Consider the following 54,684-nt stretch of genomic DNA (forward strand, 5'->3'; position numbering starts at 1 on the left):
TGGAATTAGCTACTACCATTGTAAGTGATTGCTTTGGGCTTTTTAATTTCTGTTCGGATTAATTATAGAATTTGCCAAATTAAACTAAAAAGCCTCACCAGAATTCACCACTCTAGTGAGGCCAATCTATAAAATTTTGGTAGACATCTTCATCTACATTGTTTGTTTTTGATTGAAGTCCGTTTCGCTAAATGGGGAATACTCCGCTTATTTTATTTAGCCTTCTATTCCCATTCAATCGTCGAAGGTGGCTTACTCGTGACATCATACACGATACGGTTGACGTGATCGACTTCATTGACGATCCGTACCGAAATCTTTTGTAAGACATCCCAAGGAATCCGTGCAAAGTCAGCGGTCATCCCATCGATGGACGTCACTGCCCGAATCCCAACGGTGTAGTCGTAAGTCCGACCGTCACCCATGACACCGACACTCTTGATCCCTGGTAAGACTGTAAAGTATTGCCAGATTTCGCGGTCTAAGCCGGCTTTTTTGATCTCATCTCGTAAGATGAAGTCACTATCACGGACGATTTCCAACTTATCTTCGGTGATTTCACCGATGACCCGAATCCCGAGACCAGGACCTGGGAATGGTTGGCGCCAAACGAGGTCTGAAGGCATGCCAAGCTTTTCACCTAATTCACGGGCTTCATCCTTGAACAAGGTCCGTAATGGTTCGATTAACTTGAATTGCATGTCTTCTGGCAACCCGCCGACGTTATGATGAGATTTAATCGTTTGCGCCGTGGAAGTCCCACTTTCGATGACATCGGTATACAACGTCCCTTGCGCTAAGTATTCCATCCCATTTAACTTCGTGGCTTCTTCATCGAAGACTTGGATAAATTCATTCCCAATAATCTTCCGTTTGCGTTCTGGATCACTGACGCCAGCTAATTTGCTCAAGAAACGGTCTTTAGCATCAACTTTAATGATGTTCAAACCGAACTTGCCTTCCAAACTAGCCATGACTTGGTCAGCTTCACCTTTACGTAACAAGCCGTGATCAACGAAGATACTCGTTAATTGCGTGCCGATAGCCTTATGCAATAAGACCCCGACCACGCTAGAGTCAACCCCGCCAGAAAGGCCGAGTAAGACTTTTTTGTCGCCAACTTCAGCGCGAATCTTTTCGATTTGCATGTCAATGAAATCATCCATTGACCAGTTAGCTTCCGCTTGGCAAACATCAAACGCAAAGTGCCGTAAGATTTCACTACCAAAGTCAGTATTCCGAACTTCAGCATGGAATTGAATTCCATACAACTTCCGGTCAACGTCTTGGATGGCAGCGATTGGACAGTTTTTCGAAGTTGCGACAACTTCAAAGCCATCAGGTGCTTGGGTTACCAAGTCCCCATGACTCATCCAAACTGACTGTTCTTTAGGCGTGTCTTTAAATAAGACAGCTTGGTCACTAGTGACTTGGATGTTAGCTTTCCCATATTCACGGTTATCAGCTGATTCAACTTTCCCACCATCGAGTGAGTAAGTCATCAGTTGCATCCCATAACAAATCCCTAAGATTGGTAAGCCCAACTTAAAGATTTCGGGATCAACCCGAAAGGCGCCGTCATCGTAAACACTATTCGGGCCACCAGAAAAGATAATCCCTTTCGGGTGGCGGGCTTTGATTTCTTCAGCAGTAATCGTATTCGGAAGTAATTCTGAATAAATGCCGAAATCACGAATGCGCCGGGTAATCAATTGGTTATATTGACTCCCAAAATCCAATACTAAAATTGAATCAAAAGACGCGGTGTCCGTTTTTGCCAAGTTGTTCACTCCTTTGGATTATTTGTAGCTCAATAGCTCTATAATACTGATTTCTGAACGTTCGGTCAATGGTTATGAGAAAATTCTCACCGGCATCAGTACTTACGGAAGTAGACAGCATCGATTAAATGATGCGCCACCTTATGCAAAATCAAATCCGCACGATTCCGGGTCGGCAAGATATAATCATTCAAGTTTTTCAAGTCAACATCGTGCCAAACCCGCTTCGCCATATGAATCGCATCGGCATGCTCACCGATGGCCCATGGGTAAAAATAGTTTTTCGGATCTTGAAAAGCCGTCTTCATCAACGCCTCAAATCGATCTAAATACCACGTTTCAATCAAATCAGCATCCGCATCGACATAAACTGAAAAATCCGTAAAGTCGCTAATGTAAATTTGTTGATTGGTTGGCAACTGTAACACATTGATGCCTTCGATAATCAAAATATCCGGATGGGTAATCACGTTAAACCGATTCGGCACAATGTCATAGATTTGATGCGAGTATACCGGCGACTTCGCCAGTGGTTGGCCGCTTTTAACATCATTCAAAAATTGAATCAGTTGCGGCATATCATAGCTTTCTGGAAACCCTTTGCGTTCCATTAATTGCTTTTTCTTCAACACCGCATTGGGATATAAGAACCCATCGGTTGTGATCAATTGCGTCCGGCGGTCCGGATACAAGTATTTAAACAGCAGCTCTAATAGTCGCGCTGTCGTTGTCTTCCCAACCGCCACACTTCCAGAAACGCCGATAATAAATGGCGATTGTTTATTCTGGCGATGTAAAAAGACCGACTCGGTTTCCCGCCATGACAAGTAGTGTTCAAACTTGGCTTGCAATAAATGGGCCACGGGTAGATAAATCTCCCGCACGTCTTCAATACTGATTTGGTCATTAAAGGCTTTGATTTCCCGTAAATTTTCCGCCGTCAACGGCACGTGGCCGTTACGATAAAATTGCTTCCACTGGTCGCGTGAGAAGCGGTAATAATTCAGTTGCTCTTCCATAATCTGTCTGCCACCATCGTTAAAATTAATGGGTGTATTATAGCATAAATCCGCATCCAATCTGACTTGGAACTTTAAAAAACTAATTTGTCACCATCCGTTCATGCTCAGTCCGAGATAACAATATCAAAACGGCCGTCACCAACAACTGGTAACGGCCATTTTATGACTAATATCGCCATACTAACGAAAAACAACTATAAATTTTTAGTTGCCACTAGCTCGTTTCCACCACTAAACGGCAGCTTCATTCAACATATAAAGCTGGTGATCCACTCGCGTCAACAATGGTGACAATTCCCCCACTGCGATCAGCGTCAATTCATGCATCGCCCGTGAGCAAATCGTATATAACAATTGCCGTTCGTCTTCGCGATGGTAGTTAGCCGGATTCGCATTCCACACGATCACCGCATCAAATTCTAGCCCTTTAGCCAAGAATGATGGTACCACGATGACCCCTGGTGCTAACCGTTGATTTTCCGTGCGAATCAAGGTGACGTGTTCTCCCCGTGCTTGCAAGGCATCAGTCAACTGTTCACATTCAGCTAACGTCTTGCCGATGATTGCCGTAGTATCACGGTCCGAATCATTCAACGCTAACTGGTCGACGACTTGATCGACACCACTGTCAAAGTCCCCCGTGACCGCAATATTGGGCAAGTCACCTTGGCGATCAAACGCCGTGACCGCTTCACCATTTACCAAAATTTCTTTGGTAAAGTCCGTGATTTGTTGGGTTGACCGATAAGACTTGGTCAATTGCACCACGCGCGTCTTTTCAGGATCAAATAACGTCTCCAATTCGCCGATCAACGTATGACTATTTTCCTTAGTGAAGATCGCTTGATTCAAATCACCCAACATCGTAAAGCGCGCATTTGGGAAGCTAAACTTCAAGAAGGCTAACTGAAAGGCATTGTAATCTTGAATTTCATCCAAGAAGACAAACCGCATGTCGCGTTGGCCTTTCTTCCCAGTCATCAGGTCATACAAATACATATAGGCCGACACCGTCGTTAAGGAAATGTGCCGTTCTTTGATTGACGCCAGCTTTGTTTCGACCGCGGCATCCCAATCATCGCGACTCACACCATATTTATCCAAGTGTAACAAGTCAGGCACGTGCTTTAAGAAATGCGCATATTGCATATTGATACTTAAGAAGCGATTACGCACGATTTGCGTCCGGGCTTGGCCTAAGTGCTGCATGACGATCTTACGGGCTAAGAATTTGAATTCTTCATCGCCATTCTTAAATTCACGCGGCTTATTACCGTAAAGTTGATTGAGTTCTTCACGTGATAAATCTTGCACGGCTTCTTCGACCCATTTACTGCGCATTTCAGCGGCCACTTTGCGATTCAAGATCTTAATCAAGGCTTCTTTAGTCGCTGATAAGCGGTTCGCCAAATGGTAGTTTTCATTAAAGGAATAGTAGATTTCGCGAATCTTATCCCGCGGAATCAGGACTTCATCGTTCAACATGATATTCCGGAACCGCATGTCGGCTTGTTCCAAATGTCGCCCATACGCCGTGACCGCATTAAAGAACGCTAAACTGCCCTCTAACTTCGTAATCGCCGCCATGGCTGGCGTATTTTCAGTTTCAAAGCGTTGTTGCAAGGTCTCAACTTGCATATGTGGCAAACGATAAGATGCATATTGGTAATACGTCATTTGGACCATGTTTTGTTCACCAAGTTCTGGTAACACTTGGTTAATATAATCATTAAATAACTGGTTTGGTGAAAATAAAATAACTTGACCAGCCGTTAAATTACCCCGATACCGGTACAATAAGTACGCGACCCGTTGTAAGACTGAAGACGTCTTCCCAGAACCGGCCGCCCCTTGGACAAATAGTAAATCCGAACTCGTATCCCGGATAATGGTATTTTGTTCTTTTTGAATCGTCGTGACGATGCTCTTCATCTTGACATCGGACTTTTCGTCCAACACTTCTAGTAGCATCGAATCCCCGACGGCTTCATCGGTATCGTAAACCGTCACGATTTGGCCATCTTGAATCATCAGTTGACGTTTGAGTTTGACATCGACAGCTTGCGGGCCGTCGGGTGTTTGATAGGTCACTTGGCCTAAACCACCATCATAATAAATACTCGAAATCGGTGCCCGCCAGTCATAGATCAAGAAATGGTCAGGACTATCAGAAAATGAACTAAGGCCAATATAGATGGTTTCAGTCGCCGGTTCGCCCTTTTCGTGAAAGTCCAGCCGAGCGAAATAGGCATTCTTTTCAAGTTTCTTTAAGGTCGACAATTGCTTGGTCGCATGTTGCCAACTATTTTGCCGTTCGTCGAGCATTTGTTGTTGCTGGCGAACTGACAACCCGGTCTCCATCATCCCTTCATAACTGTCGGTCTTAATATTGACATCATTATAGAAATTTTGTTTAATATCAGCTTGATCTTGTTCGGAACGTTGAATCGTTTGACTCTGGTTCTCCTCTTCGATCCGAATCTTATCAACCACATAATCCAGATGTTGTTGTTCTGAAGCTTTAATCGACTTAGTCATTGAAGTCCTCCAATCATAAATATCGAACAATAATTTTAGCACTATCCGCGTCATGACACAATTAATAACCTATTTGACGGACCGGTTTTGCCATTAAAATTACAAAAGTTTGAAGTTTTGCTTATTTTCGGTAAATTTCAGTTAAGTCGCTCAAATTGTTAGCGATTACATCTAGTATTCAGCCGGGATTCCAGCTAAAATAGACTTAATTTATTGGAGGTGGTACCGTTGGCCAATCTACTTATGATTTTCACCCACTTAGAACAATACCTGATTCCGTTATTGACCACGCTAGGCAACTGGAGTTACATCATGTTGTTTGCGGTGATCTTCCTTGAAACTGGCATGGTCGTCTTCCCGTTTCTACCGGGTGAATCGCTGATTTTTCTCGCCAGCACCATGGCTGCCACCCATACGAGTCTGGACATCCAAGTTTTAGTACCGGTCTTCTTCTTTGCGGCCGTCATTGGTGACACCGTGAACTTTGAAATCGGTCGCCACTTGATCAGGTTGCCTTGGCTCCAACGACACTTACCACAAGACAAACAGCTTAAAGCCCAACACTTCTTCGCCAAATACGGCAGTAAAGCCGTGATGTTTGGCCGCTTTGTCCCTTTGATTCGGACCTTTGTCCCGCTATCAGCCGGCGCTGCTAAAATGCCGCAACGCTCGTTTGCTTTATGGAACTTAGTCGGGGTGGGTATCTGGGTCACGGTTGGCTGTTCATTAGGTTACTTCTTTGGTTCGATCAGCTTTGTTCAAAGTCACCTTTCACTATGCTTCTTAGGCATTATGGCCGCTGCTTTGATCCCGGCAGTTACGATCACCTTAATCAAAACGTTGCGCCGGCGCCATGCCGCGCTTTAACGCTGCACTTCATCACTTGACGTTGGTAATGTAAATTGCCAGCGTTTTTCTTTTTCTTCCTATGTAAATTCTTTCAAAATCCCCCTAAAAAGTGTATCCTTTCATAGGATTACCAAACGGAGGTCTTGCCCAAATGACAACGATAAACTTAACCAATTATCAACCAGCCTGGCAACAACTTGCGCTGGATTTTCAGGAAACCCTTAAAACATATCCTTGGTACCAAGCTAGTAGTCACATCGGCAGTACCGCAATGCCCAAAGTCCTAGCCCGACCAATCGTTGATATCGCCGTGTTAGTCACCGATGTTAACGCCACCGTCAAAGCTTTGGCAGCTACACCAGTCCCAACCCAACCACAAACTTATCAATTAACCTTTGATGGGCAATTAATGCACGTGATCCTAACGACCGTCACGGCGGATTATCAAACACTGATCAACTTTCGCGATTACCTAAACGCGCATCGCACTGATAGTCGTAAATACACGGCAGTTCGTCAAACCGCCCAACAAGCGCAAAACTACTACGCTGCTAAAGCGGACTTTGTCAGTGGTATCAATGGCAAAGCGACTGAATGGTTAGCGACTAAAGACCAGCACGAACACCACGACCGCACGGTGCGCGCCGAACTCGTCAATATGTGCCTGATTCGTAACCCTGAAACCGATGAAGTCGTCGTTGAAAATAAGATCGACTCACAATGGGCCGGCTTAACTTTTCCGGGTGGTCACGTTGACCCCGGTGAATCACAAGTGCACGCGATGCAGCGCGAAGTCTACGAAGAAACCGGCCTAACCGTGAATCAACTGCAACTTGTCGGTACCGTGACCTGGGTCGAAAACGCCACCGGGGATGTGTCACTAGGCACGTTATACACGACGACCGATTATCACGGCAACTTACTAGCTGGGTCGTATGAAGGGGCCATTAGTTGGCAACCTTTAGCGAGTTTAACACCTGACAAACTCGCTCCCGGCGTCGCTGAAATGCTACAAGTCTTCACCAATCCGGCCATCAACGAAGCGTTTTGGGGCGCTGATGATACCAAATTACAGCTCTTTTAATGAATTGAGGGATTTTTTATGGATCAAGTTTCACTAGTCATTATGCTTTTTGCGGCCTTACTAATTCCATTAGTGATGGCCAAATTCAAAATCAACAGTTTGCCAACGGCGGTCATGGAAATCATCGTCGGCATTATTTTAGGCCCAAGCGTCTTTAACATCGTCTCAATGAACAGTTCGATCTCACAACTATCCACGATTGGGGTCATCGTGCTCTTGTTCTTAAGTGGGTTAGAAATCGACTTTAGCTTGTTCAAAAAACGGCGTGCGGCGTTAACACCATTAGAAAAGAAAAACGCCGTCAACATTCCAAAGTACTCCCCCGTGCGGTTATCCGTCTATGCCTACACCACGATTATCATCTTATCGTTATTGTTAGCTGCGGCCTTTAAAGTATCGGGGTTATTCAGTGATTTTTGGTTAGCAACGATTCTCTTTGGGACGATTTCACTCGGTATCGTCATTGCGGCCTTAAAGGAAAAAGAATTGCTTAGCAAAGCCTTTGGGCAAACGGTCTTATTGATTTCAGTTTTCGGGGAATTGATTCCAATGATGGGTTTGACGCTTTATGCCTCAGTCTACGGCAGTGATTCGCAAAGCTTATGGCTCTTATTATTGATTTTAGCAGTCGCCGCCCTATTACTCTTGCGGTTCAAACCATTCTTCCGGTTTTACCAAAACATCAACAAATCGACGACCCAATTAGACATTCGACTCGCCTTCTTCTTAATCGTCACCATGGTGACGGTCGCTGAATCTGTCGGCGCTGAAAATATCCTTGGCGCTTTCGTGGCTGGGATCGTCTTAAAGCTGCTCCAACCTAGTGATAGTACACGTGAACGGTTAGACTCGATTGGGTATGGCTTTTTCATTCCAATCTTCTTTATTTCCACAGGGGTCGACCTCAATTTGCGGACCTTACTAACGAGTGGCAAGACCTTACTCTTGATTCCACTGTTCTTCTTAGCTTACATGGTCGCCAAGCTTGGCGGTTATTGGGTCTTGAAGTTACGCTTTAAACAGGCCAACGCCCTAGCTGGGACGGCCTTGACCGCCACAACCATGACAATGGTCTTAGCCGTTTTACGAGTTGCTAAATCGATGAAGACGATCACAGCCGATCAATCCGGGGCCTTTTTACTCGCGGCACTGTTAACTTGTATCGTCTCACCATTGATTTTCAACAAGTTTTATTCCGCTGAAAAAGAAGACTTGGTCAAAACGGCCGTCCACTTTATTGGCGCTAACTTAAGCACGGTCCCGGTGGCCCAACAATTGCGTAAAGGCTGGTATGACGTCAAGATGTACACCAACCATCCCGAGAACTATCAAACGTACCATGCCCAAGCCCCCGTTGAATTATTGGAAAACTTTACACCAATAGACTTGGAAGATCACGATGTCTTTGATACAGATATTTTAGTACTTGGTCATATCGACGCCGAACGCAACTACCAATTAGCCAAAGCCGCTAAAGACTACGGGGTCAAACGGATCATCGTCCGTTTTGAAGACCGTAACGTCTTAAACGAACATGAAGATGAATTGCGTGATTTAGGCATTGAAGTTTACAACACGCCCGAAGCCAACATTACGTTACTCCGGTCGTTGATCGAATCACCATCAACCTTATTGATGTTACAAGATACCGAAAACAGCATTTACGAAGTCAAAGTCCTCAACCACTTATACACTAATGTGCAAATCAAGAACTTACAATTTGCCCAAGATATTACGATTAGCCAAGTCATCCGTAACCGTAAAATCATCGTGCCTAATGGGAGTACCACGATTCAATATGGGGACCGCTTGATCTTCACTGGCAGCAAACAAGATGCCCCACGAATTCGCCAAGCGCTCGCAACGGCCAACTAATATGCTAGAATGATAAGGTTGGCTTGAATTTAACTAGTTTATTTAGAAATAAGGAGTTTATTGATGTCTACCTTTTCCGTTTACATGATTCGTCATGGTCAAACTTACTTTAATAAATATCGTCGAATGCAAGGTTGGTGTGATTCACCACTGACGACGGTCGGCGAACAAGATGCGATCAATGCCGGTAAAATGCTGCAACACGTGTACTTTGATGCTGCTTATGCCAGTGACATGCCGCGCGCAATGAATACAGCCAAGTTGATTTTACCCAACAGTGGTAATCCCGACTTGACGGTGACCCCCATGCCAGCCTTTAGAGAAGCCTTTTACGGTTACTTTGAAGGTGATGACACGTCTCAAACTTGGTTTGAAATCGGTGCGCCGCACCAAGCACCCAGCTTATCGGCCATCATTGAAAAATATGGCATTCATAAAGCTAAGGACTTCGCCAAAGAAGCTGACCCCTTCCATCAAGCTGAAAACAATGCTGAATTCTGGGAACGGGTCAACGGTGGCATCGCTGAATTACGGGCGCAAGCACATGATGGCGATAAAGTCTTACTCGTTAGCCATGGCAATACGATTTATAGTATCGCCGCTGAAGTGGCCGCATTAACGTCACCTGACCGCCCACAAAATGGGAGTGTGACGAAATTTACGATTACCGATGACGATATTAAGTTAGATTATCTCGGTAAAAAAGACCATATCGAATAATAGGAGTTAACATGTCAAAATTTTCAATCTATTTCGTCCGGCATGGCCAGACGTACTTTAATCTTTACAATCGGATGCAAGGTTGGTCAGATTCACCGTTGACCGACAATGGTAAAAACGTTGCTACAAAAGTCGGGCATGCCTTAGCCGATGTGCCTTTTAATCACTACTACGCTAGTGATTCCAAGCGTGCTATGGATACGGCCAACTTGATCAAAGCCGAAGCCAACCAAGCAACGACACCGCTAACGACGCTCGCCAATTTCCGTGAAGTCTTCTACGGCTATTACGAAGGTGACGATTGCAGTCGCGTGTGGTCATTAGTTGGGAAACAATACAACGTGACCAGCTTGCATGAACTACTTGAACACATTAATATCGAGCAAACCCGCGATATGATGAAAGCAATCGACCCTACCCACGAAGCCGAAGATAATGCGACTTACTGGGAACGCTTGAATGCCGGGTTCGATTACCTAAAAACGCATCATGATAATGGTGACAAGGTGTTAGTGGTTACCCATGGGACAACGATTCGCAGCATCGTCTCGCATTTTGGCCCTGAAGTCGATATTACGACTGGTCCTAAAAACGGGAGCCTGACGCGCTTAGACGTTGATGGCGATCAAATCAAAGTCGTTGATTATGCCAAAGATTTAGTTTAAGTTAAAATACCGTCTCACTTAGCAAGTCGTAACTTGTGCAGTGAGACGGTATTTTTGTTTGAAGTTTTTCGATTTTTTGTTTGCTAATAGCTATACTCAGACCGACCTTAATCGGTAAATGCCACACGCTCAATCTTCCTCATTAGCTAAATTCCGCCATTCTTCAGCTGAAAGTGTTTTTACTTTACCATTCTTCATTTGGTCAATTGATTTATCCAATGCTTGACGATTTTCATCTGATTTTAAAAGGTACAATGTTTCTTCCCATGACCGGAACTCACGCTCCGACATTAAGACAACATTCTTATTTTTAGGCTTTGTAATAATAATATGCTCATTATAATTAACAACATCATCAGTAATCGTCTTCAAATTCTTTCGCGCATCGGTAATATTTGTCGCAGTAGTCGCCATCACAATCACCTCTCATATGAACATAACATCACGTTTTGCTGTACGTAAAACTGTACCCTATAAAATAACAGATATCATTTAACCATACATGACACTAGGGTTTATTAAAGGCAGTTATCATTAATTGCATAAGTATTAGACTTTAACTCGTCACCTTAATCCCAATAATCCCGATTACCAGTAACGCCACAAAGACCCACGTAATTGGTGACAACGTATCCTTGAAAAAAATCACGCCGACGATAATTGCCCCGACGGCTCCGATCCCGGTCCAAATTGGGTAAGCAATACTTAACGGTAAGTGTTTGGTAGCCAAGGCTAAAAAGCCGAAACTTAAAATCATGCCGACGACTGTTGCCGCCGCATAGCCCAGGTGACTAAAGCCATCGCTCAACTTCATCATTGTCGCCCACACCACTTCAAAAATCCCAGCTACGACTAAATAAATCCATGTCATTTTGAATATCCTCCTAAACAAAAAGCCGGCCAGCAGGGTTAACTTCCGCAAAGACCTATGGAAGTTAACAGCTGCTGTCCGGCGACAGTCATATTTAATTTGAATAACTACACTCTAGCAAATCTAATTTCAACCGTCAAGCTTGTAGCCTTGACAACATATAGGCCGTCAATGGCGTTAAGGGTTGTGGTAACTGATCTAAGGCAAAAAAGGCGGCCCCGGCTGTTTCATCCGTTGTGGTAACCAGCGTGCCACCCGTGACCATGCCACGATATAAAATTGTGACACTATCAATAACGTCACCATTCGGATACTGATAATGCATGGCGGGTCCACTGAACACTTGTACCAACTGCACATCAGTGACCGTCAACCCGGTTTCTTCACGTAACTCCCGTTGGGCCGTCGCTTCGGTCGTCTCCCCTGGTTCCGTCGAGCCAGCTGGCAATCCCCAACAATGATTGTCGATCCGTTTGACCAGGGCAATTTCACCAACCGCATTAGTGGCTAAAACGGCTGCCCCAACGACGACTAACGGTTGATGCCCCACTTGTTGTCGTAACTTTAACACATAGCCCATCACCATTACCTCCCTAATTCCTTAATCAATAATATTTAGATTAGACATGTTATACTTAAATCAACTATAACACGAGGAGCGTGATTGAATGTCCGAACCATTCGTACAACCAGTCATCATTGCCGGCATGTCTAAAACTGTCGCCAATTACGACTACGCCATGTCTGAACTTGAAGCGTTAGTCGAAGCCAACAACATGCACGCTGAACTACGCATCGATCAAAGCTTAGAAAAGCCCAATCCAGCGACCTACTTTGGTAAAGGGAAAGTCGTTGAGATCAAAGAAATGGCGGAAGCTAAAGACTTAAACATCATGATCGTCAACGCGGACCTAACACCTAGTCAAGTCCGTAACTTAGAAACCGAGACCGGGTTACAAATCATCGACCGAACGGGGTTGATTTTGGAAATCTTCGGTAACCGTGCTCGCAGTAAAGAAGCCAAGTTACAAGTTAAGATTGCCCAACTTCAATACCAATTACCACGGTTACGAACGAGCATCTCTAACCGCCTTGACCAACAAGCTGGGGCCGCAGCCGGGGGTGGCGGTGGCTTTACCAACCGTGGGTCTGGTGAAACCCAATTGGAACTCAATCGGCGGACGATTCAAGACCGGATCAGTCATGCCAAGCATGAACTAAAAGAACTGAACAAAGACGCCGAAGTACGCCGGACAGCCCGTGAAAAAGCTGGTCTACCAAACGTTGCGTTAGTTGGCTATACCAACGCGGGTAAATCAACCACGATGAATGGGTTAGTCAAATTATTCGGTAAAGGTGAAGACAAGCAAGTCTTTGAAAAGAACATGCTGTTTGCCACCTTGGATACGAGTATTCGGCAACTCACCTTCCCCGATAACAAACAATTGCTATTGAGTGATACCGTCGGGTTTGTCAGTGACTTACCACATAACTTGATCAACGCCTTCCGCTCAACTTTAGCTGAAGCGGCCAGTGCGGACTTGTTGATTCAAGTCATCGACTATGCGGACCCGCACTACAAAGAAATGATGGCCACCACTGAAAAGACGCTTAAAGAAATTGGCGTTCACGATGTGCCGATGTTATATGCCTACAACAAGGCGGACTTGACCGAAGCTGATTATCCTAACCAACAAGATGATCAATTAATCTACGCGGCTAAAAATGAAGCGTCGATTCAAGCCTTAACTAAAATGATCAAAGCAAAGGTCTTTAAAGACTACGTGACGACGACCCTCTTGATTCCATTCAACGATGGCGATGTCGTGGCTTACTTGAATGATCATGCCAATATTTTAAAAACCGATTATTTAGCTGACGGCACACAATTGACCGTTGAACTAAATGCTGTCGATGCCCAACGTTATGATAAATACGTGGTCACACCGGCCTAACTAAAAAGTGATTATCCCTTGGCGGATAATCACTTTTTTAATGGATCGGCTGATTTGATCATCAAGCGACTGATTTGGGTCAACAAGTCATCCCGACTCAATCCTTGTTCGCGCTGATACGCATAACTATTACTCTTTAGCATTGCAATCAACATGTCCGCACGAAACTTCAATTCACCGGGCAACAATGGGCCGCTGACCGGCTTTAACACTTGCATGAATAATTGGATCAACTCATGATACAAGTCACTTTTGTAATAAGCTGGCATAACGGTCGCGCCATTCTCAATCGACGCGAGTAATTGTAATCGTCGTTCGCGAAAACGTAAATATCGGGTCAACACTTGTTTAAATTGTGTCACCGCATCATCAGTCGTTTGGTACAAATACTGTTGGGCATCCGCCACGAATTCTTGAATAAAAGTCATCGACATATCTAAACACAACGCACTTTTATTCGGATAATTACGATACAATGTGCCCGGTCCAATCCCAGCGGCCGTGGCAATCGCCTTCATGCTGACCGCCGCGACTGATTGTTCACGAAACAATTGGGCCGCGGTAGCTAAAATTTTCGCGCGATTTTGTTGGGCATCCTTACGCATTTCACACCTTCTCGTCGTTTTTTTAACCATACGCCAAAAGTCGTCGCTTGACAAGTGGAGTCGGCTCCACTTATAGTTAAGTTAATGTCAAACGAAGAAGGTCTTAACAGTGCTAGTCTTATTTTATGGTTTAGCCATTGGTATTTTTGTCAGTTTAATCGGTGGGGGCGGTGCGGCGCTTTACTTGGGCGTCTTGACTAGTCAATTAGGTCTAGCGACGGCCGTTGCCGTGCCGACCTCCTTATTAGTTGCACTCCCGGCTTTGTTCTTTGGCTTTTTAACGCAAATGCGGATCAAAAATGTCGACTTTCATGTCGGTAATCAAATGATCATTGCCGCAATCCTCGGTATTATTATCGGGACGATTGCCGGGCAATATATCCCGCAAACCTTATACGACTGGATTGTCGGCACAATTTTTATCATCATGGGTGGCATGGTTTTGATTAAAGCAATCCGCCATGGTGGCAAAAAAGCCGCCAATCATCAAGTCTGGGCGGCACGCGGCTTTGGCTTACTAAGTGGCTTGATGGTCGGTATTGGTGGCCTTAGCGGTGGCGCCACGACCGCAGCGGGCTTAGCGATTCTCGGATTAACTGCAGTAGAAGCTGCCGGGACGGCGACGTATGTCTTAACGGCCATGTCTGCCATTAGTCTGGTCGGACACTTATTCACCAGTACCTTTGCCTGGCAAGCCGGCTGGCTACTCATGCTAGGTGCCATCATCGGGGCCGTTTTGACCCCGCTGGTAATTCGTCGTCTCGACTTGGACAAGGTCAATCGGGTCTTAACACCATTTTTAGGTCTACTTATTATTTACTTTGGTGTCAAAATGTTCATATAACCTAAAACAAGCGCAGCTACGAGTCGGTAGTTGCGCTTGTTTTAGGGTTTCAGTTCGAATTATGCTAATCTTCAGCCGCGAGTTTTTGACTCGTCACGTCTAAATATTGCACAAATAGTTGTTGATAAATATCGATGAAATTCAAATATTGTTGTTTAGAGGTATATTCATTATCTTGATGTTGGGTATCGTTACCTGGGCCAAACGCCGCATAGTCAAAGCCAACTGGTTGATCAACTAAATAACTGGACGTATCCATCGTCCCCGAAGCACTCGTCTTTAAGATTTCAGTTGCTGAATATGGCATATCCAAGAGTTTCAGTAACTTAGCTTCATACGCCTGTTCTTCAGCACTCAAGTTTTGCTTGGCCGCATATGGATTCCCGATTTGTTGGATCAACTTGATCAAGTCAGAATCAGCATTGGCTTGCGTCGAAATCACATCATTAGCAGCAATTAATTCAATGTCACCGGTAGTCGTTGCGTTATAGTCATCGACGGTCTTTTGGAACGCTGCGATCAACTCACCGTTTGGTAATTCAGGAATCGTCCGCAAATTGATTTCAGCGGTCGCTAAGCCAGGAATGGCATTCACTTGGTTACCAGCCTTTAAAACATCGACATTATACAACGTACCACCCATCACTGGATTAGTGACTGGCCCCGCAACTTCATCGAAGGTGGCTTGCATTCGTTGAAGGATATTCAAGAGATGGGTCGCCGCATTATTACCTAATTTTGGCATCGAACTGTGGGCTGCTTTACCATGTGACTTAACGGTCAGATTCAAAGTTCCCTTAGTGGCATCAATTACCCGATAGCCGGTTGGTTCACAAATCAGTAACGCATCCAAGTCCTTGACATAGCCCGCTTTTTCAAAGGCTTGCGCGCCAACTTGGCCGACTTCTTCACCGGCACTGGCTAAGAATTTCAAAGTACCGTGTAATGGTACCTGCTTTTCTTTCAGCGTGATCATCGCAATCACAATAGCAGCTAATCCATCCTTCATGTCATTGACCCCACGGCCGTACAAGTTATCGCCATCTTGCGCCATTTCAAACGGATCTGTGCGCCAATTTTCGCGATCAACATCGACCACGTCCATATGACCACCAATCCCTAAGACCGGTTTACCCGTCCCCAGCGTTGCCACGAAGTTTGCCCGGTCACCACCGAGTGGGATAATCTCATTATCGATACCAGCTTGATCGAGTAATTGTTTTAAATACTTGGCCACTTGTAATTCATGATCATTGACGGATTGAATCTTCACCAAATCCGCTAAAATTTGCATTTTTTGCGCTTCATCCATAAGTTATCAACCTCCTGTTAATGGTATACCATTAACGGGAATTTCGTCACAAGCTAAGACGCTTATAAATTAAGCTAGCAAGCGTCGGCTTAGTAAGTAGACCACGATGATCAATGGTAAGGTGACCATCATAACTGGATAGAACCATGCCCATGGCAAAACCGTTGTGATCACCCCAGCCAACATCGGTCCCAAAGACATCCCAAGATCGACCCCAATATAAAACGTACTATTCGCTAACCCATGATCAGCTTCCGGCACGAGCATCAAGGCCTTAGCTTGGCAAATCGAAAACATCAAGCCGTAACCAGCCGCTAACCCAAAAGCGCCCACGATTAGCATGAACCAGTTGCTTAAGTCAGTTAAGCCAATCAAACCTAATAAGTTAAAGCCTAAACACAACCAGATAAACTTTCTAAACGGCACGTGGTCAAATGCATCCCGCAAAACGAGCCGCATCACTAATAAAATAATGGCATAAACTGGAAAGAATACCCCGGCTGGGACCGCAAAATGCCGATGGGCAATATAACTCACAATATAGGTCTGTGTGGCAAAGTATGGCAGCGAAAACAACATTAAAATAATCGCAATCGGGATGACTTTTGGCTGGACCAATCGTAACTTAGCCGAGGCTGATTTCGTCGCTTGATACGTCGCGCTCGGTACCCCGCGATTACCGACGAATTGAATCACGATCAACATCAATAAGCTAAAGGCCGCGGCTAACCAGAACACGCTTTGATAACTGTAGTGTTGGTACAAATAGACACTGACTGCTGGGCCAACCGCCATGCCCAACGCATTGGCTAGTCCGTAAATCCCCATACCAGACCCGATGCGGTCGGCTGGTAGTAAGCTCGCCATCCAGGTCGCCATGCAAACTGAACACAAGGTATAACCTAGCCCATTGAGCACCCGACAAACCATAATTAATCCAATATTGGTCGTCGCGCTGTAGCCTAAACTAGCCAGTAAAATCAAGCTTCCCCCAACCAACGTTAGGTGATACTTTGAAACACGATCAGTCAAATTCCCAGCTAGTGGCCGCAGTAGCAGCGATGTTAAGTTCATCAAGCCAGCAACGACCCCCGCTAAAATACTACTGGCGCCAATATGACTCGCAAATCCAGCAATAACTGGATTAATTAACATCGGACTCATTAAATAAAAGAAACTAGCTGCCAACACTAATTTCACATCTTTGGTATATAACCGCGTTTTCACGCTACTCATTCCTCTCTAAATTCACATTAGCCCGCCGAAGCAGCGCTAAAAATTGTTGTTGTTCTGCTGGGGTAAAATCAGTAAATAATTCGCGACTCGTTTGCCAGCCGTGTTGACTTAACTGCGCCCGCTTTTTGGTTCCCAGTGCTGTCACAGTAACTAATTTGGCCCGGCCATCCGCCGGGTTCGGCGTCAACACAACGACCCCTAACTTAACCAAATGTTGCACGATTACCCGCGCAGTTTGATGGGTAATTTCTTGATAATCCTTAAACATGGCAATCGTCCGGCCAGGATGATCGGCAAAATACTTCAACGCATCGGCTTGACCGGTCGTTAAATTTAAATCTTGAATATGTAAATTCCGGCGCTGCTTGATTTTGCGACCGAGTATCAAAATCTGCCGCGCAACCATTTCATCATTATTCATCGTTGTCACCTCGTCATAAACTATACAGCATACTGTATAGTTTTGCAAAAAGCCCCCTTCTTTCACCACTTTTTTCATTACAAAAAGGCGTCACAGCTAGATGAACTGCGACGCCTCATATTAACGAACCACTTTTTTCTGCCGAACCGCCGCGCGTGCTAACGAACTTGCGGTCCACAAACTAACTATCACAATCAGCCAACTTAAGGCAGTTAAGGACAACGATTTAACGACCGTGGCCGCGACGATCACCCCTAAACTACCACCAAGGACGATGCCAAAGAGCCCCCGATAATCAACGCGATCTCGGCGAATAAAATTAACCGCCGACGTTGGCATGAGCAAGGCACACGATAACATCATGATTGGAAACGCCGCGATTGGCGTTAACCCTAAAAAGTAAACCATCACCATACATGGGGCATATAAGCCAACTCCAGCTGCCATCAACAGACCTAAAATAAAGTTGCCTACAATTCCGATCACTAATGGCCAGCCACGTAAACTGGTCGCATGATTGGCAACCCCTAACAGGCTGATCCATCCAAGTAGCTTAGCCGCCATTAAAATAGCCGTCAGCACTAGAGCGACTGCCATGATTGCTTGAATGCGCCGTTGATTCAGCTTCACCATCACTTCACTGCCAAGCACGGCGCCAATCGCCGCGGCGAAGACTAAGCTAATCAACGTGACTGGTTCAACCGTCACGGTCGTCACGAAGAACAAGGCCTCAAACGCAGTTGGAATCGCATGAATCGTATTTAAGGTTCCCGGTAATTTGCGCTCATCTTTTAAATAATGGGTCGCTTGAAAGATCGCAGTTGTGGTCACAAAGCTTCCAATGCCTAACGTATCTAAAAAGTCGGTGATCGCCCCGATGACGACCCCGATACCAAATTCACGACCAGTCGTGTGATGTTGTTGCCGCCGCGAACCGCGTAACAGCAACCAAAAGAGTCCCACGCTACTCAACGTTAGGAAGCTCACAATTACAATTACCATCTCAATTCCCCTTCTCTGTCTTAAAGATTATACCGGAAATCCCGATGGCTGCCAAAAAATCTAATCGCCACCTCATAAATCAATCAAATTGTAAAATACGAATAATCATTTAATATCAAAATACGAATAAATCTATTTATCGAACTTTTATCAATTTAAATAGTTATAAGTTCGTTATTTAATACATAAATTAGAGAATTCAGTGATTTCTTAATTGTTTCAAATCGAATTCTCTGGTATGCTAAATGCATTCAATAATTCGATACCGAAAGTGAGGCCGTCACCTGCATGCAATCTGCAAAATCTGAACCAACTTTAAATCGTTCCTTGGGCTTCTGGTCAGCCTTATCGTTAGTCGTGGGGACCGTGATTGGTTCCGGAATTTTCTTCAAACAATCATCCGTCCTCGATAGTGCCGGGTCAACGACCAACGCCTTGTTAGCTTGGCTTTTAGGTGGCTTGATCACGTTGACCGCGGGCCTAACGATTGCGGAAGTTGGCGCCCAAATGCCGCACACGGGTGGCTTATACGTCTACATGGAGCAAATCTACGGTAAAATTTGGGGCTTCTTATCCGGCTGGATGCAAGTCTCGATTTATGGTCCTGCCATCATTGCCTCGATCGCCTCTTATTTAGGGATTTTATTAGTCGGCTTCTTCCACTTAAACAGCGGCTGGCAAGCGCCACTAGCCATTGGTGTCATTATCTTGATCGGTGTCTTGAACATGTTTGAGAACCGCTGGGGCGCCGCTTTTCAAATCGTCACGACGCTGGGAAAACTACTGCCAATTGCAGCAATCATCATTTTTGGGCTTTTCTTTGGTGATCAAAATGCCTTTGGGCAGTCATTAAAAACCGTTAGCCAATCAACCGGTAGCTTCGGCGTCGCTGTCTTAGCAACATTATTTGCTTATGATGGTTGGATTTTAGTCGCCAACTTAGGTGGCGAAATCAAAGAACCACAAAAAATCTTACCGCAAGCGATTATTTTGGGTATTTCGTTAGTCCTAGTTGCTTACACGTTAGTCAGCTACGGCATCTTGCATTTTATTCCGGCCACTAAGATCCATGCATTAGGGCAACAAACGACCGTTTACTTTGCGCAAGCAGCGTTTGGGACTATTGGCGGCCGCTTACTCAATATCGGGGTCATTGTCTCGATGGTCGGTTGTTTAAACGGTAAAATCATGACCTTTCCGCGTATCATGTACGCCATGGCGGAACGTAATCAATTGCCATTCTCTAAGCAACTACGCTATATCAACCGCAAGTCTCATGAACCAATCGTCGCGACGATCGTCATTTTGATTCTAGCTAGCATCATGATTTCATTTTTCAATCCCGACCGGCTATCTGACTTATGTATTTTTACGGTCTATTGCTTCTATGTTGCCACGTTTATTGGCGTCTTCTTACTCCGCAAACGCAATCGCGACCAAGTCCGGCCATTTTCAACACCCGGCTTTCCCATCACACCGTTGATTGCGATTCTAGGGGCTCTATTCGTTATCGTCAGTGAAATCGGCTCTGATTTACCTGGGGTCTTACTTTCGTTGGTCATCGTTTTAGTGGGGATTCCGATTTATTACTATAAAAAACGGCAGCCCGTCTAACAAGCTATCATGCTAAAAAGGAGATTCCTGAGAAATTATCTTTCTCGGCATCTCCTTTTTTATGCTGCCTGATCCTTTAGACCGCGCATGTTAGTGGTCTAAATTGGTTTGCTGACAGCGCGTCATCGTTTGATTTAATCGGATCACGATAATCAATGCTAACGCATCAAATACGGCACCACCAAATCCCAACTGCTTGAGATCACTGTGTGCTAAAACTAAAGCCGCCGTGGCTGAGCCGGCTGAAATACCAATATTGAAAAAAATAGCATTTAGCGACGACGCTAACAAAATAGCTTGGGGATAATCAGCTTCGGCTACATCTAAAAAATGAATTTGAATTGGTGAATTAACGACCGTGATTAATAAAGTCAAAATCACCAACAATGCAAAACCGGTCACCGCGTTATTCATCGCTAATGGAAATAACAATAATAACGCGATATCAACCACGTAAAATTTGGGCATACTTCTTAAGCCACTACGTTTGGCCACGATACCAGACAACTGATTGCCCATAATACTAACGAGCCCGATTACGAACAACAGCCAGTTCAACGCCAGTGGTCCAAATCCCAGCCCCGTTGTGAGTAGCGGCCGAATATACGTATAGTAGGCATACATCGCGGCGGCTGAACAAAGAATCAACAGTGCGCCCAAATAGATGCGGCGATCAGTCAATAAAACCAGTTGGTCTTTAATGCCACCTGAAACTTGCTGGATATCTTTTGGCAATAGCCATGCCATTACAATAACGGTTAACAAGCTAATCACTGATATCAAATGAAAGGCCACGTGCCAGCTAGTTGCGGTACTAATCGCCGTGCCAATCGGAACCCCAACAACTGACGCAATGCTAAAACCGGCCGCAATCCAAGAAATCAACATCGCCCGTTGATTACGCGGTGCAATATCATTCGCAAATAAGACCACCATCGATTCAATCGCCCCAGCCACTGCCGCCGTCAACATCCGTGACACTAAAAACCAGCCATAACTAGTCGTAAATCCGCTCCAAGTATTGCCAATCAAAAAGATCACTAACAGGCCCATCAATGTTTTATAGCGGTCAAAGCGATTAGCCAAAATGGTAATGATTGGCGTACTAATGGCATAAACAATCGCAAAAATCGTCACTAAGTAGCCGGCTGTAGCCACTGATACTGACAACGATCTCGCGATATCTGAAAGCACCCCCACGACCATAAATTCATTGCAACCTAGCATAAACGTTACCAAAACTAAGGCACTGGCCTGCCACCGATATTTTGTCATCACTTAAGTTCCCACCTCATTTAGTCTTCATATAAAAAGTTTACTACAAATACGACAGCATTATCGCTTTGAACAGTATACTGCTCATATTAGTATCGCTGCATAGCCATCAGCCAAAATGAGCCGCCCCATTAAAATAGCACGTCACGACTGATGATTGTTGTCGTGACGTGCTGTTATTTTAGCTTAATACTAATCAATTAAACCGATTTCTTTTGACCAAAACTCAGGTAATACAAGCCACCGACAATGCCGGCGCCGCCAATAATATTGCCAAGATAAACTGGAATTAAGTTGGTGATGAATTGTCCCCAAGTCGCGCCCCCTTCAAAGATGGCGGCTGGAATCAAGAAACAGTTGGCAATACTATGTTGGAACCCGACGGCCACGAAAATCATGGTTGGAAACCATACACCCAAAATCTTACCCGCGCCATCTTTAGCGCCAAACGACATCCAGACGGCAATGCCGACTAACCAGTTACAGCCAATCCCGGAAACGAAGCTTTGCCAAAACGGTGTGGCAATCTTGCCTTGCGCCATCGTAATCACTGCACTCCGGAACACGCCAACGTGGGTCAACCCGACAAAGTGCCCAAAGAAGTACGCCACAAAGACCGCCCCTACTAAATTAGCTAACGTGATTTCAAGCAAGTTCATTAAGAAATCACCAACGGTAATCTTCCGGGCATACATGGCCGTACTGACCGCCATCATATTGCCAGTGACTAACTCACCCCCGGCTAACAAGATAATGATCAACCCAATTGGAAACACTGACGCCCCAACTAATGATGCCACACTCCCCAAACTAGCTGGAATCGACGCCGACACCCGCACGTTAGCCAAAAAGCCAATCGCAATCAACGCACCACCTAAAAAGCCCAAAATCAGTTTGGCTAATAAGGTGTTGCGCACTTTAGCCGTTCCTTTATCAATGCTTTGCGCCAAAATCTCTGCTGGACTAAACATCTTAACATCCCCTTGGTTAATATAATTGCTGAATATGCCACCATTATATATGAAAACGTTTACAAATGGAATGAGTTTTAATAATTAATTCACAATTGAGTTCATTTATTTTTATTATACAAGCTGATTAAAAAATGGCGTTGCCGATACAACGTCATCACTGATGCTTATTCACTTGGCAAAACTGACGCCAGAATCAAGTAAATCCAAATAAAGATACCACCGCCAAAAACAAAGACGGCTCGTACTAACCAACTTGGCAGCCCTAGTGCCGTGGCCAAACCGCCACAAACGCCCGCAAACATCCGATCCGTTGTTGAACGATAGACGCTTCCCATGAGCTAGTCCCCCCTTTTTTATACCCCCAGAATACCAAATAAACGCCCCTAGCACTAGCTAAGGACGCTTCATAAAAGTCATTTATTTCGTTATGCCAGCTTCTTATCCAAAATCCGTGATAAGACCGACAACGCATAACAAATAATAAAGTACATCACCGCAATCATCAAGAACATCGGTAAGATGTACGCCGAGTTTTGCCCGTAAATGATTTGCGCATGGTTCAGTAATTCTGGTAACACGATAATCGTCGCTAATGACGTATCTTTAATCAATGAAATAAACTGACTGACGATCGTTGGAATCGTCTTTTTAATCGCTTGTGGAAAGACAATGTGCCATAGCGCTTGGACATAAGACATCCCATTGGCTCGGGCGCCTTCCATCTGACCATAATCCACGGCCAAGATCCCTGACCGTACGATTTCAGCTAGCATCGCCGATTCAAAGATCGTCATTGCTAGAATTGCCGCGAAGATGATCCCGGGTTTAAACCCAAGATGTGGTAACCCAAAATACGTGAAGAAAATGATCAAAATTAATGGTAAGTTCCGAATGATATCGACGACAAAGCCGACCACTGCGGATAAATATTTAATTTTAACGTAGCGCAATACCCCAAGAATCGAGCCAATGATGAAGCTGGCAATAATTGAGATAATGGACACTTCAACGGTCACCCAGAGGCCTTCGAGCAAGAACCGAATGTTGACCCAAGAATACGCTTGAATAAAGTTTTGCATAGTTTAGCCGCCCCCTTTTTACGCTAACCGTTTTTCTAAATGTCGCATGTAATAACTCAATGGTAACGTGATGATCAAATAAAAGACCCCGACGACCATGTAACTATTAATGGTGTCTAGTGACAAGGACGCAATCGAGTTTCCTTGATACATCAAGTCAAAACCAGCCACAAAGGCAAGCACGGATGAATTCTTGACCAAGTTAATGAATTGGTTACCCAACGGTGGAATGACGATTTTGAACGCCTGTGGTAACACGATAAACCGCATTGCTTGCCAATACGTCATCCCATTCGCGCGGGCACCTTCCATCTGACCATTATCAACTGACTGAATCCCAGCCCGTACCGTTTCGGCAATAAACGACGACGTGTAAATCGTGAGACCAATCGTACCGGCCGTAAAGCCATCGATCTTAGCGACATACATTGGAATAATCACGTAGAAGAACATCGCAATGACCAATAGTGGAATGTTCCGGAAGATTTCGATGTAGATCCGCCCAATAATGCGCATCGCCCGGTTCGGTAAGACTTCAAAAATCGCAAACATCGTCCCAATAATCGTACTAAAGATCAAGGCAATGATACTAGATAATAAGGTATAGCCGAGCCCTTGAATTAGCTCTGACCAGTAGTGTGTAAGAATATAAATCATTAGCGCGACGCCTCCTTATAATTGAAGCCAGCGACGTTGCCGAACCACTTCTTCAAAATGCGGTTATAAGTCCCATCGGCTTCGATTTCTTTCAACGCTTGGTTCACCGATTTCTTAAAGGCACCTTGACCTTTATTAATGGCAATCCCGTATGGTTCTTTAGTGAACGCCCCGCCAACGACTTTATAGCCAGGGTTTTGTGACGCCATCCCATAAAGAATCCCATTATCAGTCGTTAACGCGACCCCTTGACCAGACTTTAAAGCGGTCATGGCTTGCGCATAATCAGATAGTTCAAGCACTTGGGCCTTGGGCGCAAACTTCTTAATATTAGCCACGGAGTTAGCCCCGGTGACCCCGATCACTTTAGTCCCCGTCTTATTTAAATCCTTAACGGACTTAATTTTGCTGTTATTTTTGACCAATAACGATTGCCCGGCATCAAAATAAGAATCTGAAAAATCGACTTGTTTTTCACGTTCCGGTGTAATCGTCATCGTCGCAATAATCGCATCGATATTCCCATTTTTTAGTAATGGAATCCGTGTTTGACTCGTGACTTGGACGAACTTGGCTTTACCATCTTTACCCAAAATCTTTTTCGTTAAGGCCGTGGCAATATCAGCATCAAATCCCTTGATGGTATTATCCTTAACATCCATCAATCCAAATAACTTCGTATCGGCTTTAACGCCCCAGGTAATCGTTTTGCTCGCTTTGTCGTTCGCTAAAACATCTTGTTGTGACAAGGATTTGCGTGACCCACAAGCCGTTAAGACCACGGCAAGTAACCCCACCATCCCCAGAACACCCAGGAAACGATTTAACTTTTTCATACGCCATTTACCTCCCTGGATGTGTTAGTGTGTAATAATTTTGCTCAAAAATTGACGGGCCCGTTCATTCGTTGGTTCACCATCAAAGAATTGTTCTTTACGATCATCTTCCAAGATTTCGCCATCAGCCATGAAAATCACGCGGTCAGCGACTTCACGTGCAAAGCCCATTTCGTGGGTCACGACTAACATCGTCATACTTGAATCTTCGGCAACGCGCTTCATAACGTTCAACACATCATCGATCATTTCTGGATCAAGCGCTGACGTTGGTTCGTCAAATAACAAGCATTTTGGTTTCATCGCGAGTGACCGCGCAATCGCGATCCGTTGCGACTGACCACCAGAGAGTTGGCTTGGTAAGTTACCAGCTTTATCGGCTAAGCCAACACTGTCTAACAAGTCCATGGCCAACTTTTTGTTTTCAGCTTCTGGCCGTTTTAAAACTAATCGTGGTGCAATCATGATGTTTTCTAAAACCGTTTTATTGGCGTAGAGATTGAAGTGTTGGAACACCATCCCGACGTTTTTACGAATCTTATTCATATCGGTCTTCTTATCCGCTAAATCAAACCCATTGACTAACAACTGACCTGACTGGACCCGTTCCAACCCATTCACAGTTCGAATCAAGGTACTTTTCCCAGAACCAGATGGTCCGATCAAAACAACTTTTTCGCCTTCATCAATCGTTAAATTAATATTTTTCAGGGCGTGGAATTCACCATAATACTTTTCAACGTTGTGGAATTCGATCATTGACATTGCAGTCACCTTCGCTTTCTTCATCAGGCTGATAACTGATGGTTTCGGATTATCGCATTAATATTTTCTCTTAAAGATTCCTTATCTTTCGTTAATGCTATTTAAATAGTTTAATACATAATTAGTAAATCTGTCAAAAATGAAGTTAATATTGTCCACTATCACCAATTTAGTGTTAATTTACGGGAACCTTTTCAGTTAAAATAACTGAAATCACCACCCCAACTTGAACAAATCCAGCATTGTCAGGCTTAATCTTCGGAAATAAGCATCAAAAAACCGTTAATTTTCGTTCTATTATGAACAAAAATTAACGGTTTTATCATTATTTTTTAATTTTATTTTTGACTCGTTTTGCTGTGAATAATTAGGCCCAAATAAACGAGACCACCAACGACTAAAGCGCCCCAAACCAACATCGAATCAATCGGATACATCGCCCGTTGCGATAAAACATGCATGATAATCCCAACCATGGTCATCCCTGCTTTCATTTTAATTGATACGCTTAGTATAGCGAGCCATCAACTGTCAAAAAAGTGGGGTTTAAAAAATTTTTTCTGAAGTTTTTTCAGATTTAGCTAAGTTCTGACTAACCGACCTTTTTTCTTAAAATTTCTCAGGTATCATTCAGTTATCGTTAGGGGCAAGCTTTACGCAAAGCTGGTATTCTAACATCATACCAATTAGGAGGTAACAGCTTATGTTACTTGACCAAGACTTAAAAATTAAAAACATTATCGCCGCGCAAATCGTAAGGGTCTTCTACCCTTACATTATTGCAAAAACTGAAACTGGCGAATATCTCTCTTTAAACATCTCTGACACGGAACACAATGACCCCTTATTCTGGGACGAGCTCCGCAGTATCTTAAAAGCCAAAATCTGGGTGCCAATCGGCAAGCACTACCACCAGCTCTTAGACAATGGCTGGATGGTCAATCAACCGGTTTATTAGTTGCGGTAACGACTTAAAATAAGTCAGTATAAGCCATTTACTGACAGTTTGAGCTCATACCTAAGCGGTGTTTGACCGTTGTTTGCTGACCGATTACTGGACTTGTTATTTGACTAAGTATGAACACTAAGGAACCGCCACCAATAAAAATTAGGTGGCGGTTCCTTTTATAACGCTTAAAATGTGTCATCTACCTTAGCTGCAGATCAGCAGTCATGGAAGTCGCCGTACAAGTGGTGTTAGTTCGGCATGATTTTTGGCGGACTTACACCACCGACATCTTTGGTGATTGGTGAATTGTGCCAAGCACCAAAGTGAGGTTCGAGACCGGTCTTCAGGCTCGAACCGGTCGCCACGGCTACTGGAATTACTGCTGACCGGAAGCAGCAAGCGTCTACAAACTACTGATTTTTCCAAACCTTTTGTTCAGTTAGTTAAATCGCATGTTCAGTTTGACCACCATGTAGAATCGTCAACACATCATCGAGACTAATATCGACCATGTTCTTAACGGCCAAGTTGGTGTAAAAGCCCACGTGGGGCGTGATAATAACATTTGGCATTTGCATCAATTGGGCAATCAGTGGATCTTGTAAGGGTTCACCTTGATGATTTTGGTTAAACAACGCCGCTTCACCTTCAACTGTATCTAACGCCGCCCCCGCTAATTGACCAGCTTTTAAAGCCGCAACTAAGGCTGACGTTACGATGACTGGGCCACGTGAGGCATTAATAATGAAAGCGTCCGGCTTCATTAAGCGCAACGCCGCTGCATCGATCAATGCTTTAGAGGTCTCATTTAAATCAACATGTAAAGTCACGACATCGGCTTGTTTTAATAAGTCTTCCTTAGTATCCACATAAGTCAACACATCAGTTAATTCAGGGTGTCGGACCACATCATAAGCAATCACTTTAGCCCCTAACCCGTGGAACAAACGCGCTACAGTCCCACCGATTCGGCCGGCACCAATGACGCCAACTGTTAATGAGCGAATCTCACGGGCTTGTAACCCAGCCCAGCGGAAATCTTGTTGATTGATCCGTTGATCGAACAATTCTAGATTCCGAATCAACCGCATCGTTTGGGTCACAGCCATTTCAGCCACAGAGTTTGGTGAGTATGCCGGCACATTGGTCACCGTCAACCCGGCCGCTTTAGCTGCCGGAATATCAATCGTATCAACTCCAGCAGTTCGACTAGTAATTTGTTTCAAACCGGCAGCTGCTAATTGTTGGTAAACGGTCGGATCATCGCCAATTGCACTGCGTTGTTGAATCACTAAGCCATCGTACCCCTTAGCTAAAGCCGCCGTATCAGGATGAAATTCCAAGTCATTCGTATCAACTTGTACCTCGTTTTTAGCTGCCCAAGCCTTAATTGCAGCCATTTCATCATCACGCACACTATACATTAAAATTTTAGTCATTAGTTTGCCTCCGTTGTGGCTTGTTTTGCTGCGACATATTGACCGATTCGATCAACGGCCGTCTTTAAGTCAGTCATCGAAGCGGCATAACTGATACGCACATAACCTTCACCGCCAGGGCCAAAGGAACTCCCTGGAATCAATGCAACACGCGCATCGTGGGCCAATTCACGACAGAAGGCCATGCTATCTTGTGGTAATCCAGCTGGAATTTTACTGAATAAGTAGAAGGCGCCTTCCGGTTTGGCTGACTTGAAACCGAGTTTGTCTAACCCAGCGTATAAAAAGTCGCGGCGCGTTTGGTATTCTTTTTTCATCACTTGGGCATCATCTAAGCCATGACTTAATGCTTCAGTGGCCGCGGCTTGAGCATTGGCAGTCGTCGTTGTAACAGTGAATTGATGGATCTTGCCTAATTGTGTCGTAATTGCCTTGGGTGCACACATGATACCGATCCGCCAGCCGGTCATCGCATGGGACTTGGAGACCCCGTTAAGTAAAATCGTTTGCTCTGGTAAGTATTTGGCAATCGAAACATGGGTATCCCCATAAGTCAGTTCACTGTAAATCTCGTCAGATAACACAAAGACTGGTTGATCCGCTAAGACGGCAGCTAAAGCTTGCAAATCAGCCGCATGATACGTGACCCCCGTAGGATTGGATGGGAAGTTTAGGACAACCGCTTTAGCTTTGGGATGATCAGCTAACGTTTGTTTGAGTTGAGCTGGTGACAAGACAAAGTTATTAGCCGACGTATCCATGAAGACTGGCGTGGCGCCAGCTAATTTCGCAATTGCAATGTAAAGTGGAAAAATCGGGGTCGGAATCAAAACTTCATCACCGGGATTTAAAATTGAACTCAATGCGGTGTAAATCCCACCAGTCGCACCCGCCGTAATGATAACTTCACTTTCAGGATCGTAATGAACATCATACTTGGTTGCTAAGAAATTGGCCGCTGCTTGCCGTAATGCTAAGGTCCCATTGGACGGCGCATAGTGACTTTCATTATTTTCAATACTCTTAACGGCCGCTGCTTTCACATGTTCAGGTGTATTAAAATCAGGTTCACCTAACGTTAACCGAACAATCCCTGGAATATTTGCAATTTCTGCGTTGAACGCTAAAATATCCGATGGTTGAATTTCCGCTAACCGATTATTCATATGTTGGACCAAAGTTTCACTATCAATAGACATAGGCCAAGCCTCCAAATTTATTTAACTGGTAACAAGTTAAGTCAACAAAAAACGCATCCCAACTGGAAGACGGTTCCAAGGGATGCGTTAAAAATAACGTCGGTTTAAGATGAGCGCCGCCCTTGGAATTTTAAACATCCATGGGCGCCATTGAATCACAAAAAGCTTTTGGCAACCGCATCGATGCAAACATCGAAGTCGTGTTTGCACCTAAGCTGCGGGCACAAACACTAGCGAAAATACCAAAAGTAAAAGCTAGTCTTTAGTTTTTGATTCAATGGTAATGACATATAGCATTAACTCCTCATCAATTTATAATCTAACTATAACAATCCGAATTCAGACTGTCAACGGGGAATTTGCTATACTGAAGTTAATTCATGGCGAAAGGAAGATGATTAATGACTTACCGTGCTTTAATCTTTGATATTGATGGTACCTTAACCAATAGCCAACCCGCTTATGCGCGCGTGATGCGCGAAGTACTAGCTGGTTATGGCAAACCGTTTACCGATGCTGACGCCCAAACCACATTTCCGATGTCGGCCGAACAGGCGATGGCGCATCTTGGCATTGCGGCTGACGATTTCGATAAATTTCAGGCGAGCTATGAGGCCGTTATGGCCCATCACTATACTGATATTACATTATACGATGGCATCGACGACTTGTTCAGTCAGTTGCCTAATGATTTAAAAATCGGCATCGTCACTTCCCAACGTCACAACGAAATCGACGCCGGGATGGCACAATACGCCATCATGGATCGCATGTCCGTGGTCATTGGCGCCGATGATACGCCGAAGCGCAAGCCGGATCCATTACCATTACTAACTGCCCTAGAAAAACTAAACGTTGCCCCTAGCGACGCTTTATTTGTCGGTGATTCATTGAGCGACGAACAAACTGCCGCGGCAGCTAAAGTCGACTTTGGTTTGGCGGTTTGGGGGATGGACCCGAACGCTGACCATCAAATAACCGCCTATCGCTTTGATAATCCGCTAGATATTTTACGCGTCTTTTAGGTCTGGCAAGCTCATTATTATTAAATACGAAACAACTTAAGCTAAAGCTAAAAATAGTGGTCATATGAAAGTTCGCCTTTCATATGACCACTATTTTGTCGTGCCTTTTTATGGTTGAAACGTAGTCCAATCGGTAGTTTGTGCCGCTTGGATTACGCTAAATTTCTAGTAAGTCGACCGCGTAGGCGTAGCATCGGATTCCCGATCTTCAAACGCCACTTGGGCAGTGACTTGGTATTCACCAGGTTGTTCGATCGTTGACGTCCGCCCAGCGATTTTCTCCATCCCACCGGTAATTAACGTCGATGCCAAATATAACTTGTAATCTTCATGCGCATCATGCACATCAGTCAAGCCAACCCGCGTAATGTGACCAACTGGCAATTGATCAATTTGATTGATTCCTGCATAAATGACCAACTTGTGATTTTCCAATTTCAATTGTGAAAATGGGATCTGGATACCTTGGCCAATCGCACTGACTGGTTCACCGGTTGCCCGCACTTGCTTCATAATAGCCGCATCGCTCATGCCACCATAATCCAAACGCACAATATTAGCTGCTTGTAATTGATCAACGATTTGATGGACGTTTTCTTCTTCTGCCCGCGATGTTTTAACTGCCGCTGGTAACAACTCTTGCCCATCAAAAATCCCATTAGCTGGAATATAAGGTTGGTTTTGGTTCCCCATTGCCGCTTGTTTTTCCGCCGCAACGGCTTCCTTAGGCTTCCCACCTAATAGCTTTTCAATCTTAGGTGACAAATCAAAGGGTGGCTTCTTTTCGGTGAAATAGTAAAAAATATTCAACATCAAGAAGTAGATGACAACTAGGAAAACTAGCATGTAAATAATCCCACGCAGCCAACTCCCGTTTTGCATTAACCGCACCGCCACATAGCCAAGATAACAATTCCCAGCCGCACCGAGTAACGTGTAAATCTGATTTTTGATCTTAACGTTAACGTTGACGTAGCCTAAGGCATGATTAATCATATCTAAAATACTAAACATTGATTATTCGCCTCCGTCATCAGTACTAGTGTCAGTCGTTGTATCCGTTGTCGCGCTTTGGGTCGTCGCACTCGACGCTTTTTTGCTGCTTGAAGAAGCTTCGGTCGTGTCCGTGCTACTTTCGTCGGTCGTATCATCAGTCGTATCTGTGGTGCTGGATGTCTTCTTAGCACTAGATTGCGCGGTGGTACTATTTTTCTTTGCTGATGAGCTACTTGCTTCAGTCGTGTCATCACTTGAACTGCTGCTAGAGCTGTCATCTGAACTACTGTCTTGTGAACTCGAATCATCACTCGATGAGTCGCTACTGCTCTTATCTTTGCTGCTATCATCCGAGCTACTATTCTTATCACTCGGTTTATTTTTATCGCTGCCACTGGTGCTAGTCGTTGACGTTTGGACCACACTGGAACTGGTAGCCGAAGCCCCATTGACCGTATGGGTGGTCTTGTTAACAACGACGTTGGTCGCGCCGAGTGCTAACACAATTGATACAATTGCAAATGGTGATATAAATGGCGGTGTCCGATAAGCCATCGATGTCATTCCCTTCTGATTCAATTATCCGTTCTTCTTATCTCGAAACTCTATTTAACCATGGAACCATTAAAACTGCATTAATTATCCTCGAAATTAATAAACTCTTTAGCAAGCCACTTCAACGCCTGATACGAAAAAAGCCGACCCTAGTCAGCTTTCACTTGAGCGGCCTGCTTAGCCGTACAATCCGCGCATAAGCCATAAATTTCGATACGGTGACCCGTAATCGTACAGCCGGGTAACTGCGCCACATAGTCATCCAGTGGACATTCTTGCAATTCCATCACGCGACCACAATTTGAACAAACAAAGTGATGATGATGTTGATGATTAAAATCACATTGATATTTAACTAAGGTTTGCTTGGCTTGTGACTTTAATTCAAGCAACCCCAGCGTCTCAAACTCTTTGATATTACGATAAATCGTATTATGACTCATCCCAGCAAATAACGTCCGCATATGATCATCGACAGCCGAAATCGCCACATAGTGATCTTGATAGGTCACTAAATAATCCAACAGGGCTTGCCGTTGTTTGGTAATTTTTAACTGATTGCGACGCAAAATTGCCACCGCTTGTTCTAACGTTGAGTCCATCTAGGTGCGCCCCCTGTGCAGTAAATCATAATCATTACTATTTAGTGTAGCATATCTAGGGTGCAAAAGATATTACGCGACCCGATATTTAGCCACGAGCGCATCCAGTGCAACCGCTGTTTGTTGCCAATCATCATTGACGATGACTTGCGCGTGTCCCACTAGTCCTACTGGCAATTGTTGGTCCCGTTCATATTCATCACTGGCCACCCGTTGTTGAATGCGTTCAGTGGCATCGCCACGCTGCGTTAACCGTTCGATTAAAGCCGCTTGCTGCGTGACCTCTAAATAAATCACCACTGCTTGATCACCTAGCGCTTTAACATAAGTTTCAGCACCAGCCGTATCTAACACGATACTGATCAGTGGTGACGTTTGCCAGGCCGCAGCCAGCCCCTCACGTGACGACCCATATTGATTGCCACTGTAGGTCACATGCTCTAAATAATGTTTGGTCGCAAAACTAGCCGGCGTTTCAAAATAATAATCACGATTATTCACTTCACCGTCGCGTGGTGCCCGAGTTGTGTGGGTAATCACTTGTGGAATCTGATAGTTTTCTAGTAAGTAGCGACAAACCGTTGTTTTGCCACTGCCGGTTGGTCCAGTTACGACCAAAACGCGTTGGGTAGTCATGAGTTAAGATCTCCTAAATTCGTTTAAATTTACACAAAGTTGTAAGGCTTTTCATTTGCATTATATCAAGGAACCGCGTATAGTGATTAAATTGTAAGGTTCATAGATGATGTAAGCATCTCGTAGCAAAACCAAACAATTTCCATGAAGGGAGTTTTGTCAAATGAAATTTCAAACAACTAACAGCTGGTTCAGTATCGTATTGGATACCCAGCGACAATTATTTGTTGCAACTGACAAACTTCATCCAGAATTGCGCGCTGAAGGCGTAACAATCGAAGATGCAGTTGCTAACTTAAAAACGCAAGCCTAAATATCGATTTAATTAACTTAAATAATTAAAGATTCACTGGGTAGTTTAAAATTACCGGTACCGTTTATGCGACGGTGCCGGTAATTTTTTTAAGCTTTTTTCGTAATGTAGGCGTTGGCTTGGTCAAGTAGTTGCTTCAAGTTATCGTACGTCAACCGTTCCCGGGCCGCCGCATAGTCAAACCACCCAATCGCACTGATTTCTTCAGTCTGACGCGTGACCGCAACCCCAGAAGGAACTTCACTCACGAATAGCGTGACTTGTTTTAAGTTGCCATTTGGTAAGTCATATTCAGTATAGGCCTTAAATTTGGCATCGACTTGCACATCCAGTTGCGTTTCTTCTCGAATCTCACGTTGGGCAGTTTCAACTAACGTTTCGTCACCCTCGACGTGTCCTTTTGGGAACCCCCAAAAGTCACTGGTGGCACTTTGTAACAATAAATAAGCGGGATGGCCATCTTTTTGTTGATAAACCACTGCACCGCTGGCTACTTCTGTACTCATAAAATGCGCACTCCTTCTAAATCTAATCACTAACGCTTAAGTATAGTTTAGTATAACATTGCTCACGCTAAAATTGCCTTTAAAATTGGTTTCAAATTAATCCCTTGACGCGCATCGGTCCGATGCTCAGCTAAGGTTGCAGCCACCGCGGCATTCAGCCATTGATTGGCTAAGGTCACGCTTGTTTTGAGGTCATGTCCTTGACCTAATAACCCGGTCAAAACAGCCGCCAAAGTATCCCCCGTACCATTATAATGACCAGCCAAACGGGGTTGACCGACAAATTGAACTTGACCATCAGTTAACCAGGCACAACCGATTTTATCAGCTTGAGTCACATCGGTAATCACTGCTTTCGCCCCTGGTTTGAGCAAGCCTTGTAATTGTGTCAACAATGTCACTAAGGCTGGTTGGTCTTGATAGGATAGCCCCGTTAACAAGCATGCCTCGGTCACATTTGGCAAAATCACATCGGCGGGGGCAATCAAACGCCGCATCGCAGCCACATAATCAGCATCAAAGCCATCATATAAGCGGCCCAAATCACCTAACACCGGGTCAACAACTAATAAATCTAACGCTTGTGCTTGTAAATACGTCGTTAACAACTGGCATAATTCCACCGAACCCACATAGCCAATCAAGGCTTGTTGAAAATCCAGCTCAGCGGCGGTCCAATGTTGAAAGACTTGTGGCAACCATTGCGCCAGATCCACGATGGCTGGTCGCCCATAACCACTCGTATGGGTCGACAATAAACTCGTCGGTAACACTGCAACCTGATAATCCATTGCCGTTAAAACTGGTACGGCCGCACTTAGTGAAATGCCGCCAACCGCAGACAAGTCCTCTGCTACTAATATTGATGCCATCCACGCGTCCTCCTCTAAACATTTTAATTATTAATCATCTTATCAGAATTAACGATACTTGTAAGCTATCCAGGCACGGTTCAAACGTTCACTCAACAACCTTTTTTGAATTAAGATGTGGTTCTCATTGACTTTTAATATTTGTTCACGGTATCATGTTGGCATGGTAAAATTGTCAATTATGACAAGTAACTGTGAAAAATAACTAAAAAAGGTGGCTATTATTAATGGGGATTCGTCAGCGGATTTTCCAAAAAGAAAATCTGGAACGTTATTTACAAGCCGATGGACATTTTGAACGTACGTTATCGGCAATTGACCTAATCGCCCTGGGTATCGGGGCTGTTATTGGGACTGGGATTTTCATCCTACCTGGGACAGTCGCCGCAACGACTGCCGGGCCCGGCATCATTATCTCATTCGTCTTGGCCGCAATCGTCTGTGCGGTCGCTGCAATGTGTTATGCTGAGTTTTCGTCAGTCTTGCCGATTGCTGGTTCAGCATATTCCTATGGTAACATCGTCTACGGTGAATTAGTTGGTTGGATTACCGGTTGGGCCTTAGTTTTGGAATACGTCTTGGCCGTCGCTACGGTTTCCGTCGGGTGGGCAGCCTACTTTAACTCGTTTATTGCTGGTTTTGGGTTAAAATTACCCAAAGCAATTACAGGCTCGTTTGACCCGGCCAACGGGACGTATATCAATATCGTCGCCATCATCATCGTCTGCTTAATTGCTTGGATCATTGATGAAGGGTTAAAAACGTCGATTAGGTTGAACAACATCGTCGTCGTTTTGAAATTAGCTATCATTATTGTTTTCTTGTTAGTTGGTTCATTTTACGTTAAACCAGCTAACTGGACCCCGTTTGCGCCATTTGGGGTCCATGGTATCTTCAAAGGTGCGGCGGTCGTCTTCTTTGCCTACTTAGGTTTTGATGCTGTCTCGTCATCCGCCGCAGAAGTTAAAAATGCGAAACGTAACATGCCAATTGGGATTATCGGCACGTTAGTCATTTGTACCGTCTTTTATATTTCAGTCGCGGCTGTTTTGACTGGGATGACCTCTTACAAGCTGCTAAACGTGGATGACGCCGTTACCTTTGCGTTACAACTCGTGCACCAAAACTTCGTGGCCGGGATCGTGTCAATTGGCGCCTTAGCTGGGATGTTTACCATGATGGTCACGACGATTTATAGTAGTTCCCGACTATTATATTCAATTGGTCGCGATGGCCTCTTACCAAGCTTCTTAGGTAAAATCGATAAGAATCATACGCCCAAGCACGCCATGGTAACAGTCACAATCGTCATTTCAATTCTTGGCGGTTTTGTGCCATTAGGCCAACTGGCTAATCTGGTCAATATTGGGACCTTAATTGCCTTTACCTTCGTCTCCTTTGGGATTATTCTGTTACGTCGTAATCCTAAGTTGAACAAAATTAAAGGCTTCCGCGTGCCCTTTTATCCTTACTTGCCAATCATCTCAGGACTTTTATGTATCTTTATGATGACCCAATTGTCCGCTGAAACTTGGGTTGCGTCCATTATTTGGTTTGTCTTAGGCCTAATCATCTACTTTGGTTATGGTATTCGGCATAGTAAAATGAACCAAGATCGTTAACACTAGTTTTTAACTTAATTCGATTAAGCCCGGTGTGCTGTGAGCCTTTCAGGTCTCGCACGGCACCGGGCTTATTTTAGCCAATCATAGCGTCGCATCGAGTTACGATTATCCATGACAGCGGTTACGGTTTACGGTATGATGGGGGCAAACCTAAAAAGGATGTGACGTTGTATGTTAACCCCATCAAAGTTCCAAGCTGAAATCAGCAAGCATCATGATCAAATGTACGCGCTTCTCAAAGACAATCCTTGGCTAATCCCAGCCACCTTATCGATGCAAGTGATTCCCGTTGCCTTAGGCGTCCATGGCTTCTGGAAGAATCGGCAACTCAGTAAACAGCTCAAGATTGAACGTGAAAGAACCAAACAGTTGGCCTTACAACAAGTTGAAAATGTCACAACTAAGGTTAAGACCGCGACCGAACAGACCCATTGTCCGACGTTTATTCACGATCACTTGTGCAAACATTTTACGCATTAATCAACCTTTAAATCCTAACTAAAACGTCACGACCAGCTTAACCATCCGCTAGTCGTGACGTTTTAATTTAGCCTACAAATGAATCGTCACATTCACACTACCACCTAAGAGCTTGGCGACTGGACACCGCGTCTCCGCGATTGCCAGCCAATGTTCAGCGGTTGCAGCATCAACTTCAGGTATCGTGACCAGCGCATCGACCAAGAATTGATACCCAAACCGGTCACGGGTTAATCTGACAGTCGTGGTCACCGTACTTTGATGTGGCATTTGATGCTCACCCTCAATGGCTTCTAAAGTCGCATTCAAACAAGTGCTCAAAGCCAGCCCAATCAGCTGTTCCGGGTTCGTTCCTGGGACTGATTTTAATGGACTAGAGACAGTGACTTTTAAGCCATCCGGCACATAGGCGATCCCTTCAATGCCATCTTCATTAATCGCTTGCGTCGTATATAAGGTTGGAAATTCTGCCATATCTCATCATTCCCTTCGTGAGTTAGCCTTAATGTAGCACAATCTGATAGCGCTGTCAGCGCCTGATTTGGCATCACTAGGAATAGGCGTATAATATACCGTAAAACTTACTAAACGAAGGATGCCATTATGAAGAACAATCAATTTGCAATCGTACCGACCGATTCGGAAGCAGCGATTGCGGAGCTTAAAAAGATTCAGTTTATCACGGCGACCATGGCCGATTTAAAAACGGTACCTGAGGTTTACCGGGCCTTGTTAGCCAAGAGTTTTCCCGAAGTACACTCTACCGCTGGGTTAACCCACAAATTCGCTAACTTAATGGCAACGAGCCAACACAACTTAAACGACTGGCTAGCAACTGCCAATGTCGTGAATAACCAAGTCTTTTACAATGTTGGCTTACAGTTATTGGGCTTTTTACCAGGCCAAGACTTTGACTTAGCTGATCCATTGTTGGCTATGCGTGATATTCATTTACCAATGGTCGGCGACAGTGCTTTTGACCGTGAAGCCTTGTATTACGCTTGGTACCTCTTGTTGAACACTCGTGGCGTTAAAGGCCAAACGTTAATCGAAAACTTGACCACTCGCGGCTACTTTGTGCCATTTTATCAACGGCCTAATCAAGATAAGCCCCTCTTCTTCAATGGCAAAGCGCAAGCGGTCTTTAACACGAATGAGTTGATTCGAGACGTCGTTTATGTTGAAGCCCCACTTGATACCGATCATGATGGTCAGCGCGATTTATTAAAGGTTGAAATTTTGCGGCCAGCTGAAACTGCAACTGGCCTTAAAGTACCGGTCTTATATACGGCTAGTCCTTATAACCAAGGCATTGACGATGCCGCCGGTAAAGCCACCATGCATAACGTCGACGTCCCATTGACTGCTAAAACACCGGATACTAATACTTACGCCGATGTCGAATACCACTCACAACCAGCCGACCTCCCAGCCGCACGATCTGTCACACAAATCAGTGATGCGGCGGAAGAAACCTTTGGTCGTGAACAATCGTATACGTTAAACGACTATTTCTTAGCACGTGGATTTGCGGTCGTTTACGCGGCCGGCATTGGCTCGGTCGATTCTGATGGCCTGGCCCCCACTGGTGATGAAGACGAAACCACCTCTACGATTGCCATTATCGAATGGTTAACCGGCAAACGCCATGCCTTTACAACCCGTGATGGTGACGTTGCGATCAACGCTTGGTGGACGAATGGGCTCGTTGCCATGACCGGTCGTAGTTATTTAGGCACCCTGGCAACTGCCGCTGCAACCACTGGCGTTGACGGTTTAAAGACGATTATTTCGGAAGCCGCCATCTCTAGTTGGTATGACTACTACCGTGATAACGGCCTCGTCGTTGCGCCAGATACCTTCCAAGGTGAAGACACGGATGTCTTAGCAGCCGAAGTTTTCTCACGCAGTTTAAAAGCTGGCGATGCCCACCAGATTAAGCCTAAATTTGATGCCAAACTGGCCGCTTTAACTGCTGGTCAGGACCGTACCACTGGCAGTTACAATCAATTTTGGGATGAACGGAATTATTTGAAAAATGTCGCCAATATTAAGGCTGATATTGTGATGGTCCACGGCTTAAATGACTGGAACGTTAAACCACGCAATGTGGCTAACTTATGGGACAAGCTGCAAGATGTGCCGGTAACTAAGAAATTGATTCTCCATCAAGGCCAACACATCTACATCAACAATTTACAATCGCTTGATTTTACTGACATGATGAACTTATGGTTAAGTCATGAATTATATGGGTTGGACAACCATGCTGAAAGCTTATTGCCGAACGTGTTAGTTCAAGATAATACGGCGACGCAAACTTGGCATGCCCATGATAATTGGTGGCAAGATACTGACGACGCTTTGGACTTCAAGGTGCAATATAAAGAACTCGTCCCCGCTGATCATCCAGTTGATCAACGTGCTGCTCACTTTACCGATAAATTGCCTGATAAACTCTTTGACCACTATCGCACTGATTTGACTGCTTGGCAGACGGACTTATTGAGTGAAGACAAGACGAGTCCGTTATATGACCATCGCCTGCTCTTTAAGAGTTGGCAAGCACCGAGTGACCAACTCCTAGTTGGCCGCCCACACGTGACGGGGTCAGTGGCAGTTAATCAAAACTTTGGGATGTTGAGTTTTATGTTACTCGACTTTGGGTCTGCCAAACGTTTGACCGTTAGCCCCCAACTGATTGCGTCAAAAGCACTAGATCTTGGCTACCATTGGCGTGAAGATGACTTAAAAGACTTCAAATTAGCTGCAGCGACTTCGCCTTATAAGATGATCACCAAAGGCCATTTGAACTTACAAAATCGTCATGAGCCTTGGCATGCTGAAGCACTCAAAGCCAATGAATTTTACGATTTTGCGGTTGATTTACAGCCGATTTTCCATCACTTACTAACAGGACACCAAATCGGGCTAGTGGTTTATGCCACTGATATGAAGATGACTGTCCGCGGTAATCAAGATTTACAATACTCCTTACAATTAAACGATTTATCGTTACACATTCCAATGAAACCATTTGAATAGTACTAAAAAGACGGCCCGCTTAGCGAGTCGCCTTTTTGATTAGTTCGATTAATTTTTATTAACTGCGGCGATCCGATTAGCGATCAACGCGGTTAAATGCTTGTTCCCAGTTGGATTAGGATGCACATTATCATCCGCAAACCAATTGCTTTGCTTCAAAGCTAACCCGTGCCAATCAATCACATGGACATTGCTGTACTTTTTAGCCGTCTGATTGATCTGACTGTTAACTTGATTTTGCCAACTCCGAGTTGGCACATGGGCGGTCACCCAGAAAATCTGGTGATCTGAACCAATTGCATGGACCACTTGATCAGCTTGAGCACTGGTAATCGTCCCATTAGTCCCAATATTAACCAAGACATTCTTCGATAATTGACCTTGTGACTTCAATGAACTGACGATTCCAGGTACTTCCGTTACTTGACGGCCGACCCGTCCTTGCACGACTGTTCCGGGAATCACTTGTTGTAAGTCACTGGAGACATCGAGTAAAACCGAATCCCCAATCGCCGTTAGGTCCGTTTGTCCCATCGCTAAGACGACTTGTGGTTTTAAGTTGTAATCTTTAACGACAACTTTTTGTTTACTGTTCAACTTAGCCATCGCTTGTTTGGTTTGCAACTTATCGGCAGCCACTTGTTTCTTCTTAGCTGCCGCGGCTTTGGCCGCCGCCTTTTGCGCTTTTAGTGCTGCCGCATTTTGGGCTTTGACTTTTTCAGAGTTCTTAGTAATCGTCTCTTGAATCGCAGTCTTCTTCGCAACCGAAGCCTTGCTAGGTTGTTGCACAAACCCAACGGCCGTCACTGCGAACAAAATAACTGCCAAACCAACAATCGAGCCACTGACCCGATTAAACCGTGGTTCATGCACGAAGTGACGTAAGTCGGTAAAGACCTGACTATAGTTGTAGTGCCGCATTGGATTTTCGATAAACCGATAACTCAACTCGGTAAAGACCATGATCAACGCCACTTCAATCAAACTATTAAGCAGCGGATGATCCCCAATGTTTTGCACTTTGGTTTCATAAAAAATCATCACGGGAAATTGATACAAATAAATCCCATAACTGCGTTGCCCAATATATGAAAAGACTGGGTTCGTTAAGATGCGATTCATATGACTAGCCGGATGTGCAACGGTTGCGACCAAAATGCCAGATAGGACGGTAAATAAGAACATCCCACCACGATACGTGAAAGCTGATTCACCGGACAATTGGAAAAACATCCAAATTAAGCCAATCAATGATGCACCACCTAATAAATCAAGGGTGATACGGTTAGCTGGTGCTAAGTCTTCCGGCAATTGCCGCGATGGCCAAGCAAATGCTAATCCCGATCCAATCAAGATTGCAAACATCCGCGTGTCCGTCCCATAATAAACCCGGTTAGTGTTGCTTGGGTCATATAAAATGGCCATTGTAATCGCTGAAGCGATGGCTGCCACCATCATAATTAAGAAAATTTGTTGTCGATTTTTGAAAATCAATAACAAACCAACCACGATCAACGGCCAGAATAAATAATATTGACCTTCAATCGATAATGACCATAAGTGGGTGAATGGTGATTCACCATTAAAGCGATCAAAATAGCTCTGACCATGGCCAATTTCGAACCAATTATAAACATATAACAAATTGGTCATCACAGTCGCCCGGATATTAGTCAATAGCGACCGCTGAAAAAGCGTGATATATGTTGTTGTTCCTAATAGCATCGTCACAAGAGCCGGATATAATCGCCGCAACCGGCGCGCATAAAAATTCCATAATCGAATCGACCCGTGACTGTCCCATTCTTGCAATAAAATATCAGTAATCAAATAACCTGAAACGACGAAAAATATTGGAACCCCCAAATACCCACCTTGCAAAGAAGCCGGCATTAGGTGATAGATGATGACCCCCAGAACCGCTAACGTCCGGATACCATCGAACCCGGTGATATACCGACGTGGGCGCATGCGGTGGCGGTTCATCCTGGCCATCGTTCGGCTCATATTAACGCCCGTTAAATTATCGTTCATTTTCCCATTACCCCTTGAAATTGTTCCTACAGTGATTAGCCTAACATTGCCATTTTTATTAGTAGTTCTACTATAATATGGTGAGTACCGTTTTGACCAGTATTAATTAAGCTTCTTTAATTATTTTTATTAACCACTTTATTCATCAATCCCAGTAATTTTATCACAAGTAACAGGTTTTTAGGACCGCAAATTAAATTTAGTTGGCATTCGCCGCAAAATTGCTTGGGCGACTACAACGACAAGGACAACTTTAATCAACGCAGGCAGTAAAAATGGCACGACCCCCGTACTAATTGCGGCGGTCCAAGTCATTTTTGCTGAAAGGACAAGCCAGTACGTGCCCGCAAACAGTTGAATGATTGCCCCGAAAATATTACCGAAAATTAATGCTGGTGTTCGTTTGGTATACTTATAAAAGGCTCCCACAATCCAGACATATAAGAAGAATCCCCATAAATAGCCCCCAGTTGGTCCAAATAATGCAGCTAACCCGGCTGCGCTACTAGCAAAAACCGGAATACCAATCAAGCCTAACAACAAATAAATCCCGATTGCCCAAGTGCCAACCACTGTTGGGACGATACTAGCAATTAAGCCAACCGCTAACGTTTGACCGGTCAATGGAATCAGACCTAATGGTATCGTGATTTTCGAACAAATAGCTAGTCCCACAGCAAGTTCTGCCGCAATAATCAGTTGTTTTAATAATTTCGTATTACCCATGATAATCCCCCGTAATCAAATTAACTTTTGTAATCTCGCCCGAATTGTATGACTGTTGCGTCCCATCCGGTAACGCTAAAACAAGCGCCCCTGCGGCATTAATATCTTGCACAGTCCCGTAAATAAGCTGATCACCACTCTTTAGTTCAACTTGCTGGCCAATGACCATTGACAGCTGCCGATAATCGGCCATGAAATCACCAGTCGTATACGTCGCATAACCCGCAAAGAAATACGATAATAGCTTGCTGACAACTTGGTTACGGGTGACCGTCGTTTGGGTCGTCACCGCCCCAGCCTTAGTTTGCAACCCATTGGGAAACTCGTTAGCCGGCGTCGTTAAATTGATCCCAATCCCCACGATAACGGTTGAAATCCGACCAGATTCTAAATCAGTCGTTGCTTCAGACAAAATACCAACGGCTTTATGATGGTTGACTAACACATCGTTGACCCATTTTAATTCAACTGGTACGTCAAACAAGTCGCGCAATGTTTTCGCCACGACTACCGCTGTACTGGTCGTTAATAACCCCGGGTCAAATGGCATCCCCGCCATAATTGGTAACCCAATACTTAAGTAAAGTCCCGTTTCACTAGGCGAATAAAATGCCCGGCCAAACCGGCCATAACCACCAGTCTGAGTATTAGCAACCACAACGGTCGGCATAGTCAGCGGCTGCTTAGTTGCTAGTCGCTTCAAATAAGCGTTGGTTGAATCAACTTGGTCTAAAACAATGACCGTCGGCGTTGTTGGTCCGGTGATACCTTGCATAATCGCTGGTTGACTTAATTGATTGTTGTCAACATAGCAATATCCCCGGCCATGGCGACTTTCAATCGAATAGCCTTCATTTTGTAGTCCTTGAATCGCTTTCCAAATTGCGGTGCGACTAACTGCCAACTGTTGTGCCAATTGGTCGCCCGAACAATAATCTGGTGCAGCTTGCATTAATAAAGTTAAGACTGCGGTTTGCGTACTCATTGCCATCCCTACTAACCTTTAGATTTGTTAACCCATTATTTCACATTGGTTAACTAGTCGCAATCTAAAGTTGTACTTTTATGGTATTTTTACCGGCAACGATTGCATCTACCGAAGTATTAGGATTCGTTAACTGCGTTGCCAAACCTTTTGCTACGGTGGTATGATGGGTATTAAATATAATGAAATAAGGTGATCATTTGAAACAAGGAACTACGATCATCACGTTGGATAACGGCTACCATTTATGGACCAATACCCAAGGTGAAGGCGACATCCATTTACTCTGTTTACATGGTGGCCCTGGTGGTAACCACGAATACTGGGAAAACTTTGGTGAAAAGTTAGCTGATTTAGGCGTCCAAGTGACGATGTATGACCAATTAGGCTCATGGTACTCTGATCAACCTGACTACTCTGACCCTGAAATTGCTAAGAAGTATTTATCTTATGATTACTTCTTGGATGAAGTTGAAGAAGTTCGCCAAAAGCTTGGCTTAGATAACTTCTACTTGATCGGTCAATCATGGGGCGGTGCCTTAACCATGATGTATGCCTTGAAATATGGTCAACATTTAAAAGGTGCCATCATCTCAAGTATGGTTGACAATATCGACGAATACGTGGTTAACGTCAACAAGTGCCGGGAAGAATGTTTACCAGCTGACGCCGTCGCTTACATGAAACAAAAAGAAGCTGAAGGCAATTGGAATGACCCACAATATCAAAAATACGTGGACGTTTTAAACGCTAATTACGTTGACCGTAAGCAACCCGTTGCCATCTCACACTTAATCAGTACGATGGCAACTCCAGTTTACAATGCGTTCCAAGGCGATAACGAATTCGTTATCACTGGGAAACTCAAGGAATGGGATATTCGTGACCAAATCCATAACATCAAAGTCCCAACGTTATTGACTTTTGGTGAACACGAAACGATGCCACTCGCTTCTGCTCGGCGGATGGCCCGTGACATTCCTAACTCACGCTTAGCAACAACGCCTAACGGTGGCCATCATCATATGATCGATAACGCCCCAGTTTACTTCGACCACTTGGAACAATTCATCAAGGATGTTGAAGACGGTAGCTTTAATAAAGATTAATCTCTTAGACTTCGCTAATTTAGCGGAGTCTTTTTTTGCGTCTTTGCCGGCTACGCTGCTTAACGATTCCGACAACCAGTTCTTAGCACAGTCAAACCAGGATTAGCGTCCTGTGTCGATGTCGTTAGCTGGTGTATTTTGCCAGCTTACGACATGGGCCGTCTTTAAGATGTGGGGTATCAGCTTAAAAGCGCCTGGTAGACCGCTTTTGGGCTACCAGGTTGGCCCCACCGGACAGAAATCCTGGTCTGACTGTGCGTTAACGCTTATCGGTGGAATCACTAAGCGACGAAACCGGCAAGAAAAAAGCCCGCACCTAATTGATAGATGCGGGCCGTTAATAGTTTAATTATCAGACGTTTAAAATCCATAAGAAGAGAATAAAGACGAAGAACAAGACGTACATTAATGGGTGCACTTCTTTAGCGTGCTTCGTGGCAACCATCATAATCACATAACTGATGAATCCTAAAGCAATCCCATCAGAGATGCTGTAAGTCAATGGCATCCCGATGACCGTCAAGAATGCCGGTACCGCGATTTCAAATCGGTGCCAGTTAATTTCCTTCAATGATTCGGCCATCAATACCCCAACAATAATCAAGGCTGGTGCAGTGACTTGGTTGGTCACAACATTCAACAATGGTGAGAAAAACATCCCTAAAATAAAGAGTAAGCCGGTCACCACTGCACTAAACCCAGAACGACCACCAACGGCAATCCCGGCTGAAGATTCGACGTAAGCCGAAGTTGGGGATGTCCCCAATACTGACCCAACTAACATTGACGTTGAATCGGCCATTAAAGCACTCCCGACCCGTGGCATCTTGTTATTCTTCATGAAACCAGCTTGTTCAGCCAATCCCACTAAAGTCCCCGCTGTATCAAAGAACGTGACTAACAAGAACGTCAAGACCACGATAATCAACTGTAAACTATTAATATCACCAACGTGCGCTAAAGCCACCCCAAATGTTGGCTTCAAAGAAGGTGCTGCCGAAACGATATGACTTGGCATCTTAATCAAGCCGGTAAATAATCCGAGTAGCGCGGTTAAAACCATCCCAATAAAAATCCCACCGGGAACTTTACGACTCATTAAAACCAACGTTACGATTAAACCAAAAATCGTTAACCAAGTCGTCCCGACATTTAAAGGTCCTAACCCAACGACAGTTGACTTGTTGGCCACAATCAAACCGCCACCATGTAACCCGATAAAAGCGATGAAGAACCCAATCCCAGCGGAAATGGCGAGCTTCATATCACGTGGAATCGCATCAATAATCATTTCTCGCAAACGGAAAACTGTAATAATCATGAAAATTACGGAAGCAACAAAAACCCCAGCTAGCGCAGTTTGCCACTTAATACCCATCCCAATGACCACTGAATAGGTAAAGAACGCATTGACCCCTAATCCAGGTGCAATCGCAATCGGATATTTAGCGACGATCCCCATTAACAAACAACCTAACGCTGACGCCAATGCAGTCGCGGTAAAGACTGCCCCAGCATCCATTCCTGAAGCGCCTAAGACGCTTGGATTAACGAACAGAATGTATGCCATCGAAACAAACGTCGTTACCCCAGCTAGGGTCTCAGTTCGCATCGTGGTATTGAGCTCTGAAAAATTAAAATATGCCGCAATTTTATTCATGATTTCCTCCAGAATTTGAGATAATAGCATTTTGCATATTTGTAAACGTTCGTGTTTTATATCTCTTAGACAAGCATTATATTATCATTGTTAGTTGTTAAAAGCAATATCCGAACGCTAACTAATTAAAAGCGACTTTATTTCTATTTTTATTTTTTTAAGTTCTGTACTAGAATGAAAGTGATTACAAGATGATACTAGTAGCGTCCACCGGGGGAGTGAGATAAATGGCTAGTTCCAAATTTAGTGCAATTTTCTTTTTAATCTTATATGCGGTCTTACTATATTTCGTGTTTACCATGCAAAACATGGTGGCCATGTATTTAATGGCGATTGGGATGTTTTTAGAAGCTTGTGAAGGCGTCTATTGCAATTTCTTTAAGCACTAAAACACAAAGCCGGTGTTGAAACCTTTGGATTTCAGCACCGGCTTTATGTTTTTAGTGATGATAATGTAACTGACTCGCATGTGCCGTTTGTTGAACTTGATCAACTTTAGAGCTTATCGTTTGCAACAACTCGATGGCTTGGTTAACTTTACTGGTCCCTAGTTGTTGGACCCATGCATCAAAATGTTCGCTGATTGCTTGATCCACCAACTGTTCAATCCGTTCCCCACTGGCGGTTAAGTGTAAATATAGCCGCCGCCGATCTTGCGGGTCAGGGACTTGAAAAATATATTCTTGCGATAAAAGCGCTTTAATTTGGCGGGAAATCGCACTACGCGTCACTTGTCGTTGTGACGCAATATCATTTAGGGTCACTTGGTCCGCCATTGCAATACGGCGTAAAATTAAAAATTGCTCAAATGACAAATTATTTTGACTGAGCGGCCAAGCCACTAAATCCGCCATTAGCTTAGTTGTACTTTGATAAGCCTCAAAATAACTGTTTAATAAGTTACCGAGGTCGGCTTGCTGATTCATCTCTCTCACCATCGTTTCATTTGCTAGATTTATACATGCCTAAAATATAACACGGCTTTAACTATTTTGCACAGAAACACCAACCGATTCGGGATTTTGTCCCTGGTAAAGCATCCTACCTAACATTTTTCGGCTAAAACGTGTATGATTAAGGATAGATTAAAACGCTTACGCATAAGGAGCTGATGACATGTCACTCACACCTTTGCATCAAGTTGAACTTAACTTAATGCAACTTGTTACGAAAATCTGTGACGCAGAAAAGATTGACTATTTTTTGATTGGCGGTTCCCTCTTAGGCGCCATTCGACACCAAGGGTTCATTCCTTGGGATGATGATATCGACATCGGCATGCGCCGGTCTGAATACCAACGCTTCATCGCCGTGGCCAATAAATACTTGGACCCAGACGCCTACTTTTTACAAACAGGCGCTAGTGACCCTGATTATGGGCTCAGTTATATGAAACTATTAGATGTAAATACCTACATTGAAGAAAAAAACAACGTTAACAATGCGTTTAAGGGCGTGTTTGTCGATATCTTCCCGTTTGATAAGATTCCAGCTGACGAAGAGTTGCGACGGTCACAAATGATGCATTTCAAATTAGAAGATGCTGCCATTTTGTTACGTCTGAATTATAATTTTGTCAAAACGCCCCTACGCAATCTCATTACTAAAAAAACACCGCAACAATTAGCCGATGTCAATGACCACAAGCAACAACGTGAAGACTACATGCGTCTCTACGAGAATTCAGATGCGCGCACGTATAAGAACTTGGCTTCACAATACGATTATGACAAAGAAATCCTATCCGATGATGAGTTGACTGAATTACAACTAGCACCTTTCGAAACGATTCAAGTTAAGATTCCGGCAGCGTATGACGCGATTTTAACGCGGATGTATGGCGATTATATGCAACTTCCACCTGAAAACCAACGCGTGGAAAAGCATCTCAACAAACTAATCATTAATAATCGCGAAATTTTGTAAGCACGCTTAGAGTAGTTCAGTAACCAATTAGGTGACTGGTCTACTCTTTTTTATTCGGGCCACCTAAATAATTTGCTAACGAAAGCCATTACATTTTTTTAATGGTATTAAATTAACTTTTGCGTATGTTACTATTGAAAAGAGCGCAGTATGGTCTGATAGAATCAAACAATCTTTAGGTATATTTCAGCTGATTCATTGACTAGAAAATGGGGGGCACAACATGGCAGCAAAACTGTTTGGTATTATGATGATTAACGTTCAAAATATTGAACTTTCAATCGTCAACTTAAAAACTTTACGACAAGTTGAACGCGTGCGTTCAGATGTCGCTTTAGGTGAAGATTTATATGATGAACACACAATCGACTATGACTCAGTCGAACAAGCCTCACAAGCACTAACTGGTTTTATTCAAATCATTCATGATTACGGGGTTACTGACTATCACTTATGGGGGTCTTGGTCATTATCTACCGCTAATAACGCGGACTATATTCAAGATCAATTGCTCGTGCGTACGGGACTGAAAATTGATTGGTTGTCCAATAGTCAAGAAACCTACTTGCGGTCCGCCGCAGTTGCAGTTAACTTTCCAAAATTCAAACAGATCATTCAAGAACCTACCTATTTGTTGGGGATTAATTCTGGTAGCGTCGGCATTTCACACTATGATCAGGGCAGTTTTGCTTTTTCGCGGAGCTTACGTTTAGGACCGGTCCGGATTGCTGAAGTCTTAGAAGACTTACAATCGACAGTCCCCAATTATGTTGAAGTCCTCGACGATTACATTTCTAGTCAAATCGCCGACTTCGGCCGCTTCTTACCAACAACTCGTCAACAACCCAGCCAAGTTGTGATGCTTGGGGTCGCACCATTTTCTAACCTATTCCAACAATCACAAACTGATGCTGGCGTCCAAGAATTAAGCGTAACGGACTTTAGAGCAATGTATAACGACGCCATTAATGCGTCAGATCAGTATTTGATGGAAAAATATGACGTTGATGAAACAGATGTCCGCCTAATTATTCCAGAACTACTCTTGATCAGTGAACTGCTACAGCTCACTAATGCTAAATCAATCTGGTTAGGTAATGTCACTGCTTTAGATGGTTTAATCATTCAAGAAGCCGTTAAACTGGGCTATAAAAAATATAACTTCAACAATCAAATCGTAACGGCCGCTAAAAATTTAGCTAATCGTTACAATGTCGAACCTAAACATCGTGATTTGGTCACTAAGTTCTCTTTACATTTGTTTGACCAACTCAAGCCATTGCATCATTTAACTAAACGCGACCGGTTGTTGCTACAAGTGGCCGCAATCGTCCATGACGTCGGTAGCTATATTGATCCACACCAACATTACATGCATTCGGACTATATTTTGCGAGCAACTGAATTGACTGGCTTAACTGATGAAGAAAAACAATCAATTGCGACGATTTCACGATATCACAGTGCGCAAACACCCTCAAAAGACATCAAACATTTTGAACATATGAGTCTAGAGCAACGATTAGTCGTCTCAAAATTATCCGCCATTTTAAGAATTGCGGATGCTTTAGATGATGGTCGCCAACAAAAAATCAGTAAAATTTCAGTATCCATTAAGAATCCTAAAGTGATCATCACCTGCTATTCACATGATGATCTATTCTTAGAAAACTGGGTCTTTTCGCAAAAAGCGGAATTCTTCAAGGAAGTCTTCGGCCTGACACCAGTAATTAAACGACGGGGAGTGCGTTAATGATGAATTATCAAAAGGAAGCTTATTACACAAACCGAGAACTTAGTTGGATGGACTTTAACTATCGTGTCTTAGATGAAGCACGCGATAAAGAAAATCCATTGCTCGAACGAGTTCGCTTTTTAAGTATTACGCAAAGTAACTTAGATGAATTTTTCACTGTCCGGGTCGCTTCTTTACGTAAGTTAATGTCAGTTAACTACAACAAACCCGATCCAGCCGGGCTGACACCCAGTGATCAAGTGGCGGCAATTACCGAAAAAGCCCATGAAATGGTCAAACGACAATACAACACCCTCAATCGGTCATTGTTACCTCTGATGGAACAACATGGTATTCATTTATTGTCCATCGACGACTTAACCAGCGAACAATATGCGTTTGTTAAAAATTATTTTGATGACGAACTTTATCCGGCCTTAACACCAATGGCCGATGATTCATCACGACCGTTCCCATTTATTGCGAATAACACGTTAAACATTGCGTTACGAATTTATAAAAACGGTAACAAAAAAGACCGAAAATTTGCAACCGTTCAAGTACCAGATGTCTTTCCACGCGTCGTTGTTTTACCTGGTGGTGACAACCAATTTATCTTAATTGAAGACATTATCAAGGCTTTTGTCGGCTCACTTTTCATCGACTATACTGTCAAAGAAACTAGTGCCTATCGTGTTATCCGTGATTTGGATTTAGATGTGGCCGAAGAAGATACTTCGGACTTGTTAAAAGAAGTGCAAAAGCAATTAAAGATGCGTGAACGTGGCAAAGTCATGCGTTTGGAAGTTGAAAAAAGCATGAGCAAACATCAACGGACTCGCCTAGCCAAAGCGCTTGGGGTGACCGAAAATTCACTCTACATCATCAATGGACCGCTTAACTTAACCTTCTTATCAAAACTAGTTAAGGCTGTCAGCGGCCACGATGATTTAAATTACCCGAAATATCAGGCTTATTACCCTGCCGTTTATCGGGAACGTTCAATTTTTGATTTAATCAAAGACCATGATATCTTGATGCAATATCCATACGATGATTTCAAACCCGTCGTCGACTTTATTCAAGAAGCAGCGGAAGATAAAAACGTTTTGGCCATCAAGATGACTTTATATCGTGTCTCGGCAGATTCACCAATCATCAAATATTTAGGTCAAGCCGCCCAAAATGGCAAGCAAGTGACAGTTTTAGTTGAGGTCAAAGCTCGATTTGATGAAGAAAACAACGTGCATTGGGCGAAGAAACTAGAAGAGATGGGCTGCCATGTCATTTATGGATTGATTGGGTTAAAGACGCATTGTAAATTAGCCCTAGTTGTTCGCCGTGAAAATGAAGGTATCAAGCGTTATATGCACATGGGGACTGGGAACTATAACGATGTCACTGCGCATTTCTATACAGACATGGGCTTGTTTACCGCCGATACCGATATGGGGATCGATGCTTCGAATATCTTCAACATGTTGTCCGGTTATTCCGAACCACCTTATTTCCACAAACTACACATTTCACCCGACGGTATTCGCGACTTCATTAACGAGAAACTCGATGATGAAATTGCCACTGCAAAAGCTGGCCGTCCGGCAGTAGTCAAAATGAAGATGAATTCATTGTCTGACCCTCAAATCATCAGTAAACTCTATGAAGCCTCACATGCGGGCGTCAAGATTCAATTGATCATTCGCGGGATTTGTTGCTTAAAGACTGGTATTAAAGGCGTCTCTGATAATATTGAAGTTCATTCGATCATCGGGCGTTTACTTGAACACAGTCGGATCTATTACTTCAGTAATGACGGCGAACCACAAATTTACTTGTCGAGTGCCGACATGATGACACGCAACTTGAACCGTCGGGTTGAATTGCTATTCCCGCTACTACAACCTGAAATTAGTGACCGTGCAATCCATATCTTTGAAACCATGTGGCAAGATACGGTGAAGACTCGGGTGCTTCAAGCCGATGATAGCTACGTTAAGTGTGACCGTCGGGGCGTGGCGATGTTAGATTCACAGGATCGTTTTATTCACCAAGCAGCCAAAAATGTGACGGCTGACCACCCAACACCAACAGCAACCAGCACGGCGCATCAATTTATTCCCATGATGAGTCCGAAGAACGAACCAAATCCGCTACATCACGATGGAGGCGATCAATAGGATGGAAAATTTTGCCGTAATTGACTTAGGGTCCAACTCTTGTCGGATGACCGTCACGCAAATTCAATCTGACGGCAGCTACCATGTGACCCACCGTTTAAAAGAAATGGTGCGCTTATCTGAAAACGAAAACGCGACGACGACACCAACCCTACAACCAGCAGCCATCGAACGAACGATTACTGCGCTACAAGGTTTTAAGGCTGTCTACGATACGTTACCAAATTTAACGCTCAAAGCGGTTGCCACCGCCGCCACGCGTAAGGCGACCAACCAAAAGAAGTTTTTGAAACAAGTTAAAGCTGCGGTCGACTTAGATATCGAAGTCATCCCCGGGACGACTGAAGCCTACTATGACTATTTAGGCGTCGTCAATACCTTGCCAACCGCCAACTGTGTCATGATGGATACGGGTGGTGGTAGTTGTGAACTAGTACTGATCGTTAATGGTCAGGCGAAACATCTCATTAGTCTACCAGTCGGTTCCGTTAGTCTATCCGAGAAGTTCCACCTCAACGATCAAATTCAAGCAAGCAATCTCTTTGAGGCCATGACGTTTGTTGATAAACTATTCAACAGTGTTTGGTGGTTGCGTAACGGCTTGAATCTCCCATTAGTTTGCCTTGGTGGCAGTAATCGGACCTTAGCGAAGATCAACCGGCGGCAAAATCATTTTCTGAATTTTGAAGATACGCATGGTTACCGCTTGCGTGATGATGCCGTTTATAAAACATTTAACGAAGTCTTAGCTCAAGATATGGCTGGCCGAGCGAAAATTCCAGGTCTCGCTAAAGATCGCGCTGATATTATTATTGGCGGGATGATTCCGGCCATCACGTTGATGCGTTTCTTAGATTCAGACCGCATGACGTTTTCTCAAAATGGGTTACGTGAAGGAATTCTTTTCGAACACCTCACGGCCCTAGCGGAACAAAATAGTAAAGTAATCGAATAAATCACTGCTAAAAAGGCGTGACCACCTGACAATTGTCAAAGTGGTCACGCCTTTTAGTTACTTTTTAGCTTGATCCTGTTGGTCTTGATGCCAACTAGTCGGACTCCATAACTGTCCTTCCATCGAACCACGCAAGCTATCAATCTCCGCTTGTTGGTCACTGATAACGCTAATGATCCCCGTAATCGTCGCTTGATTATCGGTTGTTTGTAATTGTTTTAATGCTTGGATGGCCCAAGCTGCTTGATCTGCTTCACTCATAAAAAAACTCCTTTAACCTAATTAAATCAATTGTACACAATTAATCATTTAAAGCCAACTCTGCGGCTTAGCGATACCTCCCGTGACCGCGCCCCATCATGACCTAAGCTTGCTTATAAAAAAAGAACCACAGGAACGCCTGTGATTCTTTAAAGTTGTGATTAGCCAACCGCTTGTTGGTCATCATCATATAGTTTTTGTTGAATTTCACGTAATTCAGACTTACGCACTGAACGTGGCAAAAATGCCCGAATGTCTTCTTCGTTATACCCAATTTGTAACCGACGCCCATCATAAATGATTGGCCGTTTCAAAAGTTGTGGTTTTTCGACTAATAAATCTAATAGTTGGTTAAAGCCTAAATCAGCTAAGTCGATGTGCAATGCTTTAAAAGCCTTAGAACGCGTTGAAACAATGTCCTCGAAACCATTTTCGGTGAGCCGGAGGATTTGTTTCAATTCATCGCGATCTAGAGGATTTGCAATAATGTCGCGTTCGTTGAATGGAATATTGTTAGCAACCAACCATGCGCGTGCACTACGGCTTGACTTGCTAGATGTTGAATAATATAAGTTTACTGTCACGATGAATTCCTCCTAAGTTTACAGTAAGCGAATTTATCACTTACTTTTATATAGTAAGTATACGTTTTTAGTCAAGAATAGTCAAGGTTTGTCAGAGAAATTTTGATGATTAATTTGTGATAAAAGTTTAACCATTTGATCATCCTGAAACGCCTACGTACCCAAGCTATCCCGCCTTGGCTTTAACTGATAGGCTTCGTAATCCGACAAGCCAAACCAAATTAACGGGCGATAAAGAGGCTGTGACATAAGTCTCTAGAAACAAAACAGGTCTGGAAAAATCTTCGGATTTTTCCAGACCTGTTTTTGA

General features: G+C 44.0%; 55 protein-coding genes. 20 read left to right on the plus strand and 35 right to left on the minus strand.

The window, feature by feature from the left end; genetic code table 11:
• Window positions 1-224: 224 nt before the first annotated feature.
• The 3 genes from guaA to helD form a co-directional block, all read right to left on the minus strand.
• Window positions 225-1,781 carry a glutamine-hydrolyzing GMP synthase gene (gene guaA, locus FFM75_RS11705; RefSeq protein WP_137629348.1) on the minus strand — a complete coding sequence of 519 codons (1,557 nt, stop codon included), beginning with the start codon at window positions 1,779-1,781 and terminating at the stop codon, window positions 225-227.
• Window positions 1,782-1,876: 95 nt separating this feature from the next.
• Entirely contained in the window at window positions 1,877-2,800 is a 924-nt protein-coding gene (coaA, locus tag FFM75_RS11710; RefSeq protein ID WP_137629349.1) for a type I pantothenate kinase, read from the minus strand.
• A 234-nt stretch (window positions 2,801-3,034) separates the two neighbouring features.
• Window positions 3,035-5,341 (minus strand): RNA polymerase recycling motor HelD, encoded by a 2,307-nt coding sequence (gene helD / locus FFM75_RS11715; protein WP_137629350.1) that lies wholly within the window; start codon window positions 5,339-5,341, stop codon window positions 3,035-3,037.
• Between the two features lie 228 nt (window positions 5,342-5,569).
• Between helD and FFM75_RS11720 the strand changes: the two genes are divergently transcribed.
• The 5 genes from FFM75_RS11720 (at window position 5,570) to FFM75_RS11740 (ending at window position 10,534) form a co-directional block, all read left to right on the plus strand.
• A complete protein-coding gene (locus tag FFM75_RS11720) occupies window positions 5,570-6,208 on the plus strand; it encodes a DedA family protein (RefSeq protein ID WP_137629351.1) in 639 nt (212 codons plus the stop codon).
• A 133-nt stretch (window positions 6,209-6,341) separates the two neighbouring features.
• Complete coding sequence (locus FFM75_RS11725; protein WP_137629352.1) at window positions 6,342-7,274, plus strand: GrpB family protein; 933 nt, start codon at window positions 6,342-6,344, stop codon at window positions 7,272-7,274.
• Window positions 7,275-7,292: 18 nt separating this feature from the next.
• A complete protein-coding gene (locus tag FFM75_RS11730; protein WP_137629353.1) occupies window positions 7,293-9,149 on the plus strand; it encodes a cation:proton antiporter family protein in 1,857 nt (618 codons plus the stop codon).
• A gap of 63 nt (window positions 9,150-9,212) precedes the next feature.
• Window positions 9,213-9,869 (plus strand): histidine phosphatase family protein, encoded by a 657-nt coding sequence (locus tag FFM75_RS11735; RefSeq protein WP_137629354.1) that lies wholly within the window; start codon window positions 9,213-9,215, stop codon window positions 9,867-9,869.
• Window positions 9,870-9,880: 11 nt separating this feature from the next.
• Entirely contained in the window at window positions 9,881-10,534 is a 654-nt protein-coding gene (locus FFM75_RS11740; RefSeq protein ID WP_137629355.1) for a histidine phosphatase family protein, read from the plus strand.
• 129 nt (window positions 10,535-10,663) lie between these two features.
• Here FFM75_RS11740 and FFM75_RS11745 read toward each other — a convergent pair whose 3' ends face one another.
• The 3 genes from FFM75_RS11745 to FFM75_RS11755 form a co-directional block, all read right to left on the minus strand.
• A complete protein-coding gene (locus FFM75_RS11745; protein ID WP_137629356.1) occupies window positions 10,664-10,948 on the minus strand; it encodes a type II toxin-antitoxin system Phd/YefM family antitoxin in 285 nt (94 codons plus the stop codon).
• Window positions 10,949-11,090: 142 nt separating this feature from the next.
• Entirely contained in the window at window positions 11,091-11,405 is a 315-nt protein-coding gene (locus FFM75_RS11750) for a DMT family transporter (protein WP_137629357.1), read from the minus strand.
• Between the two features lie 136 nt (window positions 11,406-11,541).
• Window positions 11,542-11,985 carry an NUDIX hydrolase gene (locus FFM75_RS11755; protein WP_137629358.1) on the minus strand — a complete coding sequence of 148 codons (444 nt, stop codon included), beginning with the start codon at window positions 11,983-11,985 and terminating at the stop codon, window positions 11,542-11,544.
• Between the two features lie 88 nt (window positions 11,986-12,073).
• On the opposite strand from FFM75_RS11755, the gene hflX reads away from it, so the two are divergent.
• Window positions 12,074-13,360: a GTPase HflX gene (gene hflX / locus FFM75_RS11760; RefSeq protein WP_137629359.1), complete on the plus strand. Its 1,287-nt coding sequence runs from the start codon at window positions 12,074-12,076 to the stop codon at window positions 13,358-13,360.
• Window positions 13,361-13,389: 29 nt separating this feature from the next.
• Here the strand turns inward: hflX and FFM75_RS11765 are convergent, their stop codons facing one another.
• Window positions 13,390-13,965, minus strand: coding sequence for a TetR/AcrR family transcriptional regulator (locus FFM75_RS11765; RefSeq protein WP_171001496.1), 576 nt, complete (start codon window positions 13,963-13,965; stop codon window positions 13,390-13,392).
• Window positions 13,966-14,074: 109 nt separating this feature from the next.
• Between FFM75_RS11765 and FFM75_RS11770 the strand changes: the two genes are divergently transcribed.
• Window positions 14,075-14,809 (plus strand): sulfite exporter TauE/SafE family protein, encoded by a 735-nt coding sequence (locus tag FFM75_RS11770; RefSeq protein WP_137629361.1) that lies wholly within the window; start codon window positions 14,075-14,077, stop codon window positions 14,807-14,809.
• Window positions 14,810-14,873: 64 nt separating this feature from the next.
• Here FFM75_RS11770 and FFM75_RS11775 read toward each other — a convergent pair whose 3' ends face one another.
• From FFM75_RS11775 to FFM75_RS11790, 4 genes are all read right to left on the minus strand, one after another.
• Window positions 14,874-16,121, minus strand: coding sequence for an ArgE/DapE family deacylase (locus FFM75_RS11775; RefSeq protein WP_137629362.1), 1,248 nt, complete (start codon window positions 16,119-16,121; stop codon window positions 14,874-14,876).
• Window positions 16,122-16,190: 69 nt separating this feature from the next.
• Window positions 16,191-17,348: an MFS transporter gene (locus tag FFM75_RS11780; RefSeq protein ID WP_171001497.1), complete on the minus strand. Its 1,158-nt coding sequence runs from the start codon at window positions 17,346-17,348 to the stop codon at window positions 16,191-16,193.
• A gap of 1 nt (window position 17,349) precedes the next feature.
• The gene (locus FFM75_RS11785; protein ID WP_137629364.1) at window positions 17,350-17,778 is read right to left on the minus strand and encodes a MarR family winged helix-turn-helix transcriptional regulator; all 429 of its coding nucleotides are present in this window, start codon (window positions 17,776-17,778) and stop codon (window positions 17,350-17,352) included.
• 120 nt (window positions 17,779-17,898) lie between these two features.
• Window positions 17,899-18,780, minus strand: coding sequence for a sulfite exporter TauE/SafE family protein (locus FFM75_RS11790; protein ID WP_137629365.1), 882 nt, complete (start codon window positions 18,778-18,780; stop codon window positions 17,899-17,901).
• A gap of 288 nt (window positions 18,781-19,068) precedes the next feature.
• Here FFM75_RS11790 and FFM75_RS11795 point away from each other — a divergent pair, with 288 nt between their 5' ends.
• Entirely contained in the window at window positions 19,069-20,394 is a 1,326-nt protein-coding gene (locus FFM75_RS11795; protein ID WP_137629366.1) for an APC family permease, read from the plus strand.
• A gap of 90 nt (window positions 20,395-20,484) precedes the next feature.
• On the opposite strand, the gene FFM75_RS11800 is transcribed toward FFM75_RS11795, so the two are convergent.
• From FFM75_RS11800 to FFM75_RS13990, 8 genes are all read right to left on the minus strand, one after another.
• Entirely contained in the window at window positions 20,485-21,669 is a 1,185-nt protein-coding gene (locus tag FFM75_RS11800) for an MFS transporter (protein WP_137629397.1), read from the minus strand.
• 200 nt (window positions 21,670-21,869) lie between these two features.
• Window positions 21,870-22,640, minus strand: coding sequence for a formate/nitrite transporter family protein (locus tag FFM75_RS11805; RefSeq protein WP_137629367.1), 771 nt, complete (start codon window positions 22,638-22,640; stop codon window positions 21,870-21,872).
• A 167-nt stretch (window positions 22,641-22,807) separates the two neighbouring features.
• Window positions 22,808-22,978 carry a PspC domain-containing protein gene (locus FFM75_RS11810; RefSeq protein ID WP_137629368.1) on the minus strand — a complete coding sequence of 57 codons (171 nt, stop codon included), beginning with the start codon at window positions 22,976-22,978 and terminating at the stop codon, window positions 22,808-22,810.
• A gap of 90 nt (window positions 22,979-23,068) precedes the next feature.
• Window positions 23,069-23,722, minus strand: coding sequence for an amino acid ABC transporter permease (locus FFM75_RS11815; RefSeq protein ID WP_137629369.1), 654 nt, complete (start codon window positions 23,720-23,722; stop codon window positions 23,069-23,071).
• 18 nt (window positions 23,723-23,740) lie between these two features.
• Window positions 23,741-24,379, minus strand: a complete 639-nt coding sequence (locus FFM75_RS11820; protein WP_137629370.1) for an amino acid ABC transporter permease — start codon at window positions 24,377-24,379, stop codon at window positions 23,741-23,743.
• Window positions 24,379-25,215 (minus strand): glutamate ABC transporter substrate-binding protein, encoded by an 837-nt coding sequence (locus FFM75_RS11825; RefSeq protein WP_137629371.1) that lies wholly within the window; start codon window positions 25,213-25,215, stop codon window positions 24,379-24,381. Before FFM75_RS11825 ends, FFM75_RS11820 begins: the two co-directional genes overlap by 1 nt.
• Before the next feature lie 24 nt (window positions 25,216-25,239).
• Entirely contained in the window at window positions 25,240-25,980 is a 741-nt protein-coding gene (locus tag FFM75_RS11830; protein ID WP_137629372.1) for an amino acid ABC transporter ATP-binding protein, read from the minus strand.
• Window positions 25,981-26,318: 338 nt separating this feature from the next.
• Window positions 26,319-26,456, minus strand: a complete 138-nt coding sequence (locus FFM75_RS13990) for a hypothetical protein (protein WP_171001498.1) — start codon at window positions 26,454-26,456, stop codon at window positions 26,319-26,321.
• A gap of 227 nt (window positions 26,457-26,683) precedes the next feature.
• On the opposite strand from FFM75_RS13990, the gene FFM75_RS11835 reads away from it, so the two are divergent.
• Complete coding sequence (locus FFM75_RS11835) at window positions 26,684-26,938, plus strand: hypothetical protein (RefSeq protein WP_137629373.1); 255 nt, start codon at window positions 26,684-26,686, stop codon at window positions 26,936-26,938.
• 434 nt (window positions 26,939-27,372) lie between these two features.
• Here the strand turns inward: FFM75_RS11835 and FFM75_RS11840 are convergent, their stop codons facing one another.
• Window positions 27,373-28,368: a D-2-hydroxyacid dehydrogenase gene (locus tag FFM75_RS11840; RefSeq protein WP_137629374.1), complete on the minus strand. Its 996-nt coding sequence runs from the start codon at window positions 28,366-28,368 to the stop codon at window positions 27,373-27,375.
• Window positions 28,368-29,567, minus strand: a complete 1,200-nt coding sequence (locus FFM75_RS11845) for an aminotransferase class I/II-fold pyridoxal phosphate-dependent enzyme (RefSeq protein ID WP_137629375.1) — start codon at window positions 29,565-29,567, stop codon at window positions 28,368-28,370. Before FFM75_RS11845 ends, FFM75_RS11840 begins: the two co-directional genes overlap by 1 nt.
• 401 nt (window positions 29,568-29,968) lie before the next feature.
• Between FFM75_RS11845 and FFM75_RS11850 the strand changes: the two genes are divergently transcribed.
• Window positions 29,969-30,592 (plus strand): HAD family hydrolase, encoded by a 624-nt coding sequence (locus tag FFM75_RS11850; RefSeq protein ID WP_137629376.1) that lies wholly within the window; start codon window positions 29,969-29,971, stop codon window positions 30,590-30,592.
• Between the two features lie 165 nt (window positions 30,593-30,757).
• Here FFM75_RS11850 and FFM75_RS11855 read toward each other — a convergent pair whose 3' ends face one another.
• The 4 genes from FFM75_RS11855 to FFM75_RS11870 all read right to left on the minus strand — a co-directional run bounded on the left by FFM75_RS11855 (window position 30,758) and on the right by FFM75_RS11870 (window position 33,381).
• On the minus strand, window positions 30,758-31,606 hold the full coding sequence (locus tag FFM75_RS11855; RefSeq protein ID WP_137629377.1) for a DUF6681 family protein: 849 nt from the start codon (window positions 31,604-31,606) through the stop codon (window positions 30,758-30,760).
• A gap of 3 nt (window positions 31,607-31,609) precedes the next feature.
• Entirely contained in the window at window positions 31,610-32,167 is a 558-nt protein-coding gene (locus FFM75_RS11860; RefSeq protein WP_223876673.1) for a hypothetical protein, read from the minus strand.
• A 125-nt stretch (window positions 32,168-32,292) separates the two neighbouring features.
• Window positions 32,293-32,745, minus strand: coding sequence for a Fur family transcriptional regulator (locus tag FFM75_RS11865; protein ID WP_137629378.1), 453 nt, complete (start codon window positions 32,743-32,745; stop codon window positions 32,293-32,295).
• Between the two features lie 72 nt (window positions 32,746-32,817).
• Window positions 32,818-33,381 carry a guanylate kinase gene (locus FFM75_RS11870; protein WP_137629379.1) on the minus strand — a complete coding sequence of 188 codons (564 nt, stop codon included), beginning with the start codon at window positions 33,379-33,381 and terminating at the stop codon, window positions 32,818-32,820.
• 163 nt (window positions 33,382-33,544) lie between these two features.
• Here FFM75_RS11870 and FFM75_RS11875 point away from each other — a divergent pair, with 163 nt between their 5' ends.
• Window positions 33,545-33,694 (plus strand): hypothetical protein, encoded by a 150-nt coding sequence (locus tag FFM75_RS11875; protein ID WP_137606173.1) that lies wholly within the window; start codon window positions 33,545-33,547, stop codon window positions 33,692-33,694.
• Between the two features lie 89 nt (window positions 33,695-33,783).
• Here the strand turns inward: FFM75_RS11875 and FFM75_RS11880 are convergent, their stop codons facing one another.
• Together FFM75_RS11880 and FFM75_RS11885 are read right to left on the minus strand one after the other, a co-directional pair.
• Window positions 33,784-34,200, minus strand: coding sequence for a bis(5'-nucleosyl)-tetraphosphatase (locus FFM75_RS11880; protein WP_137629380.1), 417 nt, complete (start codon window positions 34,198-34,200; stop codon window positions 33,784-33,786).
• 62 nt (window positions 34,201-34,262) lie between these two features.
• Entirely contained in the window at window positions 34,263-35,072 is an 810-nt protein-coding gene (locus tag FFM75_RS11885; protein WP_137629381.1) for a PfkB family carbohydrate kinase, read from the minus strand.
• A 227-nt stretch (window positions 35,073-35,299) separates the two neighbouring features.
• Here FFM75_RS11885 and FFM75_RS11890 point away from each other — a divergent pair, with 227 nt between their 5' ends.
• Both FFM75_RS11890 and FFM75_RS11895 read left to right on the plus strand, forming a co-directional pair.
• On the plus strand, window positions 35,300-36,694 hold the full coding sequence (locus FFM75_RS11890) for an amino acid permease (protein WP_137629382.1): 1,395 nt from the start codon (window positions 35,300-35,302) through the stop codon (window positions 36,692-36,694).
• A 174-nt stretch (window positions 36,695-36,868) separates the two neighbouring features.
• A complete protein-coding gene (locus FFM75_RS11895; RefSeq protein ID WP_223876674.1) occupies window positions 36,869-37,177 on the plus strand; it encodes a transposase in 309 nt (102 codons plus the stop codon).
• 72 nt (window positions 37,178-37,249) lie between these two features.
• On the opposite strand, the gene FFM75_RS11900 is transcribed toward FFM75_RS11895, so the two are convergent.
• The gene (locus FFM75_RS11900; RefSeq protein WP_137629383.1) at window positions 37,250-37,651 is read right to left on the minus strand and encodes an OsmC family protein; all 402 of its coding nucleotides are present in this window, start codon (window positions 37,649-37,651) and stop codon (window positions 37,250-37,252) included.
• A gap of 129 nt (window positions 37,652-37,780) precedes the next feature.
• Between FFM75_RS11900 and FFM75_RS11905 the strand changes: the two genes are divergently transcribed.
• Window positions 37,781-40,222 (plus strand): Xaa-Pro dipeptidyl-peptidase, encoded by a 2,442-nt coding sequence (locus FFM75_RS11905; protein ID WP_137629384.1) that lies wholly within the window; start codon window positions 37,781-37,783, stop codon window positions 40,220-40,222.
• A gap of 48 nt (window positions 40,223-40,270) precedes the next feature.
• On the opposite strand, the gene FFM75_RS11910 is transcribed toward FFM75_RS11905, so the two are convergent.
• The 3 genes from FFM75_RS11910 to FFM75_RS11920 all read right to left on the minus strand — a co-directional run bounded on the left by FFM75_RS11910 (window position 40,271) and on the right by FFM75_RS11920 (window position 43,967).
• Window positions 40,271-42,256 carry an acyltransferase family protein gene (locus FFM75_RS11910; RefSeq protein WP_137629385.1) on the minus strand — a complete coding sequence of 662 codons (1,986 nt, stop codon included), beginning with the start codon at window positions 42,254-42,256 and terminating at the stop codon, window positions 40,271-40,273.
• A 180-nt stretch (window positions 42,257-42,436) separates the two neighbouring features.
• Complete coding sequence (locus FFM75_RS11915; protein WP_137629386.1) at window positions 42,437-42,982, minus strand: biotin transporter BioY; 546 nt, start codon at window positions 42,980-42,982, stop codon at window positions 42,437-42,439.
• Window positions 42,975-43,967, minus strand: a complete 993-nt coding sequence (locus FFM75_RS11920; RefSeq protein WP_137629387.1) for a biotin--[acetyl-CoA-carboxylase] ligase — start codon at window positions 43,965-43,967, stop codon at window positions 42,975-42,977. The genes FFM75_RS11915 and FFM75_RS11920 overlap by 8 nt, the downstream gene beginning before the upstream one ends.
• A 200-nt stretch (window positions 43,968-44,167) precedes the next feature.
• Here FFM75_RS11920 and FFM75_RS11925 point away from each other — a divergent pair, with 200 nt between their 5' ends.
• Entirely contained in the window at window positions 44,168-45,076 is a 909-nt protein-coding gene (locus FFM75_RS11925) for a proline-specific peptidase family protein (protein ID WP_137629388.1), read from the plus strand.
• A gap of 352 nt (window positions 45,077-45,428) precedes the next feature.
• Here FFM75_RS11925 and FFM75_RS11930 read toward each other — a convergent pair whose 3' ends face one another.
• Window positions 45,429-46,736 (minus strand): NCS2 family permease, encoded by a 1,308-nt coding sequence (locus FFM75_RS11930; RefSeq protein WP_137629389.1) that lies wholly within the window; start codon window positions 46,734-46,736, stop codon window positions 45,429-45,431.
• A gap of 227 nt (window positions 46,737-46,963) precedes the next feature.
• On the opposite strand from FFM75_RS11930, the gene FFM75_RS11935 reads away from it, so the two are divergent.
• Complete coding sequence (locus FFM75_RS11935; RefSeq protein WP_137629390.1) at window positions 46,964-47,125, plus strand: hypothetical protein; 162 nt, start codon at window positions 46,964-46,966, stop codon at window positions 47,123-47,125.
• Between the two features lie 51 nt (window positions 47,126-47,176).
• Here the strand turns inward: FFM75_RS11935 and FFM75_RS11940 are convergent, their stop codons facing one another.
• Window positions 47,177-47,662 carry a MarR family winged helix-turn-helix transcriptional regulator gene (locus tag FFM75_RS11940; protein ID WP_223876675.1) on the minus strand — a complete coding sequence of 162 codons (486 nt, stop codon included), beginning with the start codon at window positions 47,660-47,662 and terminating at the stop codon, window positions 47,177-47,179.
• Window positions 47,663-47,852: 190 nt separating this feature from the next.
• Here FFM75_RS11940 and FFM75_RS11945 point away from each other — a divergent pair, with 190 nt between their 5' ends.
• From FFM75_RS11945 to ppx, 4 genes are all read left to right on the plus strand, one after another.
• Window positions 47,853-48,662: a LicD family protein gene (locus tag FFM75_RS11945; protein ID WP_137629392.1), complete on the plus strand. Its 810-nt coding sequence runs from the start codon at window positions 47,853-47,855 to the stop codon at window positions 48,660-48,662.
• 223 nt (window positions 48,663-48,885) lie between these two features.
• Entirely contained in the window at window positions 48,886-50,415 is a 1,530-nt protein-coding gene (locus FFM75_RS11950; RefSeq protein ID WP_137629393.1) for a Ppx/GppA phosphatase family protein, read from the plus strand.
• A 2-nt stretch (window positions 50,416-50,417) separates the two neighbouring features.
• On the plus strand, window positions 50,418-52,574 hold the full coding sequence (locus tag FFM75_RS11955) for an RNA degradosome polyphosphate kinase (protein ID WP_137629399.1): 2,157 nt from the start codon (window positions 50,418-50,420) through the stop codon (window positions 52,572-52,574).
• 1 nt (window position 52,575) lies between these two features.
• Window positions 52,576-53,529: an exopolyphosphatase gene (gene ppx, locus FFM75_RS11960; RefSeq protein ID WP_137629394.1), complete on the plus strand. Its 954-nt coding sequence runs from the start codon at window positions 52,576-52,578 to the stop codon at window positions 53,527-53,529.
• Window positions 53,530-53,586: 57 nt separating this feature from the next.
• On the opposite strand, the gene FFM75_RS11965 is transcribed toward ppx, so the two are convergent.
• Together FFM75_RS11965 and FFM75_RS11970 are read right to left on the minus strand one after the other, a co-directional pair.
• A complete protein-coding gene (locus FFM75_RS11965) occupies window positions 53,587-53,790 on the minus strand; it encodes a hypothetical protein (protein ID WP_137629395.1) in 204 nt (67 codons plus the stop codon).
• A gap of 161 nt (window positions 53,791-53,951) precedes the next feature.
• Window positions 53,952-54,374, minus strand: a complete 423-nt coding sequence (locus FFM75_RS11970; RefSeq protein ID WP_137629396.1) for a Spx/MgsR family RNA polymerase-binding regulatory protein — start codon at window positions 54,372-54,374, stop codon at window positions 53,952-53,954.
• Window positions 54,375-54,684: the final 310 nt, after the last annotated feature.

The sequence above is a fragment of the Lactiplantibacillus daowaiensis genome (assembly GCF_005405085.1).
In the GTDB taxonomy this organism is placed as follows: Bacteria; Bacillota; Bacilli; order Lactobacillales; family Lactobacillaceae; genus Lactiplantibacillus; species Lactiplantibacillus daowaiensis.

Coding starts and splice junctions, on each gene's coding strand:
- FFM75_RS11935 (WP_137629390.1), top strand. CDS start 46,964: ATGGCTAGTTCCAAATTTAGTGCAATTTTCTTTTTAATCTTATATGCG.
- FFM75_RS11930 (WP_137629389.1), bottom strand. CDS start 46,736: ATGAATAAAATTGCGGCATATTTTAATTTTTCAGAGCTCAATACCACG.
- FFM75_RS11950 (WP_137629393.1), top strand. CDS start 48,886: ATGGCAGCAAAACTGTTTGGTATTATGATGATTAACGTTCAAAATATT.
- FFM75_RS11885 (WP_137629381.1), bottom strand. CDS start 35,072: ATGGCATCAATATTAGTAGCAGAGGACTTGTCTGCGGTTGGCGGCATT.
- FFM75_RS11890 (WP_137629382.1), top strand. CDS start 35,300: ATGGGGATTCGTCAGCGGATTTTCCAAAAAGAAAATCTGGAACGTTAT.
- FFM75_RS11745 (WP_137629356.1), bottom strand. CDS start 10,948: ATGGCGACTACTGCGACAAATATTACCGATGCGCGAAAGAATTTGAAG.
- FFM75_RS11725 (WP_137629352.1), top strand. CDS start 6,342: ATGACAACGATAAACTTAACCAATTATCAACCAGCCTGGCAACAACTT.
- FFM75_RS11865 (WP_137629378.1), bottom strand. CDS start 32,745: ATGGACTCAACGTTAGAACAAGCGGTGGCAATTTTGCGTCGCAATCAG.
- FFM75_RS11795 (WP_137629366.1), top strand. CDS start 19,069: ATGCAATCTGCAAAATCTGAACCAACTTTAAATCGTTCCTTGGGCTTC.
- FFM75_RS11800 (WP_137629397.1), bottom strand. CDS start 21,669: ATGACAAAATATCGGTGGCAGGCCAGTGCCTTAGTTTTGGTAACGTTT.
- hflX (WP_137629359.1), top strand. CDS start 12,074: ATGTCCGAACCATTCGTACAACCAGTCATCATTGCCGGCATGTCTAAA.
- FFM75_RS11920 (WP_137629387.1), bottom strand. CDS start 43,967: ATGAGTACGCAAACCGCAGTCTTAACTTTATTAATGCAAGCTGCACCA.
- FFM75_RS13990 (WP_171001498.1), bottom strand. CDS start 26,456: ATGGTTGGGATTATCATGCATGTTTTATCGCAACGGGCGATGTATCCG.
- FFM75_RS11785 (WP_137629364.1), bottom strand. CDS start 17,778: ATGAATAATGATGAAATGGTTGCGCGGCAGATTTTGATACTCGGTCGC.
- FFM75_RS11755 (WP_137629358.1), bottom strand. CDS start 11,985: ATGGGCTATGTGTTAAAGTTACGACAACAAGTGGGGCATCAACCGTTA.
- FFM75_RS11965 (WP_137629395.1), bottom strand. CDS start 53,790: ATGAGTGAAGCAGATCAAGCAGCTTGGGCCATCCAAGCATTAAAACAA.
- FFM75_RS11875 (WP_137606173.1), top strand. CDS start 33,545: ATGAAATTTCAAACAACTAACAGCTGGTTCAGTATCGTATTGGATACC.
- FFM75_RS11895 (WP_223876674.1), top strand. CDS start 36,869: ATGTTAACCCCATCAAAGTTCCAAGCTGAAATCAGCAAGCATCATGAT.
- FFM75_RS11790 (WP_137629365.1), bottom strand. CDS start 18,780: ATGGTAATTGTAATTGTGAGCTTCCTAACGTTGAGTAGCGTGGGACTC.
- FFM75_RS11845 (WP_137629375.1), bottom strand. CDS start 29,567: ATGTCTATTGATAGTGAAACTTTGGTCCAACATATGAATAATCGGTTA.
- FFM75_RS11905 (WP_137629384.1), top strand. CDS start 37,781: ATGAAGAACAATCAATTTGCAATCGTACCGACCGATTCGGAAGCAGCG.
- FFM75_RS11805 (WP_137629367.1), bottom strand. CDS start 22,640: ATGTTTAGTCCAGCAGAGATTTTGGCGCAAAGCATTGATAAAGGAACG.
- FFM75_RS11740 (WP_137629355.1), top strand. CDS start 9,881: ATGTCAAAATTTTCAATCTATTTCGTCCGGCATGGCCAGACGTACTTT.
- FFM75_RS11775 (WP_137629362.1), bottom strand. CDS start 16,121: ATGGATGAAGCGCAAAAAATGCAAATTTTAGCGGATTTGGTGAAGATT.
- FFM75_RS11840 (WP_137629374.1), bottom strand. CDS start 28,368: ATGACTAAAATTTTAATGTATAGTGTGCGTGATGATGAAATGGCTGCA.
- FFM75_RS11830 (WP_137629372.1), bottom strand. CDS start 25,980: ATGTCAATGATCGAATTCCACAACGTTGAAAAGTATTATGGTGAATTC.
- FFM75_RS11825 (WP_137629371.1), bottom strand. CDS start 25,215: ATGAAAAAGTTAAATCGTTTCCTGGGTGTTCTGGGGATGGTGGGGTTA.
- FFM75_RS11765 (WP_171001496.1), bottom strand. CDS start 13,965: ATGCGTAAGGATGCCCAACAAAATCGCGCGAAAATTTTAGCTACCGCG.
- FFM75_RS11900 (WP_137629383.1), bottom strand. CDS start 37,651: ATGGCAGAATTTCCAACCTTATATACGACGCAAGCGATTAATGAAGAT.
- FFM75_RS11850 (WP_137629376.1), top strand. CDS start 29,969: ATGACTTACCGTGCTTTAATCTTTGATATTGATGGTACCTTAACCAAT.
- FFM75_RS11820 (WP_137629370.1), bottom strand. CDS start 24,379: ATGATTTATATTCTTACACACTACTGGTCAGAGCTAATTCAAGGGCTC.
- FFM75_RS11735 (WP_137629354.1), top strand. CDS start 9,213: ATGTCTACCTTTTCCGTTTACATGATTCGTCATGGTCAAACTTACTTT.
- FFM75_RS11915 (WP_137629386.1), bottom strand. CDS start 42,982: ATGGGTAATACGAAATTATTAAAACAACTGATTATTGCGGCAGAACTT.
- FFM75_RS11940 (WP_223876675.1), bottom strand. CDS start 47,662: ATGAATCAGCAAGCCGACCTCGGTAACTTATTAAACAGTTATTTTGAG.
- FFM75_RS11880 (WP_137629380.1), bottom strand. CDS start 34,200: ATGAGTACAGAAGTAGCCAGCGGTGCAGTGGTTTATCAACAAAAAGAT.
- FFM75_RS11810 (WP_137629368.1), bottom strand. CDS start 22,978: ATGGGAAGCGTCTATCGTTCAACAACGGATCGGATGTTTGCGGGCGTT.
- FFM75_RS11855 (WP_137629377.1), bottom strand. CDS start 31,606: ATGTTTAGTATTTTAGATATGATTAATCATGCCTTAGGCTACGTCAAC.
- helD (WP_137629350.1), bottom strand. CDS start 5,341: ATGACTAAGTCGATTAAAGCTTCAGAACAACAACATCTGGATTATGTG.
- FFM75_RS11945 (WP_137629392.1), top strand. CDS start 47,853: ATGTCACTCACACCTTTGCATCAAGTTGAACTTAACTTAATGCAACTT.
- FFM75_RS11955 (WP_137629399.1), top strand. CDS start 50,418: ATGAATTATCAAAAGGAAGCTTATTACACAAACCGAGAACTTAGTTGG.
- FFM75_RS11730 (WP_137629353.1), top strand. CDS start 7,293: ATGGATCAAGTTTCACTAGTCATTATGCTTTTTGCGGCCTTACTAATT.
- coaA (WP_137629349.1), bottom strand. CDS start 2,800: ATGGAAGAGCAACTGAATTATTACCGCTTCTCACGCGACCAGTGGAAG.
- FFM75_RS11750 (WP_137629357.1), bottom strand. CDS start 11,405: ATGACATGGATTTATTTAGTCGTAGCTGGGATTTTTGAAGTGGTGTGG.
- FFM75_RS11910 (WP_137629385.1), bottom strand. CDS start 42,256: ATGAACGATAATTTAACGGGCGTTAATATGAGCCGAACGATGGCCAGG.
- ppx (WP_137629394.1), top strand. CDS start 52,576: ATGGAAAATTTTGCCGTAATTGACTTAGGGTCCAACTCTTGTCGGATG.
- FFM75_RS11835 (WP_137629373.1), top strand. CDS start 26,684: ATGTTACTTGACCAAGACTTAAAAATTAAAAACATTATCGCCGCGCAA.
- FFM75_RS11870 (WP_137629379.1), bottom strand. CDS start 33,381: ATGACTACCCAACGCGTTTTGGTCGTAACTGGACCAACCGGCAGTGGC.
- FFM75_RS11815 (WP_137629369.1), bottom strand. CDS start 23,722: ATGCAAAACTTTATTCAAGCGTATTCTTGGGTCAACATTCGGTTCTTG.